Source organism: Collinsella aerofaciens ATCC 25986 (genome assembly GCF_010509075.1).
Classification (GTDB): Bacteria; Actinomycetota; Coriobacteriia; order Coriobacteriales; family Coriobacteriaceae; genus Collinsella; species Collinsella aerofaciens.
The window spans coordinates 2,130,007-2,187,677 of record NZ_CP048433.1 but is presented as its reverse complement, the minus strand read 5'-3'; the positions used below and the strand labels follow the sequence as shown (position 1 = coordinate 2,187,677).

The 57,671-nt window shown below is 59.8% G+C and carries 46 protein-coding genes (2 of these 46 only partly in view); 10 read left to right on the top strand and 36 right to left on the bottom strand.

From position 1 onward, the window contains the following. From GXM19_RS09720 to GXM19_RS09710, 3 genes are all read right to left on the bottom strand, one after another. Positions 1 to 418, bottom strand: the beginning of a protein-coding gene (locus tag GXM19_RS09720) for a SpaA isopeptide-forming pilin-related protein (protein WP_040358783.1). It extends 1,253 nt beyond the left edge of the window; 418 of the gene's 1,671 nt are visible here — the first part of the coding sequence; the start codon lies at positions 416 to 418; the stop codon falls past the left edge of the window. Next, positions 411 to 3,899 (bottom strand): Spy0128 family protein, encoded by a 3,489-nt coding sequence (locus tag GXM19_RS09715; RefSeq protein ID WP_006234718.1) that lies wholly within the window; start codon positions 3,897 to 3,899, stop codon positions 411 to 413. Before GXM19_RS09715 ends, GXM19_RS09720 begins: the two co-directional genes overlap by 8 nt. Positions 3,900 to 4,404: 505 nt before the next feature. Next, entirely contained in the window at positions 4,405 to 5,226 is an 822-nt protein-coding gene (locus GXM19_RS09710) for an HAD family hydrolase (protein WP_006234719.1), read from the bottom strand. A 303-nt stretch (positions 5,227 to 5,529) separates the two neighbouring features. Between GXM19_RS09710 and GXM19_RS09705 the strand changes: the two genes are divergently transcribed. After that, positions 5,530 to 6,864 (top strand): IS256 family transposase, encoded by a 1,335-nt coding sequence (locus tag GXM19_RS09705; protein ID WP_172544911.1) that lies wholly within the window; start codon positions 5,530 to 5,532, stop codon positions 6,862 to 6,864. A gap of 194 nt (positions 6,865 to 7,058) precedes the next feature. On the opposite strand, the gene mobB is transcribed toward GXM19_RS09705, so the two are convergent. The 5 genes from mobB to GXM19_RS09680 all read right to left on the bottom strand — a co-directional run bounded on the left by mobB (position 7,059) and on the right by GXM19_RS09680 (position 14,631). Further along, positions 7,059 to 8,363 (bottom strand): molybdopterin-guanine dinucleotide biosynthesis protein B, encoded by a 1,305-nt coding sequence (mobB, locus tag GXM19_RS11305; protein ID WP_006234721.1) that lies wholly within the window; start codon positions 8,361 to 8,363, stop codon positions 7,059 to 7,061. Between the two features lie 4 nt (positions 8,364 to 8,367). Further along, positions 8,368 to 9,423 carry a GTP 3',8-cyclase MoaA gene (gene moaA / locus GXM19_RS09695; protein WP_239057620.1) on the bottom strand — a complete coding sequence of 352 codons (1,056 nt, stop codon included), beginning with the start codon at positions 9,421 to 9,423 and terminating at the stop codon, positions 8,368 to 8,370. 235 nt (positions 9,424 to 9,658) lie between these two features. Further along, on the bottom strand, positions 9,659 to 10,696 hold the full coding sequence (locus GXM19_RS09690; protein WP_006234723.1) for a hypothetical protein: 1,038 nt from the start codon (positions 10,694 to 10,696) through the stop codon (positions 9,659 to 9,661). A gap of 214 nt (positions 10,697 to 10,910) precedes the next feature. Beyond that, positions 10,911 to 12,809: an ABC transporter ATP-binding protein gene (locus tag GXM19_RS09685; protein WP_006234724.1), complete on the bottom strand. Its 1,899-nt coding sequence runs from the start codon at positions 12,807 to 12,809 to the stop codon at positions 10,911 to 10,913. Continuing rightward, a complete protein-coding gene (locus GXM19_RS09680; RefSeq protein WP_082222910.1) occupies positions 12,802 to 14,631 on the bottom strand; it encodes an ABC transporter ATP-binding protein in 1,830 nt (609 codons plus the stop codon). The genes GXM19_RS09685 and GXM19_RS09680 overlap by 8 nt, the downstream gene beginning before the upstream one ends. Positions 14,632 to 14,890: 259 nt before the next feature. Between GXM19_RS09680 and GXM19_RS09675 the strand changes: the two genes are divergently transcribed. Next, positions 14,891 to 16,237, top strand: a complete 1,347-nt coding sequence (locus tag GXM19_RS09675) for an MATE family efflux transporter (protein WP_006234726.1) — start codon at positions 14,891 to 14,893, stop codon at positions 16,235 to 16,237. Between the two features lie 140 nt (positions 16,238 to 16,377). On the opposite strand, the gene GXM19_RS11225 is transcribed toward GXM19_RS09675, so the two are convergent. The 9 genes from GXM19_RS11225 to GXM19_RS09630 all read right to left on the bottom strand — a co-directional run bounded on the left by GXM19_RS11225 (position 16,378) and on the right by GXM19_RS09630 (position 25,808). After that, positions 16,378 to 16,506: a hypothetical protein gene (locus GXM19_RS11225; protein ID WP_006234727.1), complete on the bottom strand. Its 129-nt coding sequence runs from the start codon at positions 16,504 to 16,506 to the stop codon at positions 16,378 to 16,380. A gap of 124 nt (positions 16,507 to 16,630) precedes the next feature. Then, positions 16,631 to 17,053, bottom strand: coding sequence for a PIN domain-containing protein (locus tag GXM19_RS09665; protein WP_006234728.1), 423 nt, complete (start codon positions 17,051 to 17,053; stop codon positions 16,631 to 16,633). After that, a complete protein-coding gene (locus GXM19_RS09660; protein ID WP_006234729.1) occupies positions 17,050 to 17,442 on the bottom strand; it encodes a type II toxin-antitoxin system Phd/YefM family antitoxin in 393 nt (130 codons plus the stop codon). The genes GXM19_RS09665 and GXM19_RS09660 overlap by 4 nt, the downstream gene beginning before the upstream one ends. Before the next feature lie 283 nt (positions 17,443 to 17,725). Further along, positions 17,726 to 19,954 (bottom strand): NAD-dependent DNA ligase LigA, encoded by a 2,229-nt coding sequence (gene ligA / locus GXM19_RS09655; RefSeq protein ID WP_006234731.1) that lies wholly within the window; start codon positions 19,952 to 19,954, stop codon positions 17,726 to 17,728. 448 nt (positions 19,955 to 20,402) lie between these two features. Continuing rightward, complete coding sequence (locus GXM19_RS09650; RefSeq protein ID WP_006234732.1) at positions 20,403 to 21,863, bottom strand: S1C family serine protease; 1,461 nt, start codon at positions 21,861 to 21,863, stop codon at positions 20,403 to 20,405. Between the two features lie 208 nt (positions 21,864 to 22,071). Next, the gene (locus GXM19_RS09645) at positions 22,072 to 22,734 is read right to left on the bottom strand and encodes a response regulator transcription factor (protein WP_006234733.1); all 663 of its coding nucleotides are present in this window, start codon (positions 22,732 to 22,734) and stop codon (positions 22,072 to 22,074) included. Positions 22,735 to 22,784: 50 nt separating this feature from the next. Beyond that, entirely contained in the window at positions 22,785 to 24,122 is a 1,338-nt protein-coding gene (locus GXM19_RS09640) for a glutamine synthetase family protein (protein WP_006234734.1), read from the bottom strand. A 126-nt stretch (positions 24,123 to 24,248) separates the two neighbouring features. Beyond that, on the bottom strand, positions 24,249 to 24,743 hold the full coding sequence (locus GXM19_RS09635) for a type II toxin-antitoxin system RelB/DinJ family antitoxin (RefSeq protein WP_006234735.1): 495 nt from the start codon (positions 24,741 to 24,743) through the stop codon (positions 24,249 to 24,251). Between the two features lie 42 nt (positions 24,744 to 24,785). Next, the gene (locus GXM19_RS09630) at positions 24,786 to 25,808 is read right to left on the bottom strand and encodes a LacI family DNA-binding transcriptional regulator (RefSeq protein ID WP_040358789.1); all 1,023 of its coding nucleotides are present in this window, start codon (positions 25,806 to 25,808) and stop codon (positions 24,786 to 24,788) included. Positions 25,809 to 26,042: 234 nt separating this feature from the next. Here GXM19_RS09630 and GXM19_RS09625 point away from each other — a divergent pair, with 234 nt between their 5' ends. Next, complete coding sequence (locus GXM19_RS09625; protein WP_006234737.1) at positions 26,043 to 27,077, top strand: sugar kinase; 1,035 nt, start codon at positions 26,043 to 26,045, stop codon at positions 27,075 to 27,077. A gap of 253 nt (positions 27,078 to 27,330) precedes the next feature. Then, positions 27,331 to 27,972 (top strand): bifunctional 4-hydroxy-2-oxoglutarate aldolase/2-dehydro-3-deoxy-phosphogluconate aldolase, encoded by a 642-nt coding sequence (eda, locus tag GXM19_RS09620; protein WP_006234738.1) that lies wholly within the window; start codon positions 27,331 to 27,333, stop codon positions 27,970 to 27,972. A gap of 326 nt (positions 27,973 to 28,298) precedes the next feature. Here eda and GXM19_RS09615 read toward each other — a convergent pair whose 3' ends face one another. Further along, positions 28,299 to 28,991: a GntR family transcriptional regulator gene (locus GXM19_RS09615; protein ID WP_006234739.1), complete on the bottom strand. Its 693-nt coding sequence runs from the start codon at positions 28,989 to 28,991 to the stop codon at positions 28,299 to 28,301. A 486-nt stretch (positions 28,992 to 29,477) separates the two neighbouring features. Here GXM19_RS09615 and GXM19_RS09610 point away from each other — a divergent pair, with 486 nt between their 5' ends. Beyond that, complete coding sequence (locus GXM19_RS09610; RefSeq protein ID WP_055309694.1) at positions 29,478 to 30,158, top strand: YczE/YyaS/YitT family protein; 681 nt, start codon at positions 29,478 to 29,480, stop codon at positions 30,156 to 30,158. Between the two features lie 113 nt (positions 30,159 to 30,271). Continuing rightward, complete coding sequence (locus tag GXM19_RS09605) at positions 30,272 to 31,363, top strand: ATP-binding protein (RefSeq protein ID WP_050766098.1); 1,092 nt, start codon at positions 30,272 to 30,274, stop codon at positions 31,361 to 31,363. A gap of 88 nt (positions 31,364 to 31,451) precedes the next feature. On the opposite strand, the gene GXM19_RS09600 is transcribed toward GXM19_RS09605, so the two are convergent. From GXM19_RS09600 to GXM19_RS09585, 5 genes are all read right to left on the bottom strand, one after another. Beyond that, complete coding sequence (locus GXM19_RS09600) at positions 31,452 to 32,465, bottom strand: site-specific integrase (protein WP_239057619.1); 1,014 nt, start codon at positions 32,463 to 32,465, stop codon at positions 31,452 to 31,454. Between the two features lie 5 nt (positions 32,466 to 32,470). Continuing rightward, positions 32,471 to 32,806, bottom strand: coding sequence for a hypothetical protein (locus tag GXM19_RS11160; protein WP_006234743.1), 336 nt, complete (start codon positions 32,804 to 32,806; stop codon positions 32,471 to 32,473). 584 nt (positions 32,807 to 33,390) lie between these two features. Continuing rightward, complete coding sequence (locus GXM19_RS09595) at positions 33,391 to 33,699, bottom strand: MGMT family protein (protein ID WP_006234744.1); 309 nt, start codon at positions 33,697 to 33,699, stop codon at positions 33,391 to 33,393. Between the two features lie 174 nt (positions 33,700 to 33,873). Continuing rightward, positions 33,874 to 34,380 carry a CBS domain-containing protein gene (locus GXM19_RS09590; protein WP_006234745.1) on the bottom strand — a complete coding sequence of 169 codons (507 nt, stop codon included), beginning with the start codon at positions 34,378 to 34,380 and terminating at the stop codon, positions 33,874 to 33,876. Between the two features lie 3 nt (positions 34,381 to 34,383). Further along, positions 34,384 to 35,823, bottom strand: coding sequence for an MDR family MFS transporter (locus GXM19_RS09585; protein WP_006234746.1), 1,440 nt, complete (start codon positions 35,821 to 35,823; stop codon positions 34,384 to 34,386). 520 nt (positions 35,824 to 36,343) lie between these two features. On the opposite strand from GXM19_RS09585, the gene GXM19_RS09580 reads away from it, so the two are divergent. Beyond that, positions 36,344 to 36,685, top strand: coding sequence for an arsenate reductase family protein (locus tag GXM19_RS09580; RefSeq protein WP_006234747.1), 342 nt, complete (start codon positions 36,344 to 36,346; stop codon positions 36,683 to 36,685). Positions 36,686 to 36,872: 187 nt separating this feature from the next. Here GXM19_RS09580 and ilvD read toward each other — a convergent pair whose 3' ends face one another. Next, complete coding sequence (ilvD, locus tag GXM19_RS09575) at positions 36,873 to 38,651, bottom strand: dihydroxy-acid dehydratase (protein ID WP_006234748.1); 1,779 nt, start codon at positions 38,649 to 38,651, stop codon at positions 36,873 to 36,875. 108 nt (positions 38,652 to 38,759) lie between these two features. After that, positions 38,760 to 40,121, bottom strand: coding sequence for a GntP family permease (locus tag GXM19_RS09570; protein ID WP_040358792.1), 1,362 nt, complete (start codon positions 40,119 to 40,121; stop codon positions 38,760 to 38,762). A 234-nt stretch (positions 40,122 to 40,355) separates the two neighbouring features. Here GXM19_RS09570 and GXM19_RS09565 point away from each other — a divergent pair, with 234 nt between their 5' ends. The 3 genes from GXM19_RS09565 (at position 40,356) to GXM19_RS09555 (ending at position 42,800) form a co-directional block, all read left to right on the top strand. Beyond that, entirely contained in the window at positions 40,356 to 41,048 is a 693-nt protein-coding gene (locus tag GXM19_RS09565; RefSeq protein ID WP_040358795.1) for a FadR/GntR family transcriptional regulator, read from the top strand. A gap of 160 nt (positions 41,049 to 41,208) precedes the next feature. Beyond that, positions 41,209 to 42,018 carry a gluconate 5-dehydrogenase gene (locus GXM19_RS09560; protein ID WP_040358806.1) on the top strand — a complete coding sequence of 270 codons (810 nt, stop codon included), beginning with the start codon at positions 41,209 to 41,211 and terminating at the stop codon, positions 42,016 to 42,018. A 140-nt stretch (positions 42,019 to 42,158) separates the two neighbouring features. Further along, positions 42,159 to 42,800 (top strand): RpiB/LacA/LacB family sugar-phosphate isomerase, encoded by a 642-nt coding sequence (locus GXM19_RS09555; protein WP_006234753.1) that lies wholly within the window; start codon positions 42,159 to 42,161, stop codon positions 42,798 to 42,800. 120 nt (positions 42,801 to 42,920) lie between these two features. Here the strand turns inward: GXM19_RS09555 and GXM19_RS09550 are convergent, their stop codons facing one another. The 11 genes from GXM19_RS09550 to GXM19_RS09500 form a co-directional block, all read right to left on the bottom strand. Continuing rightward, complete coding sequence (locus GXM19_RS09550) at positions 42,921 to 44,870, bottom strand: NAD(P)/FAD-dependent oxidoreductase (RefSeq protein WP_115596163.1); 1,950 nt, start codon at positions 44,868 to 44,870, stop codon at positions 42,921 to 42,923. A 198-nt stretch (positions 44,871 to 45,068) separates the two neighbouring features. Next, complete coding sequence (locus GXM19_RS09545) at positions 45,069 to 46,286, bottom strand: FAD-dependent oxidoreductase (RefSeq protein WP_040358808.1); 1,218 nt, start codon at positions 46,284 to 46,286, stop codon at positions 45,069 to 45,071. A gap of 104 nt (positions 46,287 to 46,390) precedes the next feature. Continuing rightward, positions 46,391 to 47,296 carry a sugar phosphate isomerase/epimerase family protein gene (locus tag GXM19_RS09540; protein ID WP_050766099.1) on the bottom strand — a complete coding sequence of 302 codons (906 nt, stop codon included), beginning with the start codon at positions 47,294 to 47,296 and terminating at the stop codon, positions 46,391 to 46,393. Between the two features lies 1 nt (position 47,297). Continuing rightward, positions 47,298 to 48,536, bottom strand: coding sequence for a glycoside hydrolase family 88/105 protein (locus GXM19_RS09535; RefSeq protein ID WP_115596161.1), 1,239 nt, complete (start codon positions 48,534 to 48,536; stop codon positions 47,298 to 47,300). 107 nt (positions 48,537 to 48,643) lie between these two features. Continuing rightward, complete coding sequence (locus GXM19_RS09530) at positions 48,644 to 49,312, bottom strand: SGNH/GDSL hydrolase family protein (protein WP_040358810.1); 669 nt, start codon at positions 49,310 to 49,312, stop codon at positions 48,644 to 48,646. Between the two features lie 47 nt (positions 49,313 to 49,359). Next, positions 49,360 to 51,549: a pectinesterase family protein gene (locus GXM19_RS09525; protein WP_172544909.1), complete on the bottom strand. Its 2,190-nt coding sequence runs from the start codon at positions 51,547 to 51,549 to the stop codon at positions 49,360 to 49,362. Further along, complete coding sequence (locus GXM19_RS09520; RefSeq protein ID WP_006234764.1) at positions 51,546 to 52,355, bottom strand: alpha/beta hydrolase; 810 nt, start codon at positions 52,353 to 52,355, stop codon at positions 51,546 to 51,548. Before GXM19_RS09520 ends, GXM19_RS09525 begins: the two co-directional genes overlap by 4 nt. A 104-nt stretch (positions 52,356 to 52,459) precedes the next feature. Further along, positions 52,460 to 54,055, bottom strand: a complete 1,596-nt coding sequence (locus GXM19_RS09515) for a glycoside hydrolase family 28 protein (RefSeq protein WP_006234766.1) — start codon at positions 54,053 to 54,055, stop codon at positions 52,460 to 52,462. A gap of 115 nt (positions 54,056 to 54,170) precedes the next feature. Beyond that, positions 54,171 to 55,730, bottom strand: a complete 1,560-nt coding sequence (locus GXM19_RS09510; protein ID WP_040358813.1) for an MFS transporter — start codon at positions 55,728 to 55,730, stop codon at positions 54,171 to 54,173. A 374-nt stretch (positions 55,731 to 56,104) separates the two neighbouring features. Beyond that, positions 56,105 to 57,589, bottom strand: coding sequence for a UxaA family hydrolase (locus GXM19_RS09505; protein WP_006234768.1), 1,485 nt, complete (start codon positions 57,587 to 57,589; stop codon positions 56,105 to 56,107). 81 nt (positions 57,590 to 57,670) lie between these two features. After that, position 57,671 carries a 1-nt sliver of a tagaturonate reductase gene (locus GXM19_RS09500; RefSeq protein ID WP_006234769.1) on the bottom strand. 1,514 nt of this gene lie beyond the right edge of the window, so a 1-nt sliver of its 1,515-nt coding sequence is all that appears in the window; the start codon falls outside the window, past its right edge — the gene reads right to left on this strand; the stop codon is cut by the window's right edge — 1 of its three bases falls inside, at position 57,671.

The window sequence follows — 57,671 nt, the reverse complement described above, 5'->3', positions numbered from 1 at the left end:
CCGTGCCCGCGTTAAGGGCCAAGGACACGGCGCTAGAGCTCTGAAGGGAACGAGCGAGCTGTGCGCTCAGTGCGCTCGTTAGGCGGGAATCGGTGTTGAGCCACTCGGCAGCTTCCCGCGCGGTGGTCTGGGAATTGGGCATGCCGGCGCTGTGCAGCACAGGCAGCGCGGCGTCGCGCACGGCGTCGCTTGCCCAGGCGAGGTCGGTGGCGATCTTGGCGTCGTTGTCGCCGTCGACAACGTTGGCGCTAAAGATCTGGTAGGCATCGTAGCTGCTCGCCACGGTGCCGCTCACCGTGATGGAACCGGTCGAGGTCGGCGCGGCCTGCGCGGAAGCGGGGAACACAACCGCGCAGGTGCCGATCAGGAGGGCAAGCAGCGCAAACAAGATCGGGAAGGAGCAAACTTTCTTATTCACGACGCTCGCCTCCCTTCGCATTCGCCTTGCGACGAATGTGCATCCAGGCCGCAGCAGCGCAAAGCACCGCCGCGCCGGCAAGGTACGTCAGAGTGACGCCCGACATACCAGAAAGGGGCAAAGAGGTGGAGTAGGTGTTGGTGAAGGTGGGGGTGGAGTCGTCGGTGAGTTTGTGGTCCGTGTCGGTGGTCACTTCATTGCCGTCACGATCCCGAATCTGCTTGTAGGTCGCAGTGACGTTGATCTTGTGGTCAGTGTTATCAACTGCATTGACCGTAATCTGATAGACCGAATTGTCGTACTTATAGTGCGCAAACGGCGTGTTCGGCTGCTGTTCGCGGACGTAATAAGTAAAGGTCTTGCTTGCACCGCGGCCAGTGGAGTCAGCCGGAAGTTTGTTGAGTTGATCGAGTTTGTACTCGATCTTGTCGAAGCTCAGGGTCTGGGACTTGCCGCCGTCGGCAGTGGTGATAATCTCGCCGTCGGGGTCGGTCATAACCGTCTTGGGACTATCGAAGTTCTCGTTATCCGCAAACTCGAGCGTGAACTCCTTCATCTCGCCACCCTTAACGACCTTGGTCGCCTTAGGGATCCAAACGCCAGTCGAGTCGTACGCGGTACATACGTTAGTGAAAGTCGCCGAACCGTCCTCACAGATAATTTGATAATAGCCGTCGACATTCTTCGCGACACTCCACGTTTTTTTGTTAATCCACTTCCCAGACTTATCGAGTTCGTACTTGGTCCCGTTGACGTCTGTAATCGTGTAGTTATGGATGAGAAGTTCCTTCTCTTCGTTCGGATTATTTTTACTCGGAACAGTCATGAGCTTGGTCGGCTTATCCTGGGTCCGTACCACAATCTCATACACACTGGAGTCGCACGTGATGTCAGGATCATCGCCGACATCTTCGACCAAGTAGTATGTGATTTCGTTACCCGTGCCACCCGTTGCGAACTGTTCACCAAGGTCAAACGTGATATTGCCGCTTGCATCATTTTTTGCAGTTCCAACCTCGGTGCAAACGTTACGATTGAATGTCGCGCTAGCCAAAGGGTCGGTTGAGTCCTTGCGGTAGACCCTAAAGGTAAACTGATTCTCTTCGAGCCCCTCGTTCACATTTGTCTGCGAATTACGTAGTACCTTGGTCGCCTTGAGCTTGAGGCTCGGATAGACATACGTGTCCTCAGGCACGCCCATGTACAGGTCGCCGTTCGACATGATGCCGCCGCCATGGTCCCAGGAATAGTTGCCGGTGATGAACGTTGTCGCAACTTTTTGCGCATTGATCGCGGCTTCGTCTTGAGCTGTAACACCCGAGCTCAGGCCGATGCTTTTATATACCTGCACGCCACCGTTAGCGGGGATAGTAATGGCTTGCGTAAGCTCTTTACTTCCCTTGTATTTGGCGTCACCGCCGCCAAGCATTTTGCCAATCACCGCCGCGATCGGGGTCTTATGATCCTCCGCCGCAAGGAAGAAGTCCGCGTGGCCGTTTTCGCGAAACTCTTTGGCATTGTAGGCGTCAGCATCCTGGTTCTTTTTGTGTTCAAGGCCTTCGTAGCCACCAGCGGATAGGTGAGGGGTGCCTTCGTTACCGCTATTCGTTTCAGAATTATAATCAGCTTTTGCGTCCTGCTGATCTTTGGCAGACGAATTGCCAAAGATTGCTGTGCCCTCAGTGTTCGTTACCAACGTCTTGCCCGTAGGGCAGACTGCAACGCCACCGCCATAGCCGCCAGCGGTATTGGCGCTAATGTACGAGTTATATATGAATAGCCTACCAGCAGTCTTCTCCTTGCCCAAATCCGAGTTTCCCTGGACAAAGATACCGCCTCCGCCCCAGTCAAAGCGAGACATGCAAGAGTTATTAGTGATGTAGACTGGGCTATCGTTTGACGACCCATTTATCATCGCGTCAACCATCTGGCCCACTCGAATGCCAGCACCTTCAGATCGGTAGCTCACGTTAGAGGCAATAATTCCTCCCGTGATTTTCAGCCACGCCATACCCGTACGGGATTGCTCATTACGGTCGACATCCGTGACATAAACGCCGCCGCCTGCTTCCTCAGAATAGTTGCCCGTGATCTGGCCGCCCGAAATGGTGACATGAGTACCGTTTCTAGCGGCAAGTCCAGCGCCGCCATGATCGCCATAACCATCATGGCCACAGAAATTGGCATATTTATTGTTCGTAATGTAACCGCCGGAAACAGTAACGCTGCCGCCATATTCGGCCATGATGCCGCCACCAAAGCCAGCAGAATCAAGCGTGCTGTTGCCGGAGATTACGCCATTAGTTATGGTGACCGTGGAGCCTTTAGCATACACACCGCCGCCACTAGGAGCACTATTGCCGGCAATTACGCCACCGGTCACATTAAGGGTCGAGGCACTACCTTTCTCGTTGGACACCATAATGCCCGCGCCCGCGCCCGAGCTAGAAGCGCCACAAACATAGCCGCCGCTCATGTTGACGGTAGAGCCGTTCTCGGCATAGACCAAGCTGCTAACCCTGCCGCCTTTCTTTTGCGTGATCACGCCGCTCACAAGGTTAAACGAGCCCTTGCCGTTGTTGTTATACAGATTGATGAGCCTTAGATTTGCGTTGCCGCTGCACGCCACGATGGCGCCTTTAATATCAACGTCATGTTTGACAAGCGTCTCGGTTGTCCCTGTACCACTTGGGGTCGATTTGGTCACGTAGTAGGTAAGATTAGACGGAATGCCATCAACGTAATTTAGCTCGGCTTTCTTGCCATAATTATCGGGATTCAGGTACTGCCCCTGATCAGTAAGCTGCTGGCCCTCGATGAGCGTCTCATTCGCCTGTGCGGAATCCTTAATTGTAAGTGTTGCGCCGTTAGCAATATCAAATAACGGCTTGTCGGTGTTCAAGCACTTAATCTTATGACCGTTTAGGTCAAGGGTGATATTGATAGGGTTATCGTCAGTTTGTTCAAGCCTAATCTCACCGCTGTATTCAATATCGTTAACAAGCTTAAAAGTAGCGGAGCCATTTCCATCGCGAAATTTCTTGTCAGGAAGCTTCGCGCTGAGTTCATCTCCTCTGCTGATTTCATAAGTCGATTCATTTTCTGCAGCAAGTGCGATTGCGCCCTCGCCGTTAGCACTATCATCCGCAGACTGAGCATCACCCTCGGCCTCCGTGTCGTCGGACGGCAGGTCTGCGGCAACGGCGTCTTCGCTCGCGCCATTCTCGGCATCGTCACTATTCTGGTTTTCGGTATCCCCGTTGTTGGTGCTGCCTACATCAGTAGACTCACTTGAGGAACCCCCCCCCATCACAGTTCCTTCGGTAGGAACCGTCTGGGCACCGTTGGCAATGGCCTGCGAGATCGGTGGCATGACGAGCGACAGTACCAGGCTCAACACGGAGGCTCCGCACAAAACGCCTGCCAGTACACGGCGCGTCGCTTTTTTACTCTGCTTAGATTTGTCTGAATTCGCTTTCATCGATGTCTCCTCCCCAAGAGACCGCGATCTTGCTCTTTCACTATCAAACGTATCTGCGCAATCTGTAATTGCGCACGCTTAGTAATCCATATTGTAGCAATTGTTTGAACATCTAAGCAAAAATACCGATAGTTTTGTAGCGAATTCTCAATTCGCTTGACATTTGCTCGGATTTACCTTCGTTTATTCGCTATGAAATATCTATTTCTACTGGTAATTAAGCTAGTTATCATTTTTTAATAGCATTTTATTTATTTGCACAACATTTTGCTCAAGAGCATGCGTCCTGTGAACGGTCGAAAATCGACCGTGAGCGGTAAATCATTAACCGGGAGGAATAGACTACCAAATTGATGGGAATATCTTTAACCCATCGGTGGTTAGAAGCATGATGTTCAGACAACGTTATTTGAATTTTCGCGCAGATTTTCGGTATCAATTCGCCCAAATCGCCTGAGGCCGCCACAAAGGCGCCTGCCCCCTTTGTGGCGGTTCTCCCCCTGCGCTACAGCAGATGCTCCTCGATAAAGATCGCGATGCCGTCTTCGTCGTTGCTGGCGGCTACAAAATCGGCGGCGGCACGGGTGGCATCGCTACCATTTGCCATGGCCACACCCACGCCGGCGTCGGCCACCATGCAGGTGTCGTTGTCCGCATCGCCAAACACGCAGATGTCCTGGAGCTCCATGTCGTTGAGCTCCGCTACGCGCACAAGGCCGCGCGTCTTGGACACGCGCGGATCCATGAACTCGTAGAGCCGCTGCGTGGTTTGCAGAGCCGCCGCCTTAACAGTGTTATCGGCAAACGTCGACGCCCGCTCTATGACCTGCGGCATCACCTCGGGTGCCATGGTAAACATCACCTTGGGCTGCGGCTCGTGCAAGAACTCGGCAAAATCGACCACCTGGTAGGGCACGCCGTCGACGCGCGACAGGTGTTCGACGCACGCGTTGCTCTCGGGCACGTAGAACACGCCGTCTCGGGGGCAGACGGGCGTTGCCGGAAGGTCCGCCATGTGCTTGCAGATGCGCGCGATGGTCTCGCCCGGCAGCGGATAGCTCAGCTCGTTGATGTCGTGCGCGCGGTCGATGACCTCGGCGCCACCGCAGCCCACGAGCACGTCCACCAGGCCTTCGATACCCCAGAGCTCGTACATGGCCTCGGTCGCGTGGGCGTCGCGCCCGGTGCACAGGCCAAAGAGCACGCCGCGCTCGCGCAGGGCGCGGATCGCCGCCACGGTGCGCGGGGACACCGTGTGCTGGCTCGTGAGCAGCGTACCGTCGATATCGCAGAACACGGCTTTGATGTGGCTGAAGGTGGTGTCCATAAGGGCCTTTCTGGGTTGTGCGGCGGTGTGGGGTGTATTCGTGAACGGCGTACATGGTATACCAAGGCGCAGCCGCGGCCCCTCAAAGCAAAAACCACCACAAAGGTGCCTGTCCCCTTTGTGGTGATCGCGGCGTCTACGGGCCAAACCATCACAACATTCGACGTTTTTCGGCAAAATCGCGATTTCTATGGTAGCGCACAGAGATGTGGTGTAAGAGGCGGGGCATGCCCCGCCTCCGCCCTTTCTTGAAAGGGAGGGGACACCGCCTAGAATTCGTCGTTGGAGTAATGAAGGTGACGAATGGAAGGAAAGGCGATGCCCCAAGAAGAGAGTGTACTGCGCCTCGGCCGCGACGAGGCCCTCGAGGCGGCGAGGCTTTGGCAGGAGTGCGGCGACGCGCGCGAGTTCGCGTGCAGGGTGCTGGGCGGCGTGATGAACGCACTGATGGACTCCGAGGCCCAGCAGATGTGCGGCGCGAGCCGCAATGAGCGCAGTGACGGCAGGGAGAACAGTCGCAACGGCTACCGCCCCAGGTCGCTCAAGACCGCCGTGGGCGACGTGGAGCTCGAGATACCCAAGCTCAGGCACGGCACCTACTACCCCGAGGGCATGCTCGCGCGATGGTCGCGCGTCGACACCTCGGTGGCCGCCATCGTGCAGGAGATGTACGTGTGCGGCGTATCCACCCGCAAGGTCGAGCGCGTGGCGTCCAAGCTGGGCATATCCTCGCTGTCGAGCTCGGAGGTCTCGAGCCTCTGCTCCGACCTCGACGCCGAGGTGGCGGAGTTCCGCCGCCGCGACCTGTCGGGCACGCCGTGCTGCTACCTGTGGCTCGACGCCACCTACATGAGCTGCAGGGTCGGCTCGTCGGTCGTCTCGCAGGGCGTCGTGACCGCGATCGGGCTGGGCGCCGACGGGCGCAAGCACTTCCTGGGCTGCGACGTGGTCGACACCGAGAGCGAGGACTCCTGGGCGGCATTCCTCGGCGGGCTGCGCGAGCGCGGGCTGGCCGGCGTTCGCCTCGTGGTCTCCGACAGCCACGCCGGGCTCGTGGCCGCCGTCTCGCGCCTGTTCCAGGGCTGCGCCTGGCAGCGCTGCGTGACGCACCTGCAGCGCAACCTCCAGAGCGCCTGCTCGGGCAGGCCCGAGGACTCCAAGGCGGCCGTCAGGGACCTCGTGCATGCCGCGGTCTACCAGGACGACCCCGACCTCGCGCGCTGCGTGTGGGCCGAGGCGGCGCCCTGGGTGGCGTCGGTGTCCGCCAGGGCCGGCGAGGTCTTCGAGCAGGCCGAGGACTCCGCGCTGGCGTTCACGGCCTTCCCCAGGGCGCACTGGGCCAAGCTCCGCACCAACAACGTCCAGGAGCGCGCCAACCGCGAGATCAAGCGCCGCTACAGGGTCGTGCAGTCCTTCCCCTCGAGGGAGTCGATGCTGCGCCTGACGTGCGCGAGCCTCATGGAGACCGAGGGACAGTGGTCCCAGCAGCGCGTGTTCTCCGAGGCCTCGGCCGCCGAGGGCTTCGCCGAGCCCGCGGACAGGCCGGCCCCGACAGAGGGGAGGCGCCGCGCGCTCGGGCGGCGCGCCAGGGAGATAGTGGACGAGATAGTCGAGAGGCGCGGTCTCAAGAAGGAGTAATATCGGGACTTGCAGCGACGGACCTCAGGACGCTCTTACACCACGTCTGCGCGCGCCACCATTTCTATCGAATGTTGTGATGGTTTTTACTGCAAAGCAAAAACCACCACAAAGGTGCCTGGCCCCTTTGTGGCGGTTGCGAGGTTTGCCCAGATAAAACCTGCCAAAATAAACCTGTCCCCTTTTGGCAGGTTTTAGGCCAGATAATCTTGGATGAGATCGCAGATGGCTCGGGCGTCGTTGATGTTGATGGCTCGGGTCGCAAAACCGGCGTCGAAGGCCTGGCGTGCCAGGGCCTCGTTGCAGGCAAGGGCCAGCGTGTGACCGTCGACCAGGTCGAGCGAGCTCTTGCCGCGCAGACGGTCGACACCGGAGCGCGCGACCACGATGTTGTCGAAGCCCTCGGTCTTGTAACCCTCGATGATCACCACGTCGACATCGTTGTAGCGCGACAGCAGCTCGCGCGCGGGCATCTCGTCCTCCTCGCGCGTGTCGGCGTACTCCGCCCAGCGCGTGGCGCAGATGAGGCCCACGTGTTTGGAGCCGGCCTGGTGATGGCGCCAGGTGTCCTTAGCGGGCACGTCGATATCAAAGCCGTGATGCCCATGATGCTTGAGCGAACCCACGCGCAGGCCGCGGCGGGTGAGCTCGGCGATAACCTTCTCGACGAGCGTGGTCTTACCCGAGTTCTGGTAGCCGATAAACGCGATCGCGGGGACGGCCGGAGTGGGAGCTGCGGGAGCGACGGCGACGGGTGCGCTCGCGGGCGCGGCACCGTCAGCTGCCACGGACTCAACGGCAGCGGCGTGACGCTCGGCGCGATCCCACACACCCGAGCGGCCGCCTTCCTTGTGCAGCAGGCGAACGTCGACGATCTCCATACCGCGATCGACCGCCTTGCACATGTCGTAGATGGTTAGGCACGCGGCACTCGCGCCGGTCAGGGCCTCCATCTCGATACCCGTCTTGCCCGTCACGCCGGCCGTAACCAGCACGTGAAAGCCAACCTGCCCGTCCGCGCGCGCCGGTGCCCAGCCCTCGGGCACGTCCTCGGCCGGCGTCCCCGCCGGAGCGATGGGCGCAATATCGCACTTGCTCTTGGTAATGAGCAGCGGATGGCACATGGGGATGATGTCGCTCGTGCGCTTGATGGCCATAATGCCCGCCACGCGCGCGCAGGCAAGCACGTCGCCCTTTTTGGCGCGGTCTTGCAGCACCATGGCTTGCGTATCGGGGTGCATGAGGATGGTGCCCTCGGCGATGGCAATGCGATGCGTTTCGGCCTTGTCGGACACGTCGACCATGCGAACCTCGCCCTTGGCGTCCACGTGCGTCAGCTCGTCGCGACGGGCGTCACGGGCCGGCTCGACGGCGGCGCTGGCGGTCGGCTGCGCGGACGCGTCGGCGCTGCCAGCATTCGCCGCAGCCGTGACTTTGTGGGCAGACATCGCGGCCCTGCGAGCGGCCTTGGTGGCATCGGCGTACCTGCTCTTGGCCATATGATCATCCTCCGATTTGGGACATAAATCGTTGCGTGCCCTCAATTATCGCGTGTTCCTGCGGTTTGTGGGCCACGGCATCGCGCCAAATCGAAAGTACCTGCATATCATCACCACGGCGCAACGCCTCACGCACCGAATACTCGGCATCGCTGAACAGGCACGGACGCACGTTGCCATCGGCCGTCAGGCGCAGACGGTTGCAATTCGCACAAAAATGATTGGACATGGCGCTAATAAAGCCGACCGTTCCCGCCGCGCCCGGAAAGTGCCAATAGCGCGCAGGGCCCGCGCCGGCAGGAGCGTCGTTGATGTCGAGCGGCTCGAGCTCGCCCTGTCCCGCCGCGGCGGCCCCGGCATTGATGCGCGCCCGCAGCTCGTCGCTCGGCACGGTATCGCTCGCGTCCCACAGCTCGGGATTGAGCGCGGGCGCATGCGGGTCCACAGCGCAATGCGAGCTCGTGCGCTCGTCGCCGATGGGCATATATTCGATAAAGCGCAGGTGGATGGGGCGGTCGAGCGTGAGCCGCGCGAGGGCCGCCACATCCTGGTTGAGCCGGCGCACAACAACGCAGTTGACCTTAACGGGCTCAAAGCCCCAGGCCAGTGCCGCGTCGATGCCCGCCATGGTCTGCTCGAGTCGACCCAAGCGCGTGATCTTTCCAAACAGCGTAGGGTCGAGCGTGTCGAGCGAGATGTTGACGCGGTTAAGCCCGGCATCTTTGAGCTGCGGCGCCAGCTTGGGCAGCAGGGCGCCGTTGGTGGTGAGCGAGATGTCCTCGATCTGCGGAATCGCGCGGATGTCGCGAATGAGCGGGATGATACGGCGGCTGACCAGCGGCTCGCCGCCCGTCAGGCGCACGCGGCGAATGCCCTCTCCCGCCACCAGGCGCACAAAACGGGCGATTTCCTCGGCACTGAGTAGCTCATCGTGCGCGCGGGGCGCCACGCCGTCGGCCGGCATGCAATAGATGCAGCGGAAATTGCACTTGTCGGTAACGGCAATGCGCAGGTAGTTGATGTCGCGGCCAAAGCCGTCGTGTTGCACGTGCCCGTCCACGCGGCCCTCCCCTCACGCGGCGTTTTATTCTTCGGAAAACATAATACCCCACGAGAGAATCGTGCCGACACCCGTACGACAGGACAGGTCGCTTCGAGCAAAACGGACTTCCCAAGCCCATCCTCAACGCACAGACCATCACAACATTCGATGCTTTTCCCGATTTTGGCGAAAAACGTCGAATGTTGTGATGGTCTGCCTACCCACGGCACCCCGTAGAAGGACCAAAGCGCCCCTAAAGGCCGCCGTCCCAGTGTCGAATCACAAATTCTCGCAGGTCGTTTTGACGTTTCTGGAACGCTTCGCTTCGGTCGCACTTGAGACCCATAGCGAGTGCGATGGCGTTCATCGCCCGGTGCAATTGCAGCTGATGGGCAAACTGGGTCCCGGTGAGGACGATCATCCTAAAGCCCAGCGCGCTCAGCACGGTCATACGCTCCGCATCCGACGCGCTGCGCTGTTTATCAAGATGGTCCGAACCGTTGTATTCAATCCCCGTACCACTCGCAGGCGCATATACGTCGATCTCGAAATACCCGGACTTAGCGAGATATTTGAACTCGCTGGGAACATCGACCCGATGGTTGAGCTCGATCTTGGCATATCCCAGCCCTCCCTGGGAACGTTTTGCTACGACCATGATTGCGGTGGCCGTCTCCATGGGCGACCGCGCGCCATCGTGCACGCGCTTGAGCGCGGCGGCCGCGCGTATAGCCCCCTGACGAGATCGGTTCTCATTGCAATAGGCAATCAAGTCGGCAACGGTATACCTCTGCCCCATCTCGATATAATCGCCTGTCGACAGATGATTCAAATGGTATCGGGCACAGATTTCGTAGCCATATTCCAGCTGCTCGAGCTCGCTCATCCACGAACCCGCTTGGACAAAGCACATGGCCTCATCAACCACTAGAAGGCCCTCTGCCACCTCGATAAGATGGCATGGAGGTACCGGCGCCCCAAACACGTGACACCTAAATCCAGCCGGCGTCGAGCGCTCAAAATCGAAGTTGACGAGCGTGTCGATATGATCGAGCTCTTCTCGTGGAATACCAAGCGAAACCAGATAGTCGGTAACGATCCCAACTGCCGTTGAAGCCCTCAGCCCTTTGGCATCGAGTCCCAATTTGGGCAGGTTCGCGGTCGGTTCCGCCTCGTTAGCAAGCGAGTCCTCATCGTATAGGCTGCTTGCTCGCGAGAGCGGCTCGGACGGGCGCGCCACGTTGTGGTACAGCCAGGCAGTCTTATGGGACAGGACGATCGGCAAGTCCATGAGCCCTCCAATGGAGTCGGATAACCAACCTTATTCCCCTGCTCACGGGTCCGCACACCTTCGTGCGCAAGAAAGCGATTCCACCCGATCGAGTGGCATAAAAACCATCACAACATTTGATGCTTTTCCCGATTTTGGCAAAAAACGTCGAATGTTGTGATGGTTTGAGGTGAGGTGAGGGGCACGGAGGGCCGAAGCATCGTGCTCGGACAGGTTAATCCAACTCTTTTAACCCATGTGCCAGCTGCCAGTACTCGCCGTGCTGGGCAAGCAACTCCTCATGGGTGCCGCGTTCGATGATGCGGCCGTGTTCGAGGACCATGATGGCGTCGGCGTCGCGGACGGTGGACAGGCGGTGCGCGATCATAAAGGTGGTGCGTCCGCGCATGATGCGGTCCATACCGCGTTCGATGAGCTTTTCGGTACGCGTGTCAATGGAGCTCGTGGCCTCGTCCAGGATGAGCACCGGCGGATCGGCGACGGCCACGCGCGCGATGGCGAGCAGCTGACGCTGACCCTGCGACAGGTTGGCGCCGTCGGCCGTGACCGGTGTGTCGTAGCCCCGCGGCAGGCGGCGGATAAACGAGTCGGCGCAGGCGGCCTCGGCAGCGGCGCGCACCTCCTCGTCGGTCGCGTCGAGCTTGCCAAAGCGGATGTTCTGCGCAATGGTGCCGCTAAACAGGTGCGTATCCTGCAGCACGATGCCGAGCGACCCGCGCAGGCTGGCCTTGGCAATGTGCTTGACGTCGATGCCGTCGTACGTGATCTCGCCGTCATCGACCTCGTAGAAGCGGTTGATGAGGTTGGTAATGGTCGTCTTGCCGGCGCCCGTGGAGCCCACAAACGCAACCTTTTGCCCCGGCTTGGCAAACAGGTTGAGGTCCGTGAGCACGCGGGCGCCCGGCACGTAGGAAAAGTCCACGGCATGGAAGCGCACGTCGCCGGCAAGCGGGACCAAGCCGCACGTGAGCTCGGTGCCGTCGGCGGCCACCGCGCGGCCCGACTCATCAACGGCTGCCACATCATGCAAATGCCCGTACGCGCCCACGCCCTGGCCCTCGGGAATCTTCCACGCCCACGCGGCGTCGCCCGTCTGCACCAGCTCCACGCAGCCCTCGTCCACCTCGGGCTCAAGGTCCATGGCGGCAAACAGGCGCTCGGCACCGGCCAACGCATTGAGCAAGAAGTTGCCCAGCTGCGTAAACTGGTTGATGGGCATGGCCGCCTGGCGAACGAAGACCAGGTAGCTTGCAAGCGCGCCCACGTCGGCCAGGCCCTTGATGCAGAGCATGCCGCCCGCCACGGCGACGATGGCATAGTTGACGTAGCCAATCACGACAGTCATGGGCACCATGGAGTTGGCATAGCTCACGGCGGCGGTGCCGGTGCGGCGAAGCTCGTCGTTGCGGCAGGCAAAGCCGGCGACATTCGCCGCCTCACGGTTAAAGACCTTGATGACCTTTTGACCCGAGACCATCTCTTCGATATATCCGTCCAGGTCGCCAAGCGATGCCTGCTGGGCAGCAAAGAAACGCTTAGAGCGCGCGCCCGAGTAGCGCGCATACAGCACAATGGCCGCATCGCACACGAGTGTGATAATCGTGAGCTGCCAGTTAAGGATGATGAGCATAGCCGTGGTGCCCACAACCTGAATGGCGGCCTGAATCACGTTGGCAAAGCTGTTGTTGAGCGCCTCGGAGACGGTGTCGACGTCGTTGGTGAAAAAACTCATGATGTCGCCCGAGCGCGTGCTGTCAAAATAACTGAGCGGCAGCGTCTGGATGTGCGCGAACAGGTCGCGGCGAATATCGGACACCACGCGTTGGGCCGCGCGCACCATGATCTGCGAGTAGCCCAGGGCCGAAAGCACGCCCGCGGCGTAGATGATCGCCGTCAGGATGACCTGCTTGGCGAGCAGTTCCTCCCCGCCCGTAGCCAAGCCGTTAACGATGGGGCGCACCATGTAGGTGCCGGCGAGGCTCGCGATGGCGGCGACGGAGGCGAGCACGCCCACCGCGAGCAACGAGAACTTGGCATGCCCCATGTAGGAGAGCAGGCGGCGCACGGTGCGCTTGAGGTCGGCCGGGCGTGCTTGGGCTGCGGTCTTAGGCATGGCGCTCACCCCCTTCCAAGGGCGATCCTCCGGGGACGGAGGAAAACGGATCATTCGCGCAACCATCGTCGCTGCCGTCGCCGGCGTCCGCGTTCCTCGCAAACTCCATCTGCGAGGCATAAATCTCCTGGTATATGTTGTCGCCCGCTAGCAGTTCCTCGTGCGTGCCCACGCCGTGGACACGACCGTCGTCCAATACCACAATGCGATCGGCATCCATGACACTCGCGATGCGCTGGGCGATGATGAGCACGGTCGTATCGGAAATCCGGGCGATGTGCTCGCGAATCTTTGCGTCGGTCGCCATATCGACCGCGCTGGTGGAGTCATCAAAAATGAGCACGCGCGGATGCTTGAGCAGCGTGCGCGCGATGCACAGGCGTTGCTTCTGGCCACCCGAGACACCGGCGCCGCCTTGGCCCAACTCGCCGTCCAGCCCGCCGATGCGATCAAGGAACTCGTCCACGCACGCCGCGCGGCAAGCCGCGAGGAGTTCATCGTCCGACGCCTGCGGATTGCCCCACTGCAGGTTCTCGCGCACGGTACCCGTAAACAGCACATTCTTTTGCAGCACAATGCCCACGGCGTCGCGTAGAGTCGCGAGGTCGTAGTCGCGCACGTCGTGTCCGCCCACAAGTACGGCGCCCTCGGTGGCGTCGTACAGGCGCGCAATCAGCTGCACAAGCGAGCTCTTGCCCGAGCCCGTGCCGCCGAGGATGCCCACCGTCGAGCCGCTCTCGATGCGAAGGTCGATATGCTCGAGCACATCCTCAGCTGCATCCGCGCGGTATTTAAAGGAAACGTCGCGAAACTCGATACTGCCGTCCGCTGGCGCCGCAATCGCGAGGTCTCCCGCGGGGTTGGCGATAAAGGGCTCCTCATCGAGCACCTCTGCGATACGGCCCACACTCGTAAGAGCGCGCGTGAGCAGCAAAAACACGTTGGAAATCATCATGAGCGAATTCATGATCAGCAGCACGTAGCTCATAAAGCCCGTGAGCGAGCCCACGCCCAGCTTGCCGGCGAGAATCATGTGGCCGCCAATCCACAGGATGGAGAGCGCAGCCACGTACATCGACAGCTGAAACACCGGCAGGTTGAGCACCGCGTTGCCAAAGGTCTTCGTCGCCGTGCCGGCGAGCTCGGTATTGACGGTGTCGAACTTGGCCTCCTCGTGCTCGGTACGAACGTAGGCCTTGACGGCACGCACGGCGGTGAGGTCTTCCTGTACCACGCCGTTGAGGTGGTCCATCGAGGTCTGGAGTTGGCGGTAGAGCGGACTGACGCGATAGGTGATGGCGCCCAGTACGATTGCCAGCACGGGCAAGATGATCGCAAAGACGGTGGCGAGCGGGCGCGACAGCATCAGCGCGTAGATAAGGCCGACGATAAGCGTCACCGGGCCGCGCACCATAGGGCGAAAGCCGTTGCCCACAGCATTTTGGATAACGGTGATGTCCGTGGTCATGCGGGTGACGAGCGAGCTGGCGTCGTAGTTGTCCAGGTTACCAAAAGCGAGCGTCTGAATCTTTTTGTACTCGGCCTCGCGCAGGTTAGCGCCTAGGCCCGAGGCAACGCGGGCGGACGTGCGGGCATAACCCAAGCCCAGTACCAGCGAAAGCGCAGCGCACACCAACATGTACGCGCCCTGCAGCAGCATGTAGTTGATATCACCCGCAGGCACGCCCACATCGATGATGTTGGCCATGATGACCGGGATAAACAGCTCGAGCGCCGTCTCAGCAGTCACAAAGAACACGCCGAGTATGGCATCGCGGCGGTATGCCCCCAGATAGGAAAACAGAATCTTGAGATTGCGCACGCAGGTTCATCCCCCATCAAACGTTGTTCGCAAACCCACGTATTATGGCGCGCCGTGCGGCGGTGTCAAGTGTTCCGAAATCGTTTTCTGCAAGGTTAGCGCCGGCGGCGAGTTCTCGTGATGTGTGTCCATATTCACTCGGAATAATGGTGCGCGAGACTTTTTTCGCTCCGGCGTCAACACAAAGCTTGACTCTACAATCGTTGTAGGGTTTTCACTACACTGGTAGCTAAACGAACCAAGCCAGAAAGCCCCGCCCATGGAACACGACCTCACACGCGGCAATGTCCTTAAGACCATCGCGGTCTTTGCCCTGCCCTATATGCTCTCGTACTTTTTGCAGATGCTCTACGGCATGGCCGACCTGTACATGATGGGGCAGTTTAGCGGCGCCGCCGGCATCACCGCCGTGGGCAATGGCGCGCAGACGCTCTATATCATTACCGTGACGCTCGTGGGCCTGGCCATGGGAACGACGGTCATCGTCGGTCACGCCGTGGGCTCGCGCCGCTTCGATCGCGCCGAGACCGCCATCGGCAACACCATTACGCTCTTTATGGGTGTCTCGGTGGTGCTGGCCGCTGTCCTGCTCGCACTGTGCCCGCAAATCGTGGCACTCATTGGCACGCCGGCCGAGGCGGTCGAAGGAACCGCCGCCTACCTGCGTATCTGCTTTGTCGGCATTCCGTTTATCGCCGCATACAACATTCTCTCGGCCATCTTTCGCGGCCTAGGCGATTCGCGCTCGCCCATGTACGTGATCGGCGTGGCATGCATCATCAACATCGCGCTCGATTTTCTGTTTATCGGCCACATGGGGCTCGGCCCTGTGGGCGCGGCGCTCGGCACAGTGACCGCCCAGACGGCCAGCGTTGCCCTCGCGCTCGTGTGGCTCAAGAGCCGCCGCACGAACATCCACGTAAAGCGCAGCGACCTGCGCCCCCAGCCCGAGGTGCTCGGCAGCATTCTTAAGATTGGCGTGCCCGTGGCCGTGCAGGACGGCTGCATCCAGGTGGCGTTTATGTTTATCACCGTCATCGCCAACCACCGAGGGCTCGTCGACGCCGCCGCCGTGGGCCTGGTCGAAAAGATGATCAGCTTTTTGTTCATTGTGCCAAGTTCCATGGGTGCCACCGTCAGCGCGCTCACGGCGCAAAATGCCGGCGCGGGCAAGGGCGACCGCGCACGTCAGGTACTCAAGGACGCCATGACAATCTCGGTGGTGTACGGCTGCCTGATCACGGTGCTGATGTGGCTGGTGGCGCCAGCGTTTATTGGCTTTTTTGCCAAGGACGCTGCAGTGGTCGCCGCCGGTACCGGCTATATGCGCAGCTATATTTTCGACGCAATCTTTGCCGGCATCCACATTTGCTTTAGCGGCTTTTTCGCTGCATACGGCAAGAGCTACATCGGCTTTGCGCACAACGTGCTGGCCGTGGCGCTCATTCGCGTGCCGGGCGCGTGGCTACTGTCGAACGCCTATTCCGATACGTTGTTTCCCATGGGCATCGCTTCGCCGTGCGGATCGATTTTGTCAGCAGTCATCTGTGTTATCGCGTTTACCGTGCTCAACCGACGCGGGGCTTTTGACAAGTTGGCAGCGTAGCGGGGCAACGCGAGGTCGCCCTCATCGATGGCATCGCCAGCGATGATCCGGCGACCTACGTGACGCAGATCACGGTGCCGGTTGCCCCGTTCAGATAAGAACTGCCTAGATAACGTTCGGCTGAAGGCAGAATCTTGACGTTATAGGCCATATTTTGCCTCAAGGTCATCGAGAGCCTCAAAGGCATCACGCGCCGTGCCAGCAGCACGCTCCCGCTCGGCCACAGCTATACGAGCCATCAGACGAGCCTTAGCCTGTTCCTGAACCATGAGGTCATAGTCTTCAGATCGAAGTACAACAAATTTGCTATAGCCGTTTTTTGTAACAGTCACTGGACCAGGAGCCTCCCAACAAGCTCGCTAAACGCCGGGGACAATCCCCGATATGGCGGTTTTACTCATCCGGAATCGGAAACGCACGGATGAACTCTGCAGGCGAGAAGGTCTTGATGGTCGAGCGCACAAAAGCGGCGCGGTCACGCGTGATGATAAAGTCCACGCCGGCACGCTCGGCCATCGCACGGATACAGCCGTCCTCAAAGTCCGGCTCATCGGAATAGGCGGAGGTAAAACAAGCTTCTTGGTCGAGAGGCTCTACCGAGTAGCTCTTAAGGCAGTCGCGCACTACCTCGCGCCCGCGCGCCTCGCCGGCCTGTTTGGTGAGAATGTAGTACGCGTCCTTGAGAGAGCAGGCCGAAACAACGCCTTCGATAAGCCCCACGTCGACGAGCCCCTTGATCGTTTGCGCCGCTGCGTGCTCCGGCCGGCCCGGAAGCACGCAATCGAGCAGAAAATTGGTATCGAGAAATGCCCTCATAGGTAGCGCTCCCTCGCGACGCGCTTTTCATCTTCAACCGTCATCGTATCGAGCGGCGTTCCCTTTGGCATGTTAGCCACGATATCGAGATACTCCTGGTAGTCCTCATTCTCCGCGAGCATCTCGCGAATCTCCTTCCAGGTAATCTTGGGATGCCACATCGTACCCACGTCGCGCTTGGGCTTGTCCGAGCCGCGCGTCGGCTTTGCACCCCCGCGCTCCTGGGCAGCGTCATATTCCACTGCAACCGGGCCTTGATAGTCGAGCGGTACGATCTTGAACAACGGCTTGCTCCGCTTGAAGACCACAACCTCCTCGCCCTCATTGGCAACCTTTTCGGCCACCTGCGTAAGGTTTTGGCGCAGCTCCGAAAACGCGACCGTAACCATAACTGCTCCTCTCAACATATATCTTCACTGCTAAGTATACACGTTAATATTAATGTTAAAGTGTATAAAACTCATCACAATGGGGCAGCCCGTTGTGGGACCTCACTGCGGGGCCCCTTTGCTTTGCATGAATCTTCTATCGCTCCGGAACGACACCGCTCCGCAGGGTCACCCTCAGCAACCTACATGACGCAGATCATGCTGCCCGCCACCACGCCCAAATAAAAACCTCCCGGAAAGTATCAACCTTTCCGGGAGGTTTTCTAATTTGATTATCGATGTCCTAAGCCTGGGGCACCTGACCAGTAGCCAAAATCTGCTCGAGTGCGTCCTCGTCCAGCACGGGTACGCCCAGCTGCTCGGCCTTGGTGAGCTTGGAGCCCGCTTTGGGACCGGCGACCAGGTAGCTCGTCTTCTTTGAAACACTGCCCGAGACCTTGGCGCCGAGCACCTTGAGCGCCGCGCCTGCCTCGTCGCGCGTGCGGTTGACGAGCGTGCCGGTGAGCACGAAGGTCAGACCCGCGAGCGGCTGTGCGTCGGCGAGCTCGCCCGCCACGCCGGCATCGGCTGCGGCTTGCGCATGCGCGGCGCCCAGGTCGACCTCGAGCGAAAGGCCCGCTTGGCGCAGACGTTCCAGCACGGCAAGGTTCTCGGGCACGGCCAGGAACTGCTTGACGCTCGCCGCAATCTTGGGACCGATGCCCTCGCACTCGGCGATGTCCTCTTCGCTCGCCAAGATAAGCTTGTCGATCGACAGGAATCGCTCGGCGATGACCTCGCCCACGCTCTTGCCCACGTGGCGGATGCCCAGGGCAAACAGTACGCGACCGAGCGGCTGGCTCTTGGACTTGTTGAGCTCGACGATAATTTTCTCGGCCGTCTTGAGGCCCACCGGAATGGGGTCGCCCTTCTTGACGCCCTTTTTGCTGTTGGAGCTGGCATAGGTGCGCCCCGTGTCCAAGCCGGCGATGTCGTCAACCGTGAGCTGGTAGAAGTCCGCGACATCGTGGATCAGGCCGGCGGCGATCATCTTGTCGACGATCTCGTCGCCCAGGCCGTCGACGTCCATGCAGCCGCGGCTCACCCAGTGGAGCAGGCGCTCCTTGAGCTGCGCGGGGCAGTCGATGGAGACGCAGCGGTAGGCGACCTCGCCGTCCTCGTGGACCACGGGGCTGCCGCACACGGGGCAGACCTCGGGCATCTGCCAGTCGACCGAATCGGCCGGGCGCTTATCGAGCACCGGGCCCACGACCTCGGGGATTACGTCGCCTGCCTTATGCACGATGATGGTGTCGCCCTCGCGCACGTTTTTGCGACGGATCTCGTCGATGTTGTGCAGCGTGGCGCGCGCGATGGTGGAGCCGGCGACCGTCACCGGATCGAACTCGGCGACCGGCGTGAGCACACCGGTGCGGCCCACCTGGATGCGAATTTCGCGCAGGACGGTCTGCTTTTCCTCGGGCGGGAACTTAAAGGCAATGGCCCAGCGCGGCGCGCGGGCGGTAAAGCCCAAGTCGAGCTGCTGCTGAAAGCTGTCGACCTTTACGACCACGCCGTCGATGTCGTAGTCCAGGTCACCGCGATGCTCGAGGGCCTGGGCGCAGAACTCGTGGACCTCGGCCGGCGTGGCACAACGAGCCACGTTAGGGTTGACGCTAAAGCCGGCGCTACGCAGCCAATCGAGGAACTCGCGCTGGCTGTGAACGTGCAGCGGATCGGTATCGGCGATGGCATAGATAAAGGTGGCCAGGTCGCGGCGCGCTGTGACCTTGGGGTCCTTTTGGCGCAGGCTGCCGGCAGCGGCGTTGCGCGGGTTAGCAAAGGGGTCGCGTCCCTCGGCATCGGCCTCTTCATTCAGGCGAACAAAGCTGCCCTTGGGCATATAGACCTCGCCGCGTACCTCAATGGTGCGCTCGCGGTCGGCGCCCATATGAGTGAGCGCCGGCTCGGACAGGTGCATGGGCACGTCCTTGATGGTGCGGACGTTGAGCGACACGTCCTCGCCCGTGGTGCCATCGCCACGTGTGGCCGCACGTACGAAGGTGCCGTTTTGGTAGGTAAGGGCTACGCCCAGACCGTCAATCTTAAGCTCACAGGTATAGGTGACGTTGCCGGCGCCGAGCGCATCCTCGGTGCGCTGGAGCCATGCGTCGAGTTCGTCCAGATCCATGGCATCGTCCATGGAATACATGCGTGCCATGTGCGTAACCGGCGTAAACTGCTCGCTCACGTAGCCGCCCACGCGCTGGGTATAGCTGTCGGGCGTCACCAGATCGGGATAGGCCGCCTCGATTTCCTGCAGTTCAACGAGCATTTTGTCAAAGGCGGCATCCGTGATCTCGGGCGCATCGAGCATGTAGTAGCGATAGGCGTGGTAATCGAGCTCGTGGCGCAGCTCGGCCGCACGCGCTGCCGCCTGGGCATGGGCGTCGGTCGGTGCGGTGGTTTCCGCGGTCGTGGACGTTTCGGTATCGATGTCCACGCCGTCGCCAAACAGGCTCGATTGCTCCATAGCGGCACTCCTTCGCTCGATTTCAAACGGATACAAGAGTACCACCGGTCGAAACGGGGTCGAATAGCGGTCTCAAACCGCACCGAATCGGCAGCCGCCAGACGGGGGTGGACAGTTAGTTCAGATACGTATAAATCCTAGAGCTGGATCAAATACGAACACCTCTGTTTCGACTAATTTGGGATCCTCGAGACCATGTAATCGTCCCACTCTCCCTTCCAAACACCCATTCGAGCCCCATCTCAATCAAAAAATTGCTCAAAACGCATCCCAAGCTGCCCCAGATTTATACGTATCTGAACTAACTGTCCAGACCATTCCGAACCAGGCCTCTTGTCAGCCCCAAGTGATCCGTTTTCCTCCATCCCCAACGGATCAATAAGAAAAGAGGGGCTGTCCCACGTTGATGGGACAGCCCCTCTGGCATCGGTATGTGCGATACAGCTCGTTAGAAACCCTGGCCGTAGCCCTGGCCCTGGCCCTGCTGGCCTAACAGCTCCTCCAGGTACTGGCGCAGCTGCTCGTCGGTAATACCGCCGTTGCCGGTGTCGGTCGAACTGTCGTCCTGCTGCTGGTTCTGCAGTTCCTCATCGGAGCCCAGCTCAACCGTGACCTTCTTCTCTTCCTTGCCGCGCATAAGCGTGATCTCGACCTTCTCGCCCACCTCGTGGCTGCGCAGCGCGATGATCAGGCCATCGGCGCTCGTGATCTCGTCGTCGCCCAGCTTGGTGATAACGTCACCCTCCTGAATGCCGGCCTTGGCGGCAGGACCATCCTCAACGACGCTCGCCACATACGCGCCGCTATCGGTGCTCAGCTTGTTGATGCGGGCGTTGAGCGCATTGACGCTCGAAAGCGTAGCGCCCATGTACGGATGCACCGGCGTCTTGCCGTCGATAATCTGGTCGGCAATGTTCTTGGCGTAGTTAACGGGAATAGCAAAGCCCACGCCCGAGCTGGAGCCCGAGTAGCTCTCGATGAGCGAGTTGATGCCCACGAGCTCGCCGTTGTCATTGACGAGCGCGCCGCCGGAGTTGCCCGGGTTGATGGCGGCATCGGTCTGAATCATATTGGCATAGATAGTGTTGCCGCCGGTAGAGCTCATAGCCGTGGAGCGATACAGCGCCGACACAATACCCGTGGAGACAGACTGTTCGTTACCGAACGGCGAACCGATTGCCATGACCCACTCGCCCACGTTGAGCTTGGAGGAATCACCGATCTCGATCGGCGTGAGCTTGGAGGCGTCGGCGTCCTTGAGCTTGATGACGGCCAGGTCGCTCGAGGCATCGTTGCCCACGAACTCGGCCTCGTAGGTGGTGCCGTCGTCCATGGTGACCACGTACTGGTCGTAGCCGTCGACCACGTGGTTGTTGGTGAGGATGTGGCCCTCGGTATCGAGCACTACGCCCGAACCGACGCTGCCCGAGCTATCCGACTCATCAGCAGACTGCGAAAGCGAGCCATTCTGGCTGCCGCTCGAAGTGGCGGTGATGGAAACGACGGAGGGCAGGGCCTTGGCAGAAACGGCCTCGGCCAACGTGGTGTCCTCGGAATCAATCGTAATCTTTTGCGTCGATGAGCCCGAAGCACCCGCCGTCACGGCATTCTTGCCGCCACCGATATCGAGCGTGCCGCTCATAATGAGCGCGATGACCAACAGGGCGCCGCAGGCGCAGCCGGCGAGCGCCGTAATGAAAATCGGCAGCTTTTTGGTCTTGGTCTTGACCACCGTGTGCTTGTTCACGACCTGTTGGCCGCCCAGCGGCTTGCCGGTCTGCGTGTCGTAAGCTTGCACGTAGGGAATGTTGCTACCGGCAGGCGTCGACTCCACCTGCACACGCGGCTGCTGCTGGGTCTCGCCAGCGTTGCCCGCATCCTGGGGACGCTGGGAATCGTTCTCGCTCATGGCTGCGATCCTTTCGTCAAATAACCAAAGGCCCGCCAAACATGTGGCGGGCCATCATTGTTCACGTTGAGTTGTACCCCAATATGCGGGCGAACGTGTATGAGAACGCAATCTTTTAGGAAGGCTTAAGTTCTGCTGCAGGCCCGAAAGGAACCCGCACCTGCGGCAAAACCACCACAAAGGTGCCTGTCCCCTTTGTGGTGGAAATCTAGTCCTTAAACAGATAGCCCACGCCGCGGACGGTGGTGATGTGCGCCGCGATCTGCGGGCCCACCTTGGAGCGGATGCGTCGGATGTGCACGTCGACGGTGCGCGTGCCGCCGCAGTACTCAAAGCCCCACACGCGGTGCAGCAGTACCTCGCGGCTGTAGGCACGGTTGGGATGCGTCGCCAAAAAGCTCAGCAGCGAGTACTCCATCAGCGTCAGGTCAATAGGCTCGTTATCGAGCGTTACCTGGTAGGTAGCCAGGTTGATCTCGAGGTTATCGATGTTGAGCACATCGTCGGCGGTGACGGTCTCCTCCTCGCCCATCAAGCGCTGCGCGCGAGCCTTGAGCTCGTTGGGCGTCGCCGTGGGGCACACAAAGTCGGCATGCGCGTGATTGGGCAGGCGCAGGGTGCCGAGCGCCTCGTCGTCGACAATCACCAACATGGGGACGCCGCCGCGATCGTCAAGCCACTTGGCAATCTGATCGATGCGGTCGCTGCGGATGCCGTCGGAATCGAGGATCAGCAGGTCAAAGTCGTGCGCCGCAGTCGGCGAATCGGGCGTGGCCAGGCTCACCTCGACACCCAGGGTGGTCGTCAAACTGCGGGCAAACTCGTGGAAGCGCGTCGTGCGCGCCATGAACAGGGCACTCTTTTCGGACATATCGGCCTCCAAAGAAATGAGCTCAATCGTACTGGAACAAGCCAGCGCGATTAGGAGTTCGCCAGGTAGTGCTTGATCTCCCACTCGGTGATCGTGGACTCAAACTTATGCCACTCGTCGCGCTTCTTTTTTAGGAAGAAGCTGTGGATGTGCTCGCCGAGGGCATCCTTCATAAACTGCGAGTCCTCAAACACGTCGAGCGCCTCTTTGAGCGAACGCGGCAGCGGCGTGTAGCCGGCCTCGAGCATCTGACGATCGGTGAGCTTGAGCGTCTCGGCCGTGGCCTCGGGCGGGAGCTCCAGCTTGCGCTCGATGCCGTCCAGACCAGCCGCCAACGTGACGGCGTTGACCAGGTACGGGTTGGCCATGGGGTCGGGGCTACGAAGCTCGATGCGCGTGGACAGCTGCTTGCCGGGCTTGTAGACCGGGATGCGAACCATGCTCGCGCGGTTGCGCAGGCCCCACGTGGCGTACTGCGGCACGGAGTCGCCGCCCGTGGTGATGCGCTTGTACGAGTTGACCGTGGGGTTGGTGATGGCGCTGATCTCGCGCGCGTGCGCCAGGATGCCGGCCATGTAGTGCTTGGCGATATCGGAGAGATGGTACTTCTCGTCGTCCTCGCCCCAAAAGACGTTGTTGCCGTCGTGGTCGAATAGCGACTGGCACAGGAACATGGCACTGCCGTCCTCGCCTGCCAACGGCTTGGGCATAAAGGATGCGTGGCAACCGCTCTCGTAGGCCTGCTGCTTAATGATGAGTTTGGCCGTGGTGATGGCGTCGGACATGCTCAGGGCCTCGGCGTGGCGCAGGCTCATGCCGTGCTGCGAGCGGCCGGCGGCATGGAAGGTGTACTCCACGGGCACGGACATCTTCTCGAGCGTGAGGACTGTGTTGCGACGCAGGTCGCGAGCGGCATCGCTCACCGAAAGATCGAAGTAGCCCACGTTGTCGAGCGGCTCGGGGGTGTGCTCGTCGGGGAAATAGTAATACTCCAGCTCGGCGCCCACGTTGAGCAGATAGCCGGCCTTTTCGGCCTTGTAGAACATGCGGCGCAGGGCATCGCGCGGGTCGCCGGCGAAGGGCTTGCGGTCGGGGGTACACACGTCGCAGAACACGCGGGCGACGCCGTTGTGGCTCGGGCGCCACGGCAAAATCTGGAAGGTCGAAGCATCGGGAAACGCCAGCATGTCGGCTTCCTCGGGCGTGGCAAAGCCCTCGATGGCGGAGCCGTCAAAGCCAATACCCTCCTCAAAAGCGACCTCGAGGTCCTCGGGGCTAATGGCAAAGTTCTTGAGGCGGCCGAGAATGTCGACAAACCACAGACGCACAAAGCGGATGTCACGCTGCTCTACAGAGCGGAGTACGTAATCGATGTTCTGCTGGTTCATGTCGCTCCCCTTTCTTTCGGGCGGGTTTCGACTGGTCTATATCGCAGATACTATCGCAGAAAAATGTTTCCGCAGGGTTAAAGCGTATCAAGCGCTCAAAAAACGTGCGCGAACAGGCAGTCTGACTTACGCGCGATCATAAAGGATCACTCCTTCGCGCTCGATTACCGCGGCAAGTTCGTCATCAAGATGATCACTAGAGACGAGATCAACCTGCCTCCCGGTTTCTTTGCGAACCGCCTCGCCAAACGCCGACAACGCGAAAAGACCAAAGCCCTGCTCGCGATCGACTTCGAGACGCAAGTCAATATCGCTATCGACATGTGCCTCGCCCCGGGCATACGAACCAAAAAGAATCACGGTTTTGATGGCGGGAATCGAGCTGGCTGCCTCGCGGACGGCGGACTCAATCTGGGCAGTATCCAAAATGCCCGTCGCGGCGCTTTCGCTCGCAGAGCTTTTACCAAGTGAAGGAACAAACGGCAGAGAGCGCTCGCGCAGCATCTGCCTCATAAACATATTGACCGCAACAGACGAAGTCATGCCAAGCTCTTCGCACAGCTCGGCAAATGAGTCTTTAATTGACGAGTCCACTCGCACACTCAGCACAGACGCAGCCATGGATACCTCCTGTATGACATTGTCTATATATTATCACACAGACTAGCGCGAGGTCGAAGCGCGGTGTTCGATGTGTCCGGGAATCTCGATGCGCTTGGGGGCGAGCTTTGCGGCCTCGCCCACGGTGGTGGTAACAACGTCGATGCGCTCAGAAAGGCGCTCGACTACGCGCTCGGCAATGGTGAGGGTGTCCTGCGCGGCCGTGGTCACGCCACCAAAGAGCACATGGTTCCAGGGGTAGTCGTCAAACGTCGCGATCTTGAGCCCCGCCGGCAGCGAGGGACCAAGCTGTGCCAGTGCCTCGGTCAGGCGCAGAAAGACCAGGCCGTTGACGGCAATGAGGCCGAGCTTTTTACCTGCATAGCCGCGGATGGTCTCGTCCAGGCGGCCGACGCCCGTGGCGCCCCCGTCGGCCAGGGTGACGACCTCGCCGGCAAGGCCGCGGCGCGAAAGCTCGTCGGCAAAGGCCTCGGCGCGCTCTCGACGCACGGGGCTGTCGTCGCTTGCCTCGGTGAGCAGGCACAGGCGCTCGCTGCCAGCGGCGGCCAAGGCGTCTACCAAGCCGGCGACCAGCTCACGGTTGTTAGATGTCACCAGATCGACACCGCCGTCGACAACATCGCGGTCGAGCAGCACAACGGGCAGACGTCCCGCTGCCGCGGCAATCGCCTCGTCATTGCCTCCGCAGGTGTTGACGACCAGACCGTCCACGCCAGCATCGATAAGTCTGACGAGCGACTCGGCCTCCTTTGCGGGGTCGTTGCCGCTAATGGCAGTCATAAGCGAGCAGCCGCGCGCGGCGGCACTGGAGGAAAGTCCTTCGAGCATGGCGCTCGAGAACGGGTTGGCGATGTCGGCCAGAATCACGCCGATGAGGTTGGTGCGTGAGCTGCGCAGATTGCGCGCGGCGGCACGTGGGCGATAGCCGGTGCGCTCGATAACTGCCGCGATGCGAGCACGGGTCTCCTCGGTCATTTGCCCGGGGCGGTTGTTGAGATAGCGCGAGACCGTGGCCGGGCTCACGCCCGCCTCGGCGGCAATGTCCTTGATTCTCATCTGCGCCATAACGCACCCCGTTTCCCAATTGTCGGCGGTCTGAGCCATTTTAGGCATTTTTTTAAAAATCTCGGTTGCAAAACGCTGTAGGTGAGTATACTACAACTCGAAACGAAACCGATTTCGTAAACCGATTTCGGCGAGCGTTGGCACGCAGGTGCAAAGACGCACCCTACCGTCTTGGCACCTGCGTGCCAACGCCATATCAAAGGTGTACGCACGAGTAAAAGGAGCTGCGCGACCATGGGTAAAACGGTTCTTACCTTCGGCGAGATCATGATGAGACTCTCACCCAAAGACCACCTGCGTATTGAGCAGGCAACCGAGTTTGACGTCCGCTACGGCGGCGCCGAGGCCAACACTGCGCTTTCCCTGGCCTACCAGGGCGACAAGGCCGCTTACGTCTCCGTTGTCCCGGCCAACCGTCTGGGCGAGTGCGCCCTGCGTTCGCTGAAGGCCTACGACGTCGACACCACGCGCGTCGTGCGTCAGGGCGACCGCCTTGGCTCCTATGTGTTTGAGGTCGGTGCCTCGCAGCGCGGCAACGGTTGCGTCTACGACCGCAAGTACTCTGCCATCAACATGGCCAAGCGCGACGTCTTTGACTGGGACGAGATCCTCAAGGGCATCGATGTCTTCTATTTCTCCGGCGTGACCCCCGCCGTCTCCGATGAGATGGCCGCCGCCTGCAAGGATGCGCTCGCCGCCTGCCGCGCCAAGGGCATCACCACCGTGTGTGACGTGAACTATCGCGGCAAGATGTGGTCGCCCGAGAAGTCGCAGGCCACCATGAGGGAACTCCTGCCGCTCGTCGACATCTGCATCGCCAACGACGAGGATGCGCCTGCTGGCCTCGGTATGACCTGCGTCTCTGGCTCCCTTGCCCACGGCATCGAGGAGCGCGACACCTATGTCGAGATGGCCCGTCAGATCTGCGCCGAGTACGGCTGCAAGAAGGTCGCCTCGGTCGTCCGCAACATCTCCTGCGTCGAGCGCTCCATCTGGATGGGCATGCTCTATGACGCCGAGAGCGGCGAGCACTGGTTCTCCCCTGCTCACGATGTGCACGTGCTTGAGGGTGTTGCCGCCGGCGACGCTTTCAACGCCGGCCTGGTCCACGCCCTCATCAACGACTTCGATCCGCAGGCTGCCGTCAACTACGCGATTGCGGCTTCGATCCTCAAGCTCACCATCAAGGGCGACTCCAACTTGGTGACCGCAGACGAGATCGCAGCCGTAGCATCAGCCGCCGACGGTGGCACCCGCGTCGCGCGCTAGTCCGTCTCCATTCCGCGGGCCGCAGCTTTCCAATCCCATACCCCTGCGGCCCGCTCCCCGATTCCTCCGGCCGGGCAAAACCACCAGTCCCATTCCGGTTTTGCCTGGCATTCCCTACATGACTGGTCGAGCAGCCGGTTTTGGAATTGCTTGAACCCCAAGCAGTGCCTCCGATAACCAATCCAAAATCGGCTCCTGACCAGCACATTTGGTAATCACGTGCCCATGCGCGCCACACATCGAAAGGAACATCATGTTCGATCAGTTCTACACCACGCTTGAGTCCCTGGGCATCGTGCCGGTCGTTGTGCTCGACAAGGTCGAGGACGCCGCCCCGCTCGCCCACGCTCTTATGGCAGCTGGCATGAAGTCCGCCGAGGTCACCTTCCGCACCGCCTGCGCCGCCGAGTGCATCGCCGCTATGGCCGAGGCCGAGCCCGAGATGTGCGTTGGCGCCGGCACTGTCCTGACCGTCGAGCAGGTTGAGCAGGCCCGCGCCGCCGGTGCCAAGTTCATCGTCTCCCCGGGTTACAACGAGGACGTCGTGAAGCATTGCATCGACATCGAGCTGCCCGTCCTTCCCGGCACCGTGACCCCCTCCGAGGTCACCGCAGCCGAAAACCTGGGCCTCAAGGTCACCAAGTTCTTCCCCGCGTCCCAGTATGGCGGCCTGAACACCATCAAGGCCCTCGCCGCTCCGTTTGTCGGTCACCGCTTTATGCCTACCGGCGGCGTGAGCACCGCCAACGTCGAGGAGTACCTGAGCTCCTCCGCCATCATCGCCTGCGGTGGCACCTGGATGGTCAAGCCGGCCCTGTTTGCCGACGGCGACTTCTCCAAGGTCGAGCAGATCGCCCGCGAGGCCATGGACGTCGTCAAGAAGGTCCGCGGCTAGGTTTAGCTCTCTATCGTGAAAGGGGGCGTGCCCTAGACCTCGCCCCCTTTCTTTTAAAGCGGCTCGGAAGCGCGCCGTTTCCGTCACGAACAAGAACCAAAACCGTCTTGTATGCTGATAGAACGTGACGGAAGCGACACGCCTCCAAGCCGCTTTGCCTACTCGGCTGGCCGTCGCGCTCAACTAAGCCACTTCGACAAAAGCCGAGCCACCAAAACTGCTGCGGTGCCGTCTGGAGGAATGGACCCTTGCTTCCGGTCTTTTCCTCCAAGCGGCGCCGCAGCTTTTTCGTGCCCCTATTTCACCGCAACTTATATGGGGATTGATTAGATGAACGAGTCTTTGGACAGCTCAAAATAGTCGGGATGCAAGGCGATAACCGGGCCCTGCTCCTCGGGCATCAGGTGCAAGTGCGTCTCTGCCAGATAACTCGCCGCATCGGTATCGCCCCTCTTAATGGCCTCGAGAATCCGGCGATGCTGCCGACGAATCGGCTCCCAATCCAGATCCTGCGACACCATGCGCAACCAGTTGTATCGCTCAAAATGCGTGTTGACGCTCTTCATCCAATCCCACAACATGTGACGGCCGGCAATCACGAAACACGTCTCATGGAACAGGTTATCCAGGTCGAAAAAGCAACGCGTTTCGCTATGGTCGAGCGACTCGGACTCGGCAAGAATCTGCTCAAGCCGATGCTTTTGCTCGGGCGAGGCGGCCGAACAGCATTTAATAAGCACGCTTCTCTCGAGTTTCTCGCGCAAGAAACAAGCATTCTCGGCGCGTTCCATGCTGATCTTAGAAACGTAGGTCCCGCTTTTGGGACGCGTTTCCACCAGCTCCTGCTCGCGCAGGCGCACAAAGGACTCGCGAATGGGCGTGCGCCCGATTCCCGTCTCCTTTTCCAGACCAATCGCCGAAAGGCGCGTGCCGGGCTTGAGCTCGGCATAGATGATCTTGGAGCGCAATGCGTTGTATGCCTGATCTTGCAGGCTCTGATAATGCTGGTGCTGTTCCATAAAGCCCTCGGATGAAGCCTCGGTTAATCGAATACCACCATGCAATACTATCGCATCCCCCGCCCCATCATAAGTTGCGGTGGAATAGTTCCTGTTCAAGGCCTTCAGCAGCAAAAACAGGAACTATTCCACCGCAACTACAGCCAACGAGTTGTTGCAATTAGGTGAACGTTCACCTTTTTATTGTTTTTCTCTTCGCAAATAAAATCCCGTCGTATACTTAGGCTCAAACGAAACCGATTTCGTTGAGCGTGGGCAATATGATGCTAAGACGCCCCCTACCATCTTGGCATCTTATCGCCCACGCAATGCCATTTGCTTTCTTCCCGTCTCGTTGGACCTTTAGTCCCATTCCGGCACAGCGAGACACTTCCTAGACGACTGACCGTGGGGCCGGCTTTTCTGCTTTTGCAGCAGTGCCTCCGATAACCCTCTTTTGCCGGCCCGGGTCAGCTTTTTCACACAACCGAAAGGACGGGTAGCAACATGCGACCGCTCATCATCATGCATGGCGAGAACATCGACTGGTGCCATACCGTCATCAGAATGCTGATGTATCTGGTGGGCGTTGCAGTACTGGCACTCGGTATGAGTCTCCAGACGGCATCCGGCCTGGGCGTCGCCGCGCTCACGTGCTTTGCCACAACCCTATCCATGCTCACTGGCAAGACGCTCGGCTTTTGGATCACCGCAACCTACGTCGCCTACATCGTGGCGCAATTAGCCATCTTGCGAAGCGAGTTCCAGCCGCGCATCCTGCTCGAGTTGTTCTTCTCAACGCTGATTGGCGGCTTGACCGACCTCTTCATGGCGGTCAACCCACTGCATCCCACGGCACTCCCCACACAGATTGCGACCATGCTGCTCTCCCTCGCTGTCACCGCATTTGGCGTAAGTCTCGTCGTCAACATGGGCGTTGTCCCCAACGCGCCCGACGGCTTGGTGCAAGTCATTGCCGAAAAGCTTAAACGCCGCTTTGGTGACGTAAAAGTCGTGTTTGACTGCTCACATGTCGCCGCCTCGCTCGCGTTGTCGCTGATCTTTATGTACAACCTGGGCGGCTTTGGCGTCACGACCGCCATCTCGGCACTGTTCCTGGGCCATGTCATCAACGTCGCCAACAAGCTGTTCGCCCAGCGCTTTATCCGCGCGGCATTCGGAAAATAGCACCACCGTAAGAACCCGCGAACAGCGCTATACGTTGCTATATCTCACTATACTTTGCTATATCTTGCTATACTTTGCTATATCTTGCTATATCTTGAGCAAAGGTGGCTCACATGCAAACAAACCCTTTTAAGCCCACAGCAGGTAAAACACCTCCCACGATTATCGGCCGCGAAGATGTGCTCGAAGAATTCAATGAAGGCCTCACCAACGGGCCTGGTGCCCCTGGGCGCCTAATGCGCATAGCCGGCGTCCGTGGAACGGGCAAGACGGTCCTCCTTGACGAGTGCTCACGTTTGGCGCAAAGCCGTGGCTGGACGGTCATAAAAGAGGTCGCAACCGAGGGACTTTGCCAGCGCATTCTCGAACAGTTGCAGCCCAAATTCCAGGCCAAACACGCCAGATTTGAGCCCACCGTAGCTGGCATATCCATCGGCAGCATAGATATTGAGCGAATCGGCCCATCGCTACGCGACGCCATGAGACAGACAATATCCAAGAATGGAAATGGCCTGCTCATCACTCTCGACGAGGTTCAAGACGCAGAGCTCGATGAGGTCCGAACGCTCTCCATTGCGATTCAGCAGGTTATCGGCGAAGACCTTGATATCGCCTTTGTTTTTGCTGGGCTGCCTTCGATGATTGAAAGCATCATCAACGGAAAGACACTTACGTTTTTGCGCCGTGCCCTCCCCTTTGACCTGAAGGCTGTGGCAGTAACCGAAGTGTCGTACTCCCTCGAGGAAACCATTGAAGCGTCTGGCATGGAGTTGCAGCCAGGTATTGCCGGCCAACTTGCCGAGGCAACGCAAGGCTATCCTTTCATGATCCAACTCGTTGGATACTACGCATGGCAGTTGGCAAGACGCGCACATACACCGATTATTGGAGAAGAAGAAGCCGAGCGCGGCATTACAACGGCACGCGAACGCTTCTGTGCCATGGTGATTGAGCCCGCGCTACAGCGCATTCCGCCCACGTGCATCGCTTATCTGCTGAGCATGGCATCTTTGGGGCAGACGAGCTCGACCAGCATGGTTGCCGATGCCCTAAACAAAACGCCTCAACAGGTGAGTTCCGTCCGCAGCCGCCTGTTAAGAGAATCGATTATCGAGGCTCCCTCGTACGGCAAGGTCTCATTTGCCATCCCCTACATGCGCGACTACCTCTACGAGCACAAAGCCGAACTGGAAGTTGAACTGTAGAAACGGCAACTGCCCTGCAAGACGAAAACCGTTTTCGTACGGATTTAAAGCAGACGTAAACGATTTTCGTCTTGATTTGCGTACGGAATTAAGACGTAAATTGCGCTTTCGTACGCTTATTACCAGACGCAAATTGTTTTCGTCCGGCCATGCGTCCCCAATCTAGACGAAAAGAGCCCCGAGCTCGTATTGAACTGCATCCCAATTCTTGGACGGGCGCCGATGCCCTGATCTCTGCCATGTCGAGGTGCGAGATCAAATCCTTGGCGCGCTCGCCGGAGTGGTATGCCTTGTTCGGCGCCACCTTCCTGTAGAGCTTCTTGAGCTTCGTCTTCCCCTTGTTGCCCGGCGGCATCTCCGTCTCAGGTGGCAGCCCTAGGAAGGACAGGACACCGGGCAGGTCGCACAGCATCACGTCCTCGATGTCGGCCTTGGCCGCCAGGTCGACGACTCTCTGCGCTGTCGGCGAGATGTTCGGGGTGCTGCTACCGCCCGCTGGTTCGGAAGCTGGCAGGCAGTAGCGGGCAGTAGCGGCAGTAGCGGTGTGGCTCGATAGGCCCGAATATCCGTAAGGAAGGTGCTCGCTCTCATATGTGCTGATATGCCTCGCCTCGCGAACCTTGGGATGCTTCCTGAGGTAATCCCTCAATTCGAGCCACTCTTTATGCTCATAACGCTTCGAAATCGTTTCCCCGTCGACAGTTTCCTTCACATAATGGTATGTTCGAACGCCTTCGAACTTGCCGAACCCGTTCTCGACGCTGAAGTTTCTGAACCAGCGCGAAAACCCATTCAGGTCCATGAAGTTGACTTGGGGATGCCTGTCTTTCGTTCGTTCGAATGAGTGGACGAGCGGAGTGCCTTTGACTTGTTCCAGGCCGAAGGCTTCCATTTCGCGGGCCTGCTCCTTTTTCCAGAATTCGAGATACGACGTCAGCGTCTCGCTTATCGAGATCCTCCGCACGCTTTTCTTGCTTTTGGGCGAGCGAACGCTTCGATCGGCCGCGAACTGCTGCTCAATGAGGATGCTTCTGTTCTCGACGGAGACATCGGACCACGTCATCCCGAGGGCTTCCGCCCTTCTCATGTCGGTGTCGAGCATGAGCATCACGCATGTGATGTGCGCGTCCGGTTCTCGATTGAGTAGGATGTCGAGTAGGCGAGCGGCGTGATGGTTCCTTCGCGGTTGTCGTGGAACTTTTTTGCGTACGAGCCGACGGTGTCCCTCGATTTTTGGACGTAGGTGCCGCTGTTGAGTTCTGCCTTGTAGGCTTCGAGTGCGGCGTCGACCTCTCGGCTTTTGGTGGTATGTATGGTCTGCCACGGCGAATAGCGGTATTTGCCCGTGACCGGATCCTTGCCGAGGCTGTGACGGTAGCGCCACGTGTATTTGTCGCGGCGTTGCTTCGTTCCTTTGCCTATGACGAGAGGTCGGTCGTTCATCGTGTTCCTTGCCTGAAGTGCCTGAGAATCGCGCTCGGTTGCGCGGAATGGCGCAAAGGGCTGGGGCGGGTGGGCATTACCCTTGGTGGTGGGCCCTGCGTGGGGTCACACCCCAAGGGTAATGCTCCGCCTGACCGCTTTCAAGCTCGTTGTGGGTCGAATTTGGGTCGAATTATTCCGCGTACTTTTCTTTCGTAAATCTATGAAAACATCAAATGACCTGGAGTTATATTGACTTCAATTTGGGTCGAAATGTCTGAATGAAACAACGTCGTAGCGACCTCATAACCCGAAGGTCGGTGGTTCAAATCCGCCCCCCGCGACCATGAAACTTCAGGTCGGAAGCATAAAAGCTCCCGACCTTTTTCTTTGTCTAGGGGTTTCGGCATCTCTCGTTCTTTGGGTACCTCGAGGCGGGCAATCAGATAGATGCTTACGAGTATCATAGGGTCTTTTACGTCGCGGTCGTGTCTCGTACTGGTGCGCCGCTCTTTGTGGGACGTGTCACTTTGCCATAGGTTGTCCGGCGGCGGGGCGCAGGTCGTTCCCCGTGGCGTCGCTCCTTTCGACGCTACGCTGCCTGGCTACTCGTTCCACTGGTGCTTTTTCATGTCGACGCAGCCGTTGTCTCGGAAGGCGACTCCTTCCTCCGTCAGTAGTGCTCGCTGGTCGGGGAAGTTTGGCGCGAGGCGTCCCGCGTGGTTGACGACGCGGTGGCAGGGATAATCGCCGTAGCGATCCGCCTCGCTCAGCACCGCTCCGACCAGGCGAGAGTTTTTCTCCCTGCCGATGAGGCGCGCTATCTGACCGTACGAGGCGACGCATCCCGCCGGAATCTCTGCCACGACGGAGAGAATCTCATAAACCAAATCTTCGTCCAGGACTTTTCCCATCGTATCGCTCCCGTGTTCGCTTTTGCCTTCGGGGGCGCGGCGCCGATCACCCGTGCTGCGATTTTCGCAGCTCCCCTTACCGAAGCATCGAGGGAAAGCGTGTGCGTATCAAGGTTGTCTGGTCCAGTTGCTGGCTCGATGCCTCGAGATGTTCGCCTCAAGTGCGACCTGCCCCTATTGGAAAAGGATGCCGAAGATGTATTTGGTGATGGCGGAGCGGCGGATGACCCCCACGAGTTTGCCCTCGTCATCAACCACAGGAAGCTTCTTGAACTTCTTCTTCGCCAGCAGCGCGGCGACGCGGGCGATGCTCTGCTCGGGACGGGCACACACTACCTGGCGCGTCGCGAAATCCATGACGCAGCGATCCTTCAGGTCTTCGATGCGCTGCTCAAGGCTCTGATCGTCGAAGTACAGCATGGACGCGTCGCCGCCCGTGAAGATGGTGTGAGCGCGATGCTGCGCGATGGCTCCCATGACATCGCCGTCGGAGATGAACCCGACCACCTGGTTGCGCTCATCGATTACGGGCATGCTGCTCACCTCGTTTTCGGCGAGCATGCGCACCACGTCGGAAATCGTGCAATCCTGCGTGCAGGTGAACGGCTCTTCAATCATGATGCTCGAAACGGGCGTCCCCTCGAGCTCGAGCGGGATGCGCTCGGACAGAATCTCGGACATCGCTTATGCCTCCTTCGTTTTCGGTGCGGTTTTCTTGGTGCGCACGCTGAATATGGCGCAGATAAGGGAAACGAGGCCGATTGCCGCGCACACCTTGTAAGCGACGCCCGCGCCCACGGCGGTGGCTACTTGGATGCTCGCATCGACGCCGGCCGACGCGGTGACGCTTGTCATGACCGTGATGATGAGGGCCGTGCACAAACCGCCGGCGACCTGGCGGCCGGTGTTCGCGATGGCGTTGCCGTGGGCGATCATGTCATTTTTCAAGGCATTGACACCCCATGTGTTCACCGGCATGTTCGCGAGCGACTGGCCAGCGGACTGCAGCATGCAGAACAGCGCAACCACCAAGATGGGCGTGTTTACCGTCGAAAGCGAGAGCAGGAACAGGGCGCCGGTCATGAGGGCCAGGCCGACGATCGAGATGGCACGCGGACCGAACTTGTCGAACACCACGCCGGAGATAGGGCTGATGATGATGCCCACCGCCGCGGCGGGAAGCATGGCCATGCCGGTTTCGAAGGCCGAAGCGCCAAGCGAGGTTTGCAGCAGCAACGGCAACAGCGTGTTGGTGACCAGGCATGCGGCGTTGATGAGCGTGACGATGATGGCGGCCACGCGGAACTCGCGCGTCTTGATCGTGCCCAGTTGAAGCAGCGGGTCCTCGATTTTGCCCTGGCGTACGACGAACAGCACCAAGCACACGACACCCGCGACGATCGAGCCGAGCACCACGGGGTTGCCCCAACCCATCGACGAGGCGCTCGAGAACCCGTAGAGAAGTCCGCCGAAGGCGATGGTGGAGAGGACGACCGAGGGCAGGTCGAGCTTGGGGTTCTTCAGCTCGCCCACGTTTTTCAGCATGAACACGCCCAGCACCAGCACGAGAATTGCGAGGGGGACGATGGCGCCGATCATGGTGCGCCAGCCGTACGTGTCGATCACCGCGCCGCCTACGACGGGGCCGACCGCGGGACCCGCCGACATGACGATGCCCGCCATGCCCATAGCCGTTCCTCGTTTCTCGACGGGGAACACCAGCATGGGAACCACCGAGACAAGCGGCATGAGCACGCCTGAGCCCGCCGCTTGCAACACGCGACCGATGATGAGGAACAGGAAATCAGGGGCTGCGGCGCACAGCAGCGTGCCCAGCGCGAACACCAGCGTCGCCCCGAAGAATAGCGCGCGGGTGCTGAACTTGTCGATAAGGAACGCCGAAACGGGGACCATGATGCCGCTCACCAGCGGGTATATGGACATGATCCACTGGGCAGTCGAGGCATCGATGGCGAAATCGGACATGATGACCGGCAGCGCAGGCGACATCACCGTTTGGTTCAGTAGCGCCAAGAAGGCACCCAGGACGACGACCGCGACGATGCGGATCTGGGTACCGGTAATGCGCCCATTGGCGGGCGCGACCGTACAATTATCAGACATAAGCTTCCTTCGTATCTATTCGATTCTTCGCCGAAGGCGCGCCGGCCCACGGGCGAAATAACATGCACGTGCTATGCGTGCATCAGATACGACAGGAAGAAAGCGGCTGCTCAGAGCGCACTTGGGGAACAACAGGAGAGGCCCCGTATACCAGGGGCCGCCGAATTGCGATGTATGCTTTGGTCAAATCCTTCATAGCGGGGAGGTATTCTAGCAGCCGTCTTCGCCCCTTTCAAGGGATGTAACCCAGACGTTGATTTTCTTCACCGAGGCGCCATCGTTGACGGGTGGCGTGCTTCTCTATCGCCACACCGCGGGGCGAGGGAACGCCGCGGCGAGCTTGTACATCGGCTATGTGTGCAGCTGCGAGCGTGTCGCCGGCGCGCGCTGGGCGCCAGTCCGATCCGGCCGACTCTTGCCGACGGTCGGTCGCCGTCCTCCTCCATCTCCGCCTGCTCTGTTTTTGCTCGGCTCCCTTGTCGTATCATGGACGGACGAGAATTGAGCGAAGGCGGTACGTATGAACATCCAGATATTCGGCACGAAGAAAAGCTTCGATACTAAGAAGGCGCAGCGCTATTTCAAGGAACGTCGTGTGAAGTTCCAGTTCATCGACTTGAAGGAAAAGGGGATGAGCAAAGGCGAGCTCGAAAGCGTGGCGCGCGCCGTCGGCGGGATCGACGCTGTGATCGATCCAAAGGCGAAAGATGCCGACACGGTTGCGCTCGTACAGTATCTTGCTGCCGACCAGAAGTTCGAAAAGGTGCTCGATAACCAGCAAATTCTTCGTGAGCCCATCGTTCGCAACGGCCGCCAGGCAACCGTTGGCTACGAGCCTGACGTGTGGAAGGGCTGGGAATAAAGCGGCTGGGAATAAAGTGAAGCGCCCACGCCCGTGGTTTTATCCACGGACGCGGGCGCTTGCATAAGACGTCTCTTGTCGTTTGAGTGGAGCGCCCCGGCGGCGCTGAACAACGCGCCCCGGTGACGTGGCTCGGGGTTCTTTGTGCCGCACATCTATGAGAGGAGATATTTGATGCGCATGGGCGCTACTCCATGTAGCCACCCTGAATGGCGGAAACTGCATGCTCGGTAAAGAACTTGAGCGTGCCGGAGGTATAGCGATTAGCCTTGGGCTTCCAAGCGGCTCGGCGCTCGGCCAGGACGGCATCGATCTCGGCCGGCTCCATCTCCTTGCCGGCGATGCCCACAATAGACAGCGAGCGCTCGGGGATGTTGATCTGGATAAGGTCGCCCTCCTCGATCAGGGCAATCGGGCCGCCCACGGCAGCCTCGGGCGAAACGTGACCGATAGCCGGGCCCTTGGAGGCGCCGGAGAAGCGGCCATCGGTGATAAGGGCAATGCTCGCACCCAGCTCGGGATCGCTGGCGATAGCCTCGGTGGTGTAGAACATCTCGGGCATACCGGAACCCTTGGGGCCCTCATAGCGAATGATAACGGCATCGCCGGGCTTGACCTCGTGCGTCAGGACGGCGTGGATGGCGTCCTCCTCGCAATCGAACGGACGGGCCTTAAGCGCGGCCTGGAACATCTCGCGCGGAACAACCGTGTGCTTGACGACGGCGCCCTCGGGGGCAAGGTTGCCGTGGAGGATGGCGATGGAGCCGTCGGTACCAAAGGCCTGGTCAAACGGGCGAATGATGTCCTCGCGCTTGAGGTTCCACTTCTCAAGGTAACGACCGCACTTCTCGTAGTAACCGTTGTTCTTGAGGTCCTCGAGGTTCTCGCCAAGGGTCTTGCCAGTGATGGTCATGACATCGAGGTGGAGCATCGACTTGATCTCCTCCATGATGCGCGGCACGCCACCTGCATAGTAGAAGAACTGCGCCGGCCACTCGCCTGCGGGGCGAACGTTGAGCAGGTAGTGGGCGCCACGGTGCAGGCGGTCGAAGTCGTCGGCGGACATCTCGATGCCAAACTCGCGGGCGATAGCAGGAATATGCAGCAGCGAGTTGGTGGAACCCGAGATGGCGCCGTGGACCATGATGAGGTTCTCGAAGGACTCCTTGGTCACGATGTCACGCGGACACAGGTTGTGCTCGGAGAGCCACACGGACTGACGGCCGGCCTCGCGCGCAAACTCACACAGATCGGAGCTGGTTGCGGGCAACAGGGCCGTGCCGGGGAGCATAAGGCCCAGGGCCTCGGCGGTAACCTGCATGGTCGACGCGGTGCCCATAAACGAGCAGGCGCCGCAGCTGGGGCATGCGTTGTGCTTGGCAAACTCAAGCTCCTCGCGGGAAATCTCGCCGCGCTCGTAGCGGGCAGAAATCGCGCCGAGCTGCTCCAGGGTCAGCAGGTCAGGACCGGCATCCATGACACCGCCGGTAACGACGATGGAGGGGATGTTGATGCGGCCCATGGCCATGAGGTTCGCAGGCAGGCCCTTATCGCAGCTGGCGACAAAGACGCCGGCGTCGAACGGGGTGGCCTTGGCATGGATCTCGATCATGTTGGCGATCATGTCGCGGCTGGGCAGCGAGTAGTTGATGCCATCGTGGCCCTGGGCCTCGCCGTCGCAGATATCGGTGCAGAAGTAACGGGCACCGTGACCGCCAGCCTCGGCAACGCCGGCACGGACCTCCTCGACCAGCTCAAACAGGCCGGCAGAACCCGGGTGCGAGTCGCCAAACGTCGACTCGATAATGACCTGCGGCTTGTCCAGGTCCTCGATGGACCAGCCAGAGCCCAGGCGCAGCGGGTCCATCTCGGGGCTGATGGTGCGAAACTTGCCGGAACGCGGCTGCAGCTTGGCAACCAGGTCGGCTGCCTCCTGCTGAATCTGTACCTTGGTCTTCTCGTCCATGATGCTCTCCTCTTTTGATTTGAACGGTTGTACCAATCGTTGGTTAATGAATCAGGTGTAAATGGGTACCGAGCGATGCACTCGGCGGAAGATGCTTAGCTACGCGAACTAGGCGAAGAACGAGATCACCAGGGCGCAGGCAAGACCCGAAAGGCCGATGAGCGTCTCCATAACGGTCCAGGACTTGAGGGTTGTCTTCTCATCAATCTCCAGGAACGAGGAGCACATCCAAAAACCGGCATCGTTGACGTGCGAGAGGGCCGTGGCACCGCCGCAGATAGCAAGACAGATAGCGGCACGCATGAGCACTGAGGCTCCGGCAACCGCAGGCATGGCGGCCATAATGCCCGATGCCATGGTCATAGCGACGATGGAGCTGCCGACAGAGGCACGCACCATGACGGCAATCAAAAAGGCAACGACCACCAAAGGCAGCGGTGAGGCCTCGAGCATAGGGCCGATAACCTGGCCCAGGCCGCAGTCCTGCAGCATCCAGCGGATCACACCGCCGCAGGCAATGACCAGCAAGATCATGCCGACGGGCTTAAGAGAGCGGTCGAGCAAGGCCTTGAGCTCGGCGCCGGAGTAGCCGCGCCGCGCGCCCAGCAGATACATCGCGACGAGCGTGGCGAGCGTCAAAGCGACAAACGGCTTGCCCAGGAAGGCGAGAATCGAGGCGAGCTCGGCGGGCATGGGGATATAAGAGGACAACGTGCCCAGCAAAATCAGACAAAGCGGCGTGAGCACGATGGCAAGCACCATGCCAAAGGAGGGAAGCTCCTTTTCGTCGCTCGCACCCTCGGCAGAGGTAAAGTGCTCCGGAACATCGGTAAAAATGCGACTGCCCACGTTGCGACCCCAGATGACGCCGGCGATCGCCATAGCGATGAAGGCGGTAGGGATACCGACGAGAATCATGGTGCCCAGGTCGACACCGAGCGTGCCGGCGACCAGAACCGAACCGGCCGATGGCGGCACAAACGCATAGCCAGCGGCAAGTCCTGCGAGCAGCGCGATGCCGTAGTAGAGCGTCGACTTTTTGGTCTGCGATGCCACGCTAAACGCAAGTGGGATCAAAACGACCACGCCGGCCTCAAAGAACACCGTAGTGCCGATAACCAGACCGGTAATGCCCAGCGCCCAGCTGGAATGACCCTGCCCAAAGGTATCGATGAAGGTCTGGGCGATCTTCTTGGCGCCGCCGCTCTCTTCAAGAATCTGACCAAACATCGAGCCCAGGCCAATGAGCAGGGCGATGTTTTGCAGCGTAGTGCCCACGCCCTTGGTGACAGTGTCCGCCACCAGGTCGAGCGGCATACCGGCGCCGATGCCGATCGCGAGCGCCGAGACCATCATCGAAAGCACGGGATGCAGCTTGAACTTAATGATGAGCGCAAGCAGCAGCGCAATGCCCACGATGGCGGCGATGACCAGCCTGGTGGGGTCGGCCATAAACGTTGGGTCTGACATCTTTCCTCCAATTCATCAGACCTTTTGAATTCGTCTGATGACTATAGCGTGTTTTCGAAAGGTCTGATGTTTCATTTTAAAATTTGCTCGAAATACATCTGATGTATTTGGTGAACGGTCGTATTTGCGCTGCGAACGGTATATCTAAGCCGCCCGACTCAAATCCAGCGGCCAATATTGCATCCGTGGTGCGCTAAAATAGCTCAGATGAATTTTGTAATGAAAGGTATAGCTATGGCCCGCGCCGATTCGGGACTCCCCGAGCAGATAGCAGATAAAATCATTCAACTGATCCTGGATGAGCATCTTGAGCAAGGCGACCGCCTGCCCAAGGAGGCTGTGCTCGTCGAGCGCCTGGGTGCTGGCAGGAGCACCGTACGCGAAGCCATGAAGCTGCTGCAGTCGCGCAACATCGTGCGCATTAAGCAGGGCTCGGGCACCTATGTGGCATCAAACCCCGGCGTTGCCGACGACCCGCTGGGCTTTACCTTTATCGACGACAAGCAGCGTCTGGCGCGCGACCTACTCGAGGTGCGCTTTATGATCGAGCCGCAGATTGCACGTATGGCAGCCGAGCACGCAACCAACGACCAGGTCGTCTATATCAAAGAGCTCTGCGACGAATCCGAGCGCCTGGCCGAGGCCGGTGAGGATTACTCCGCCGCCGACACCGCGTTCCACAATGCCATTGCCGAGAGCTCCGGAAACCTCGTCGTTCCCCGCCTGATGGGCGTGCTCAAGGCATCCGTCCCCCTCTTTATCGACGTGACCGGCAAAAAGCTCGTCGAGGAAACTATCCGCACGCACCGCGATGTGGCCGACGCCATCGCCTCGCGCAATCCCACCGCCGCGCACGACGCGATGTATCTGCACCTGGTGTATAACCGCAACATGATCGCAGAGAGCACGCAGGAACAGAGCGAATAAACGTCCGCGCGGCAAGGGCGAGATCACCGTTTACCTTTTAAAAGTGAACGTTCACCTGATTTTAGGAGAATCTGATTTTTAAATCCTCCTCTTCTCCTATACTGACCTTGTATGAAAAGCAAGACTTATATAGATGAACGTTTCTTTTGAAAGGATCGCTATGTCTGATCTTATGGACAGCTTCCGTCTGGACGGCAAGGTCGCACTGGTAACCGGCGCCACCTATGGCATTGGCATGGCCATTGCCGAGGCGCTCGGCGAAGCCGGCGCCAAGATTGCCTTTAACGCCCGTCATGCCGACAAGGTCACCGAGGCCGAGAAGCACTACCGCGAGCTGGGCTTTGATGCTCACGGCTATGTTGCCGATGTCACCGACGAGGCCGTCGTCGCCGAGCTCATCGCCAAGATCGAGGCCGATTTTGGCACCACGCCCGACATCCTGGTCAACAATGCAGGCGTCATCCAGCGCACGCCGATGCTCGACATGAGCGCCGAGGACTTCCGCCGTGTCGTCGATATTGACCTCAACGCACCGTTTATCGTGTCCAAGGCCTGCCTGCCCGGCATGATCGCCAAGGGCCACGGCAAGATCATCAACATCTGTTCGATGATGAGCGAGCTGGGCCGCGAGACCATCGCCGGCTATGCTGCGGCCAAGGGCGGCCTGAAGATGCTCACCAAGAACATCTGCTCGGAGTTTGGCGAGGCCAATATCCAGTGCAACGGCATTGGGCCCGGCTACATCGCCACGCCGCAGACCGCGCCGCTGCGCGAGACGCAGCCCGACGGCAGCCGTCACCCGTTTGACCAGTTCATCATTGCCAAAACGCCGGCCGCCCGTTGGGGCACGCCCGAGGACCTGAAGGGCCCCGCCGTGTTCCTGGCTTCCGACGCGTCGAACTTCGTCAACGGCCACATCCTCTACGTCGACGGCGGCATTCTCGCATACATTGGAAAGCAGCCTCAATAAGCGTCACCGCAACTGCCCACATCAGGTTTCATCCACTCGTTTTTCATTTGAGTTGCGGTGAGATAAGGATTGGGTTTGGCTTCTATCAGGCAAAACAGTCCGTATTTCACCGCAAGTTAGAAATAGAAAGGTAATTCGCAATGAAGATCGCTCTGATCAATGAGAACTCTCAGAACTCCAAGAACCCTATGATTGAGGCTGCCCTTAAGAAGGTTGTCGAGCCCATGGGCCACACTGTCTTTAACTATGGCATGTATGCCGACGCCGACTCCAAGCCCCTCACCTACGTGCAGAACGGCATCCTCGCCGCCGTGCTGCTCAACTCCGGCGCTGCCGACTACGTCGTGACCGGCTGCGGCACCGGCGAGGGCGCCATGCTCGCCTGCAACTCCTTCCCCGGCGTGCTGTGCGGCCATGTTGCCGACCCGCTCGACGCCTACACCTTTGCCCAGGTCAACGATGGCAACGCCGTCGCCATACCCTTCGCTCTTAAAAACGGCTGGGGCCAGGAGCTCAATCTTGAGTACACCTTCGAGAAGCTCTTCGGCTTTGGTTCGGGCAACGGCTATCCTGCCGAGCGCGTTGAGCCCGAGCAGCGCAACAAGAAGATCCTCGACGGCGTGCGCGCTGTGACCATGCGCCCGCTCGTCGACGTCCTGGGCGAGATCGATCAGGACCTGGTCCGCGGCGCCCTGGCTGGCGAGCACTTCCAGGAGTACTTCTTTGCCAACGCCACCGACGAGGCCATCATCGCCAAGGTCAAGGAGATCCTGGGGCTCTAATCGCACGGTTCATTGCTGCTAACGCAAGCGGCGGTCGTCCCATGTACGGGACGACCGCCGCTTTTTGCTATCTACCGACTGACGCCGTGGGGATAGGCCCCACATGCGCCAAGGGGTTGACTAGAGCTCGCAGGCAACCTTGTAGCCATCGCCGATGGCGTCGCGAATGTTGCCGCACTTGTTGGCATCGCCCAGCACGTGGGTGGCAACGCCGGCAGCGGCAAGGTCGTCGGCCAGCTTGGTATTGGGACGATAGCCCATGGCAAGCACCAGCGTATCGGCATCGGCGATGGTGTGGACCTCGCCGTCCTTCTCGTAGCTGATAGTGTCCTCGGTAATCTCGGTCACCTTGGCCTCGGTCAGCACGTGAACGCCCTTGGAGAGCATGCGCGTGATGAGCACCGCGCGACCGGCGCCGCCCTCGTTGGCGGCGAGCGTCTTGGTCATCTCGATGACGGTGACGTCGCGATTGGCCGGCGACAGATCGTTGACCAACGGGGCCAGGTAGTCGGCCGTCTCGCAACCGACGGTGCCGCCGCCCACGATGACAATCTTCTTGCCCGGGAAAGCTTTGCCGCCCAACAGGTCGTCAGCCGTCATAACCTGTTTAAAGCCCTGCATGAAGGCCGGGGCGATGGGCTCGGCGCCATAAGCAAGGACAACCTCGTAGCCCGCGTAGTCACGCTGAATGTCCTCGGCAGTAAGCTCGGTGCCAAATACGCACTTCACGCCGGCCTCGGCCAGACGACGATACTGATACTTGATCACGCGGGTGAGTTCCTGCTTTGCCGGCGGCACGGCCGCAATACGCATCTCGCCGCCCGGCTCGTCCTGCTTATCCACGAGCACCACGTTGTAGCCGCGCTTGGCGGCAATGTAGGCTGCCTCCATGCCCGCAGGACCAGCGCCCACAACCAGTACGTTCTTGGCCTCGGCGGCAGGCTCGTAACCGGCCTCGTCGCGCTCAACATCGGGATTGACGGTGCAGGAGATGCGCTTGCCAAACATAATGCCGTTCAGGCAGCGCAGGCAGCCGATGCAGGGGCGGATATCGTCGGCGTTGCCGGCAGCGGCCTTGTTGCAGAACTCGGCATCGCACAGATTGGCGCGGCCCATCATGCAGATGTCAGCAGCGCTGTCCTCGATCAGCTCCTCGGCAATCCAGGCCTCGTTGATGCGGCCGACCGTGGCGACGGGAATGTTGACGTGCTTTTTAATCTCGCGCGAGCAGGCGGCATGCGAGGCCTGCTGCGTACCGGCGGCGGGAATCGCAGAGCCGCGCTTGATGGTGGTGCCGCCCGACACGTGAATCATGTCGACGCCGGCCTTCTCCAGGCGACGCGAGACGTAGATCATGTCGTTGAGGGTCAGACCGCCATCGGTGTACTCATCGCCCGAGATGCGGACGTCGATGATAAAGTCCTTGCCGCAGCGCTCGCGAATCTCGGCGATGACCTCGAGCAAAAAGCGCATGCGGGCGTCGAGCGAGCCGCCGTACTCATCGGTACGCTTGTTATAGAGCGGGGTCAAGAAACCGCCGAGCATGCCGTGGGCGTGCGCCGCATGGACCTCGACGCCATCGACACCGGCCTTCTGCATACGCACGGCAGCGTCGCCAAACTGATGCGTGAGCTCGTGAATCTCGTCGACCGTGATAGGACGCGGTGCCTCACGGGCATAGGACGGTCCCACGAAGGACGGAGCGATCAGGCGCGGCGTGCCCGGAATGTTAAAGGCCATGTAGGCGGGGTGAAAGAGCTGCGGCATGATCTTGCAGCCGTACTCGTGCACGGCGGCGGCGAGCTTTTCCCAGCCAGGGATAAACGTGTCGTCGTAGCAGCACATGTCACCCGGCAGATAGGTATAGGTGGGCTCGACCGTCACGACCTCGGTAATGATGAGGCCCACGCCGCCCTTGGCGCGGGCACGGTAATGATCGACCAAGTCGTCGGTCACATAGCCATGATCGGCCAGGTTGGTGGACACCGGCGGCATAAAGACGCGGTTCTTGACCTCGGTCGTACCGACCTTGATCGGACTAAAGAGCATCGGGTAGGCGGAGGACTCCATACAGGGTTCCTTTCATTTGAGCCGCTCGGCGGCAGTTGCTGACGTACCTATCGTACCAGCAACTGCACAACACCCGACCGCACGCACTCCCCTGCCTACGTATCGACCCACAAAAAAGTTGCGGTGAGATACGGAGCAATCGAGGCTTTTGACAGCCAAAACAGTCCGTATTTCACCGCAACTGATGGATGGGATGTGTTAGAGGCCCAGGTAGCTGGTCATGCCTTCGACGGCGAGCTTAGCACCTGCCACGGCATGAACCACGGTGAGCGGGCCGTTAACCACGTCGCCGGCGGCAAAGACGCCAGGTACGGTGGTCATGCCGCGCTCATCGACCGAAAGAAGGCCGCGATGGTCGGTCTCCAAGCCACCCGTCGTAAGCACAAGCTTGTCCTTGGGCACCTGCGAAGCCGCAATCACAACTGTGTCGGCAGACACATGGTCAAGCTCTTCCTCGTAGCCCACCACATTGTTGTCCTCGTCGAAGATAGCCGTCTCGAAGACCGGACCGTTATCGTCGATGGCATAGATCGCCTTGCCGCACACAATCTCGGCACCATCGAGCTCGGTCAGCTCCACCTCGTCATCGATGGCCGAGATATGGCGCGATCGAGCATACACGGTGACCTTACGAGCACCCGAGCGCAGCGCCGTGCGGGCCACATCCATGGCCACGTTACCGGCACCGATGACCGCCACATTCTGTCCGATCGCCACACTCGAAGGATCAACCAGGTAATCGATACCAAACAGCACGTTGCCGCGCGACTCGCCGGGAATACCCAACTTGCGAGCTCGCCAGGTACCGGTACCGACAAAGACCGCGTCGTAGCCGTCACGTAGCAGGTCATCGATGTGCAGTGCGCCGCCGATGGTGGTCGAGGGGCGCACGCGCACGCCAAGCGAGCACATCACGTGACGGTACTTTTGTACGAGCGCACGGGGCAGGCGGAACTCGGGGATACCGTACTCCAGCACACCGCCGATCTCGGGGCGCTGTTCAAATACCGTGACGGCACAGCCCAGCTGGGCCATCTTAATGGCCACGGTAATACCGGCGGGACCGGAACCGACCACGGCAACCTGTTTGCCGCACGACGGCGCGGGCTTCCACTCCTTACGATCCAAATACGCCGTGGAGATATAGTTCTCGATGCTCGAGAAATGCACGGGTGTGCCCTTGCGGCCCTGAATGCAAGCACCCTCGCACTGGCCCGAATGGTTGCACACCATAGAGCAGACCGCGCTCATGGGATTGTTCTGGAACAGCAGCTCGCCCGCTTCTTCTAGACGACGCTGTTTGAACAGGTCGATGACCTGCGGAATAGGCGTCTGAACCGGGCAGCCTTTAATCTGACAGAACGCCCTTTTACAACCTAGGCAACGATTCGCCTCTTCGACAATGTGGATAGCCACGCAACTCCCCTTTTTAATGCAATCCAATGGGGGCGACGATAAAGACCCTTCACCGCCGCCCCCATACAGGTAATCTCAATCTGCCGACACGGCAAAAGCCAATGCTATAACTCGCGATGAGAAGCCCCGCAGCAAGCAGACATGTGCTCGAGTGTCGCCAGGCAGTCAGCCGCCGTCGCCGGTACGCTGTTCTCGACCACGCAGGGAATCCCAGGGCAGGCGGCAGCCGCCCAGGCCACCACAGGCTCAAAGTCATATCGTCCCGTCTCGCCCACGCCATGACACACCAGGCGCGAACCCGTACCGTCGCACCATCCGGCTCCGTCCTCGTTATCAACGATCTCAAAATCCTTGGCGTGCAGCACGCGGATCTTACTGCCGCATAAGTAGAGCATGCGCGCGGTGATTTCCTGCGCTTCGTCAACGACGCTGGGGTGCAGCAGCGACACTGGGTCATAGATCACGCCGAGCGACGGGCTCGAGACGCGCTCCAGCACCTCACGGCAGCGATCCGGCGTGTTGACCGTCTCGTTCCAACCGGGCTCGATCAGTATTTGCCCGCCCACGGCCTCGGCCCGATCGCAGACGCGTGCAAGTCCGTCTGCAAACGCTTCGAGTGCCCCATCGGTCATGCGGTCGTCAGCAACGCGGTTCTGCGCATTGGGGCGACCGGTCTCGGTGCCAACCGGGCATCCGCCGAGCATCTGGGCAAAGTTCAGGCATGCCTCGTACTCGGCAATGTTATCCATGAGCTGTTGGCGATCGGGCGTCGCCAGATTCTTGTAGCAGCCGAGCACGGCGACCGAAACGCCCGCCTCGTCGAGCACCGCACGCAAATGGTCGGCAAGCTCGCGGGTCAGGCCGCCTCGATCGATCCCCATCGATGCGTAGAGCACCTTGCTCGGCAGCTGAATGCACGAAAAGCCCAGCTCTCCCGCCATGCGGATGCGTTCCTCGACGGTCCCCTGCGGAAGGTCGTGCAAACGCACACCCGGAGTAATAGCCCCCACGTTATTCACATCCCTTATGAGCGTTGATGCCCGGGGTGTATCCGCCAAACGGGTCCTCGATAGAGCACACGCCCGAGGGAGCAAGCGGGTCATGCCTGCCGGCCAGTTTGTCGTGATGCATGGTCTCGATATAGGCAAGCACCAGCGGCGCCACGCCCTTCGCATCGTTTTTGACGATAGGCTCGCTCATGTAGTAACCAAACGTGCCCTCGCGGTGCGCGGTGTTTCCCAAGCCCGCAACCAGGCAGATGTTGTCGAGCGCCAGCTGCCCATCATGCTCGGACAGGCAGGTCTCGCAGATGCCGTCGAAGGCGCGACGGCCGTACTGGTAGTAACGCTCGCCCAGCACGCCTAGACGCACGCCCTTCATGATGGCATTGGCAAAAATCGCGCTACCAGACTCCTCCAGGTAGTTGGGGGCGATATTGGGCAGGTTGATGACCTGATGCCACATGCCGGTCTTCTCGTCCTGATACGGCAGCATGGCATCGATCAGGTCGTGGAACATCTTGCGAATCTCGTCCTTCTCGGCTGACATCGAAGGCGGCATGAGCTCCCAGGTATCGATGAGTGCCATGGCAAACCAGCCCTCGGCGCGCAGCCAGAAGTTAGCCGAAAGGCCGGTGACCGGGTCGCACCAGAACTGTTTGCGGCTCGCGTCGTAAGCGTGATAGTACAGACCGTTGAGGGGGTTGCGCATCAGGTCATGCACGACCTGGAACATATGGAAGCTGTCCGAGCAGGCACGACGGTTGTGGAAGCTCAGCTCGTACTGCATGTAGAACGGCTGGGCCATATACATGCCATCGAGCCAGATCTGGTTGGGATAGACGGCCTTGTGCCAAAACACGCCTTCTTTGGTGCGCGGCTGGGTCTCGAGCTGGCGGTAGATGGTGTCCATGGCGGCACGGTACTTGGGCTTGCCCACCAGGTCATAGAGCTTGTAGAGGGTCTTGCCCGCATTGACGTTATCGAGGTTGTACTCCTGCGGGTTGTAATGCTTGATGGTACCGTCGTCCTGGACAAAGAAATCGATGTAGTCATCGGCAAAGGTCAGGTAGCGCTGCTCACCCGTGATCTCGTACAGCTCGATGAGCGCCTTGATCATGCAGCCGTCGATATAGTTCCAGGTGTTCTCCTTGCCGGCGCGAATCTTTTCGATATTCCAAGCCGGCGCCTGCGGCGTAGAGGTTTCGATCAACTGCTCGATATAACGGTCCAGGATTTGATTGCAACCCATTGCTGTCCCCTCTGACATAAACGATAGGTGAACGTTACCCCTAGTGTAACGCGAACGGGGAATATAGGGTGAACGTTAACCCTATATTCCCCGCAAACGGCAGACTTTTAGCGGCAAACGGCGGTGAGACCCGCGGCGATGCGATGCGCCAGGCGCTCATAGCCGGCAGGACTGTAATGCAGACCGTCCGGCATATAGAGCTCGCGGTGCTCCGGCAAAAACGGGCTGATGCCGCTTTGCGCATACAGGTCAATCACCGGCACGGAGTAGCGGTCGCAGACTTCAAGCATCGCTCGCACGTAGGCGGCCTGCGTCAACCCCAGGTGGTTGAGCTCGTCGCTTGCCGGGATATCCTTCTCGTGCTTACCACTCGTCTTGCATGGCGTCATAAACACGAGCTTTGCCTGAGGTGAGCGCGCCGTGATGGTTCGGATCAGATAGTCGACCGCACCATAGAACTCATGCGCATCGGTGCTGCCCAACTCGCCAAGCGGCACGTTGCGGCTAAAGTCGTTAACGCCGCCAAAGACAACATAGACATCGGCCGCATCGTCGATGCCGTCCAAGCGCTCGACAAATGAATCGGTACGATCGGCCTTGATGGCAATACGCGAACCCTTGATGCCAAAGTTCTCGACGACTGCACCTCCCAGCAACGCGCCCAAATGCGAGGTCCACGAGATGTCGTTGCCTCCCCCACCGCAGCCGTTGTCGCCCCAGGTCGTTGAGTCGCCAAAGCAGCAAATGGTCGATTCACTCAAGCTCTTCGTTTCCATAATCTTCTCCTCATCCGCCCATCGGCGGTCATACAGGAACGTACCGTTTATTCGCAGCATGCCGAGGGGCTATGCACGGGGGCGCATTCCGCAACGTGCGAATCGAGCCATTCGATATCCTCGGCAAGATATGTCACGCCCAGATGGTGTTCACCCGGACATACCTCGTGCCGCAGGCCATCTCTGCGACCCAGCAACTTGTAGGCATCGCGCACGATCTCGAGCTGCTCGTCAACATTTTTCAGCCCGCGCGAACCGTTCAGATGATCCTCTTCGCAGCTTTGCACCAGCAGCGGATGCGGCGCGATGAGCGAGGCAATATCGCCCATGTCGAGTAAGCGCCAAAGTCCGGGCGTGTAGTTGCAGCTGCAATTGCCATTGAGATGCAGCAGCGAATCATCGACACCGTACAGATAGCCCGAGACAAACGCCTTGCGCACACGCGGGTCGAGTGCGGCCAGGTACAACGTCATGTAGCCGCCACCCGAAAAACCAAAGCAACCCAGGTCATCCATGGCAATGTCGCCGCGCGCCTCCAAGTAATCGATCAAGCGCATGTTGTCCCAAACGTTGAGGCCCGCAACCGTAAGACCCAGCGGCTCGGCCATACGTGCTTGATTCAGACACGTACCGCGCAGGTAGCTGTTCTCGTCATCGCCTTGGCCCTTCCAGTCACGACGGTATCCCCAACCGCGCGCATCAGGACAGACGGTTACGTAACTCATGCGTGCCAAACGCAGACCGTAGTCGTAATTGAACTTACGCACGGCATCATCGACAGCCGGCACGCCCGCAACACCGGCTACGCTTGCTGCACCCGCTCCCTGATGGCCATGCGGGCAGATATAACAGCGTTTGAGTCCCCGCTCATCAAGCTTAGGATGAGACGGTTCCAACAGGTAGAACGGCATCCAAACATCGCGCTCGACCTGCAACATCGCATGAGTGCGCACGATGCCGCCGGCAACCCGCACGCGGCTGAGCTCACGAATCTCAATCGGGACGCGGTCCATAAGCGAAAGGCCCAAAACATCGTACAGACGAGTCCTGGTCGCAATCTTCCATGTCTCAAAATCTGCAGGAGTCTTGCCCGTAAAAGCAGCCGAACGCCCCTCGCGCTTCAGCCGGGCACGCAGCGCAGGTTCGTCTTCGCAGTACGTCTCGATGTGCACGGTGCGACCGTTGGCAGACAGTTCAGCCGTCTCAACCGCATCACCGTCGCCGCCCTCGGGATCCCAGCCATCCACACCGGCAAGCACCTGCTCGCGAGCGTACCCGGCGGCAGCCATCACATCGAGTTCATTCGCCCACGGTACCCAGCCGGTAGTATCACCCGCCGGCCCATGCAGAATCGCGCCAGCATACTGCACGCAGTTGTGTGCCGCCGGCTTATTCCAATCCCACCAGCCTTCGCGCTTGATATGTCGCCCCAGCCAGCAATCGATCAGCACAGTTTGCGCCCATTCGCGCCAAGGACGACCCAGGTAGACCGAATCCGGCGCCACGCCATCCGGAGCTGTAAACGAACAGCCGTGGAACACAAAGCCGTGCGGCTCGCCTTCGGGCGTCGACACCGCCGTCACGTAGCCGTTCACGTCCATATCGCGGTTGAGCGAGCGAATCTCGCACCCCTCAAAGTAGGCACGCGCGCCGCCAAAGATAAAGTCGACATCGCCCTCGATCCGGCAACGTCGAAAATACTGGCGCCCCACCCGGCGCGGCGCATACTGTTTGGGTCCTATAAACCCGCCCGGTTTGGCCTCATGCGGCGGCAGCGGACCCAAAAACAGCGTGTCTTGGTGTCCCTTAATGCAGCAGGCATCGACAACCAGACGGTCGCCATCAGCATACAGGGCAATCGCTTGACCGACCTCGCGCCCATCGCCCGCATCGTTTTCGATCGTGAGGTTCTCGAGCCGTACGTCGTCGGCATCGACCAAAACGGTATAGGTCCTAAACGTGCCGAGCGTGCCGTCGACGCCCGAGCCGTCCTCCGAAGGCATCTTGGCACCCAGGCTGCCCACGATACGCACGCTGTCGGCCGTCTCTCCCTCAATCGTCACATGCGAGCGATGAATCTCGACCCGCTCGCAATACTCGCCCGGATCGACGCGAATCATCACCGGTTGCTCGGCATCCGGATAGAGCTGATCGGCTGCCGCCAAGGCATCGGAAATCGTTGGATACGCTCCTGCCGCAGCCCTCGAAACGCGCAGCGTATAGATACTTTCGCTCATCGTCCATCACGCTCCCATGCAACGAACTGCTCGGGCCAACCCTGAACCTGTGGCTGAATATGCTCGGCGCAGCCCTTAAATGCCGTTTGGGCCGTGGCGAGCGATGCCCCATGCTTTCCATGCGGAAAGACATGTAGGCTAAAGCCAATCCCGTGGTCGGCAAGAGCCTGCGCAAGAAGGAGGCTATTTTGAACTGGTACCGATGCATCCTCGGCGGTATGCCACAAGAACGTACGGGGGAAGCCATCGCCCACCATATTCTCGATCGACAACTTTTGAGCCAAAGCGCCATCGGCACCCGTTAGGTGTTCAAACGAACCACGATGAGCATAGGCCCCCGAGCTTACGACCGGATAGCCCAAGCAAAGTGTGTCAGGCCGAATCGACTCAGGCGATGCCGAAATCGACTCTGCAAGCCAGGGTTGGTCCCAAAGCGCCCCGAGCAAGCCAACTAGATGCCCACCGGCCGAAAAACCCATGACCGTAATCCGATCAGGATCGACACAGTACTCTGCCGCATGGCTTCGGACGGTATCGACCGCCCGCGCGAGTTCTTGCAATGCCAGCGGATAGACAGCCGGAGCAACCGAATAGTTCAGTACAAACGCTTGGTAGCCCATCGCCAACAAACGGAGCGCTACCGGCTCGCCTTCGCGCGGCGAAACGTGATCGTAGCCGCCTCCTGGCACGACCACAACTGCAGGCAGCGGTTTTAAAGCATAAGCATCTTCGGTCGGGGCAAAAACATAAGACGTAATCGTGGCAGACGAGCCATCGACCCCGACAGGAATCGTTTTATTGAGCATGTATTCCCTTTCACCATGATGCGTAGCGCAGCGCACACGGCCGTATCGCACAAGGGCTGCATTGCCGATTTATCCGACAATGCAGCCCTGGTCATCAACCCGAGTTAGGAACGGACAACCTTGTCGACGTTCTGGAGCTGCAGTTCCTCGCCGTCCTGGCCCTCGATCACCACATTTTGCAGGTCGAGTACCTTGACGTTTTGCGCGATGATGCCCTGGCGCACCATGGGCTCAACGCCGCAGGCCATGGCCGGGACAAAGGGCTCGGCATCCGGCGCGAAGGTCACGTGGACATCCTGGAACGTCAGGCGCGTCACTTTGCTCTCGGGCAGGCCCGTGATGTAAGCAGCAGCCGCGTGGCAGTTAGTAGCCTCGATATCACAAAACGTCGTGGCACCAAAGCCAGGTGTGCGGTCGTCGACGGGCAGTGCCTCGCGAGACTGCACGTAGTCGGTCTTGCCGTCCTTGTCGCAGAAGTAGAACGAGTTGACCACGAAGGGCGTGAGCACCTCGTCCATGCGAATGTGCTCAAAGGTAATGCCCTCGTTGACGGCATCCTTGCCGCGCCCGCGGCGGGTCTTGACGCGCAGGCCGCGGTCGGTGCGCTCAAAGAGGCACTTGCTCACGGTAAGGTCCTTGATGCCGCCGGCGGCCTCTGAACCCAGGACCACGGCGCCGTGACCATCGTGCATGTAGCAGTGAGAGATCAGCACGTCGTGCGTAGCGGGACGAAGCTCGGGCTCAATGCCCAGCTTGCCGCTCTTGATGGCGATGCAGTCATCGCCCACCGAGAACTGACAGCCAAGGATGCGGACAAAGCCGCAGCTCTCGGGATCGAAACCGTCGGTGTTGTGGGAGTTCTTGGGACCCTCGATCGACAGGCAAAGCGCGTCGACATGCTCGCACAGGACGGGATGGATATTCCACGCCGGGCTGTTGCGCACGGTAAAGCCGGCAAGGCTCACGTTTTGGCACTCGGACAGGAAGATCATGCGCGGACGGGCGACCTCGCGGCCCTCCTCGGGACGGAAGATGTTCTTAAAGTCCTTGTTCCACCAGTTGTCCTCGGCAAAATCGGTCTGACCGTCAATCGCGCCGCGACCATAGATGCACACGTCGTGCACGCCCAGACCCGTAAAGGTAGAACAGTAGGTCGAGAAGCTCTCCCCCTCCCAGCGGCCCAGGGGCAGCATATCGGTACCGGCATAACCGGCGCCCTCGTTGCCCGTGACCGTGCCCGGAATGTAGGCAAGCGCGGCACGATCGTGGCGGGCCAGCAGCACTGCCCCGTCGACGAGCTCGATGTTGATATTGCTCTTAAGGAAGAGGGACTTGATACGATAGCTACCGGCGGGAATCAGCACGCGCCCGTCCTTGGGACAGGCCATGATGGCAGCCTGGATGTTGGTGGTGTCATCATGCTCGGCATCGCCCTTGGCGCCACAGTCGCGAACGTTGATGGTAAAGGGCTCAGCCGGCGTGGTGACACCTACGCTCAGCTCACGCTCGCCACAAACAAAACGAACCAGGTTGCGCTTGCCGGGGGTCAGGCCGTCGACATAGGTCTCGACCGTATTCGTGGTACCGGCGGGCTCGTCGTTGACAAAGATCTCCCACGTATCGGCGCAGGTAAAGTAACCGCCGTCGTCAAGCTCGATCACGGCCGCGCGGGCGTTGCGCCAGATAACGTTCGTCTCCATGGGTTTCTCCCTCAAAAAGATGCTCTAAAGGCAAATTGTACGCTGTTGAAAAAGGGCCGTGCCTGCCGGCGGAATTCCGGTGGCACGGCCCTGTGATTTGGACGATATGTCGGCCTTACTCGGCGGGAGTTACGCTACCGTCCTGGAAGCCAACGTTGTTGTGGGCAAAGCAGTCCTCGTACTTAAAGCCGGAGAGCTCCTCGCAAAGCGCCTTGACCTCGGGCTTGACGTCGGCCATCTTGCCACCCTCCTTGACTCGGTGAATCTCGTCGCAAAGGACGTCGCACTGCTCCTTGTCGATCTTGATGCCGCGGGCAAGGACGGCTGCAAGCAGGAAGAAGCCGGCGCAGCCGATGATCATGTAGCCGCAGATATACAGAGGCACGGTAGCGGGCTGGGTCACGGCGTCGCTATTGCCGGCGGTCTGAATGAAGCCGGAGGCAGCAAGGACGATAGCCCATACGTTGACGGCGATAGCCTGGGCGATCTGCTGGCAGAGCTGCTGAGCGGAGCTGTAGATACCCTCGCGACGACGCAGGGTGATGAGCTCATCGACATCGGGGATGTAGTTGAGCAGAACATCGGGCAGGTACTGGAAGCCGACGTAGAAGAACTTCCAGATGGCGAAGATGATGGGGTAGGCGATCATGGCGATGGCGACCGTGGAGGTGCCGTTGATCTGACCAAAGGCGAAGTAGTTGAAGGCGATGATGCACGCAGCGCAACCGACATTTGCCAGGTACCAAGACTTGTGGAAGCCCTTCTTGGCCATGAGGGCGACCCAGATGGCGGTGCAGACGATAGCGACGACCTTGCCAGGCATCTCCATCACGGACTCGTAGGACTTAGGAATCTGCAGGCAGTAGACGATGAAGAAGGACAGGCACGCAGACCAGCAGGCAGCAGCAAGCTTCGTGGAGACCTGTGCATACAGGACCTTGCGGAAGGACTTGTTGCGGAAGGTGGAGATAACGTCGATAAAGAACTTCTTGATGCCCTCGCCGACGCTCTCGATCTTCTCCTGAGCGACCTCCTCGGGGGTGTGCTCCCACGTGGACAGGTACACGCAGAGCAGCGAGATTGCCATGACCGAAGCGTTGACCGTAGCAATGATGAAGTAGCTGAACGGGTTGGTCTCGCCGAAGGTGCCAAAGCCAAAGCCGACGAGTGCAGCCATCAGGAAGCCGGCGGCGTTACCAAAGAGATGCTTGTAGCCGGTGAGGTACGTACGCTCCTTAAAGTCGTCGGTCATCTCGATGGTAAGCGGCGAAAGGTTGGCGGTGCAGAACGTGTACGCGACGTTGTAGATCAGGTACAGCACAAAGTAGTACGGGAAGCCAAACGGCGTAGCCACGAAGATGAGCGGCTCGGCGATCATCATCGGGATGGCCAGCAAGATCCAGAAACGACGACGACCAAAGATGCGGCCAATCTTGGTGGCATAGAAGTTATCGGCCACAAAACCCATCAGCGGGCAAAGAATGGCGTTGACATAGATGGCAAACGAGCTGATCAGTGCAGCCTCGCCTGCGGACAGGCCACACTCCGTGGACAGGAACAGCACCATGTAGCTGTGCGTAAAGGTCAGGGCACCGGAATTGAGCATACCGCCCATACCAAAGCCCAAGCGCGTCCAGAATGTGATCTTACGCTTTTTTCCGATCTTATTAGTCATCGAGCTCCCTCTCTTTTCTCGATTGTCTTGTAACAAGACACTGGAGTCCATACCGACGTCTGTCTGTATGTCGTCCACTGGTAAGGTGAACGTTTAGCTAGATTATGCGCGATTACTTATGATAGGTGAACGTTCACTTGGATAATATCCTTGAACGGTCGTTTTTTATCGCTGAACGGATATATAACTCGAAACAATCTCGATTACAGGGGCATTAACTGGGTTATGCTTTTTGAGCAATTAGGTGAACGTTTATTATTTCGCCCCTCGTGCCCCTATAAAGACGCGCCATAACAGACAGAACAAAATGGCCCCGCCGGGAACACTCCCGACGGAGCCATGGTCAATAGCGCCCTATACGGACTTGTTTGCCACTACAGGCAGACGCCGTCCTTCCAGATACTGATCTCGTGACAGCCACGGCGCTCGGCACTCGTAAGTTTACCGCTCGCCGTCTCCAGCACCAGCTGGTACAGATCGTGGGCTGCCTCGTCGAGCGTGCGCTCACCTGTGGCAATCACGCCAGCGTTAAAGTCCATCCAGTTGGCCTTGTGGTCACACAAACGCTGATTGGTGAACACCTTGAGCGTAGGCACCGGCGCGCCAAACGGTGTGCCGCGGCCAGTCGAGAACAGAATCACGTGGCAGCCGGCAGCCGTCAACGCCGTGGTGGATACCATGTCGTTGCCCGGACCGCACAGCATGTTCAGGCCGTGTTTAGTTGCCTGGCCGGCATACGGTAGCACGTCGACGATGGGGGCAGATCCGCCCTTTTGCACGCAGCCGCAGCTCTTGTCCTCGAGCGTGGTAATACCGCCGTCCTTGTTGCCGGGACTCGGGTTCTCATAAACGACCTCGCCGTGGCTAATAAAGTAGTCCTTAAATCCATTGAGCATGTCGGAGGCAGCGTTAAAGACCTGCTCGTTCTCGCAACGGTCGAGCAGGATGCTCTCCGCGCCAAACATCTCGGGCACCTCGGTAAGCACCGACGTGCCGCCACGGGCGACGACCATATCGCTCACGCGACCGATCGTGGGGTTGGCGGTAATGCCCGAAAGACCGTCGGAGCCGCCACACTTAAGACCAATGACCAGCTCGGAGGCCGGAATGGGCTCGCGCTTGGACTGCTTTGCCAGGTCTGCCAGCTCGGCCAGAATCTTGTGGCCCTCGATTTGCTCGTCGGTTACATCCTGGCAGGTGAGAAAGCGAACGCGCTCGTGATCGAAGTCACCGAGCTCGTCGAGCACCTGCTGGTGTGTGCAGTTCTCGCAACCGAGCGACAGGAACAGCACGCCGGCCGCATTAGGGTGACGCGAGAGCGCCACCAGCAGACGACGCGTCTGGACATGGTCGGCGCCGGTCTGCGAGCAACCGAACGGATGCGGGAAGTAGTAGACGCCCTCCAGCGAGCCATCGACCAGATCCTGGGCCTGCTCGCACATGGCACGGGCGACTTCGTTGACACAGCCGACCGTGGGGATGATCCACAGCTCGTTGCGCGTCGCGGCACGACCGTCGGCGCGGCGGAACCCCATAAAGGTCTCGGGCTCAACCGACTCAACGACCGGATGCGTGGGGTTGTAGGTGTACTCGACCTCGCCCGAAAGGTTGGTCTTCACATTGTGCGTGTGGAGCCACTGACCGGGCTGGACATCGCCCGTCACGTGTCCGATAGGAAGGCCGTACTTAATGACGTCCTCGCCGGCGGCAATCGAGCGCACCGCCATCTTATGGCCCTGCGGAATATCCTCCGCGGCCACGACCTCGCCCACCCCGGGAACCGCGACGGCGGTGCCCTTGGCAAGCGGCGACAGCGCGACGATCACGTTGTCGGCCGGATTGATCTGGATAGTGTTCATTGCAAATGGTCCTAACCCTACAGGTTGAGCAGAAGTCGAGACGCGGGCACGCCGTCCCGCGCCCGCGTCTGCGCCGGAAATT

Bases quoted from the DNA above. Each gene is read 5' to 3' on its own strand.
- GXM19_RS09595 (WP_006234744.1), bottom strand. From the start codon at position 33,699: ATGGGAAAAGTCCTGGACGAAGATTTGGTTTATGAGATTCTCTCCGTC.
- eda (WP_006234738.1), top strand. From the start codon at position 27,331: ATGTTCGATCAGTTCTACACCACGCTTGAGTCCCTGGGCATCGTGCCG.
- GXM19_RS09660 (WP_006234729.1), bottom strand. From the start codon at position 17,442: ATGGTTACGGTCGCGTTTTCGGAGCTGCGCCAAAACCTTACGCAGGTG.
- GXM19_RS11225 (WP_006234727.1), bottom strand. From the start codon at position 16,506: ATGGTTCAGGAACAGGCTAAGGCTCGTCTGATGGCTCGTATAGCTGTG.
- GXM19_RS09600 (WP_239057619.1), bottom strand. From the start codon at position 32,465: ATGCTCGACACCGACATGAGAAGGGCGGAAGCCCTCGGGATGACGTGG.
- GXM19_RS11160 (WP_006234743.1), bottom strand. From the start codon at position 32,806: ATGAACGACCGACCTCTCGTCATAGGCAAAGGAACGAAGCAACGCCGC.
- GXM19_RS09615 (WP_006234739.1), bottom strand. From the start codon at position 28,991: ATGGAACAGCACCAGCATTATCAGAGCCTGCAAGATCAGGCATACAAC.
- GXM19_RS09645 (WP_006234733.1), bottom strand. From the start codon at position 22,734: ATGTCCGAAAAGAGTGCCCTGTTCATGGCGCGCACGACGCGCTTCCAC.
- GXM19_RS09505 (WP_006234768.1), bottom strand. From the start codon at position 57,589: ATGAACACTATCCAGATCAATCCGGCCGACAACGTGATCGTCGCGCTG.
- GXM19_RS09610 (WP_055309694.1), top strand. From the start codon at position 29,478: ATGCGACCGCTCATCATCATGCATGGCGAGAACATCGACTGGTGCCAT.
- GXM19_RS09640 (WP_006234734.1), bottom strand. From the start codon at position 24,122: ATGAACCAGCAGAACATCGATTACGTACTCCGCTCTGTAGAGCAGCGT.
- ligA (WP_006234731.1), bottom strand. From the start codon at position 19,954: ATGGAGCAATCGAGCCTGTTTGGCGACGGCGTGGACATCGATACCGAA.
- GXM19_RS09665 (WP_006234728.1), bottom strand. From the start codon at position 17,053: ATGAGGGCATTTCTCGATACCAATTTTCTGCTCGATTGCGTGCTTCCG.
- GXM19_RS09510 (WP_040358813.1), bottom strand. From the start codon at position 55,730: ATGACTAATAAGATCGGAAAAAAGCGTAAGATCACATTCTGGACGCGC.
- GXM19_RS09710 (WP_006234719.1), bottom strand. From the start codon at position 5,226: ATGGACACCACCTTCAGCCACATCAAAGCCGTGTTCTGCGATATCGAC.
- GXM19_RS09705 (WP_172544911.1), top strand. From the start codon at position 5,530: ATGGAAGGAAAGGCGATGCCCCAAGAAGAGAGTGTACTGCGCCTCGGC.
- GXM19_RS09565 (WP_040358795.1), top strand. From the start codon at position 40,356: ATGGCCCGCGCCGATTCGGGACTCCCCGAGCAGATAGCAGATAAAATC.
- ilvD (WP_006234748.1), bottom strand. From the start codon at position 38,651: ATGGACGAGAAGACCAAGGTACAGATTCAGCAGGAGGCAGCCGACCTG.
- GXM19_RS09625 (WP_006234737.1), top strand. From the start codon at position 26,043: ATGGGTAAAACGGTTCTTACCTTCGGCGAGATCATGATGAGACTCTCA.
- GXM19_RS09635 (WP_006234735.1), bottom strand. From the start codon at position 24,743: ATGGCTGCGTCTGTGCTGAGTGTGCGAGTGGACTCGTCAATTAAAGAC.
- GXM19_RS09520 (WP_006234764.1), bottom strand. From the start codon at position 52,355: ATGCTCAATAAAACGATTCCTGTCGGGGTCGATGGCTCGTCTGCCACG.
- GXM19_RS09630 (WP_040358789.1), bottom strand. From the start codon at position 25,808: ATGGCGCAGATGAGAATCAAGGACATTGCCGCCGAGGCGGGCGTGAGC.
- GXM19_RS09590 (WP_006234745.1), bottom strand. From the start codon at position 34,380: ATGTCCGAGATTCTGTCCGAGCGCATCCCGCTCGAGCTCGAGGGGACG.
- GXM19_RS09715 (WP_006234718.1), bottom strand. From the start codon at position 3,899: ATGAAAGCGAATTCAGACAAATCTAAGCAGAGTAAAAAAGCGACGCGC.
- GXM19_RS09570 (WP_040358792.1), bottom strand. From the start codon at position 40,121: ATGTCAGACCCAACGTTTATGGCCGACCCCACCAGGCTGGTCATCGCC.
- GXM19_RS09550 (WP_115596163.1), bottom strand. From the start codon at position 44,870: ATGGAGTCCTCCGCCTACCCGATGCTCTTTAGTCCGATCAAGGTCGGT.
- GXM19_RS09580 (WP_006234747.1), top strand. From the start codon at position 36,344: ATGAACATCCAGATATTCGGCACGAAGAAAAGCTTCGATACTAAGAAG.
- GXM19_RS09560 (WP_040358806.1), top strand. From the start codon at position 41,209: ATGTCTGATCTTATGGACAGCTTCCGTCTGGACGGCAAGGTCGCACTG.
- GXM19_RS09650 (WP_006234732.1), bottom strand. From the start codon at position 21,863: ATGAGCGAGAACGATTCCCAGCGTCCCCAGGATGCGGGCAACGCTGGC.
- GXM19_RS09690 (WP_006234723.1), bottom strand. From the start codon at position 10,696: ATGGACTTGCCGATCGTCCTGTCCCATAAGACTGCCTGGCTGTACCAC.
- mobB (WP_006234721.1), bottom strand. From the start codon at position 8,363: ATGGCCAAGAGCAGGTACGCCGATGCCACCAAGGCCGCTCGCAGGGCC.
- GXM19_RS09585 (WP_006234746.1), bottom strand. From the start codon at position 35,823: ATGTCTGATAATTGTACGGTCGCGCCCGCCAATGGGCGCATTACCGGT.
- GXM19_RS09675 (WP_006234726.1), top strand. From the start codon at position 14,891: ATGGAACACGACCTCACACGCGGCAATGTCCTTAAGACCATCGCGGTC.
- GXM19_RS09605 (WP_050766098.1), top strand. From the start codon at position 30,272: ATGCAAACAAACCCTTTTAAGCCCACAGCAGGTAAAACACCTCCCACG.
- GXM19_RS09515 (WP_006234766.1), bottom strand. From the start codon at position 54,055: ATGGAGACGAACGTTATCTGGCGCAACGCCCGCGCGGCCGTGATCGAG.
- GXM19_RS09555 (WP_006234753.1), top strand. From the start codon at position 42,159: ATGAAGATCGCTCTGATCAATGAGAACTCTCAGAACTCCAAGAACCCT.
- GXM19_RS09525 (WP_172544909.1), bottom strand. From the start codon at position 51,549: ATGAGCGAAAGTATCTATACGCTGCGCGTTTCGAGGGCTGCGGCAGGA.
- GXM19_RS09685 (WP_006234724.1), bottom strand. From the start codon at position 12,809: ATGCCTAAGACCGCAGCCCAAGCACGCCCGGCCGACCTCAAGCGCACC.
- GXM19_RS09535 (WP_115596161.1), bottom strand. From the start codon at position 48,536: ATGGGTTGCAATCAAATCCTGGACCGTTATATCGAGCAGTTGATCGAA.
- GXM19_RS09530 (WP_040358810.1), bottom strand. From the start codon at position 49,312: ATGGAAACGAAGAGCTTGAGTGAATCGACCATTTGCTGCTTTGGCGAC.